Here is a 57,671-nt window from a genome sequence, read left to right as displayed (position 1 = left end):
CGAAAAGCATGCATTCTGGTTGAAATAAATTTAATTCTGTTTTTTAATTAACATGTGTTTTTAAAACTTTCAACTCGAGTCCTTTCTTTTTCCTCATCTCCTATCCCAAGCCTTTCGCGAGTTGCTTGAATTTGAGCTTTCATGTCAGCAAATTTACTGGCTAGACGTCCTGTAGTTCCATTTAATTGTTCATTTTCTTTTGAATATCTTGTTACGATTGAATCGAGGCACTCAAGCGATGCTTCAATATCTGTCATCGACGAGGAGCCATTCATTTTATCCATTGCGTATACAAGTTCATCATGGAACGCTTGAGCAATCGCAGACTTGGCTTGAGTTAAGTCATTTTTGAATACATCTCTAAACAATTTTGTTTTAGTACTATTAAGATATTCATCAAGAGAATTGATATTACTTATCATAAGTGCTTTAACTTGATGCACAATATCGAGTGCAGGAACTTCATGCCATAGATGCTTATCCCCCGCTAAATGAACTTTTTTTGATAAAAGTCCAGATGCTTTACCGGGTGCTCTTCGTAAATACACTTTGGTTTCTGAAATATCTACGCCACGATCACTTAAATATTCTAAAAAACGTGCCACAGAATACAATGAAGGCTTATAATGTCCACTATAAGTATTAATACTAATTAATTTACCATTTTTTATCTCCATCTCTCCCGCTGCTAATACAGGAGCACCTGCATTCATTGATGAATGTGCTAGTTTTCTACGTTGTTTATCCTCTTGTACACCTAAATGTTCAAATGCAGAAAGCTCACCATTCGCGTTTAAAGTAAACGCGACAAATCCTGGTTTGTTGTGGGCAATTAATTCGGAGGAATCAAAAACCCGGCCTTTTTTATGAAGTAGGCCATTATGGATTTCAATCCGATACTCTGCTCTTTGTTCTGGTGTTAAATAGGTAGTACCCCAGGATCTATCAATTTGTTTAGAGCCTTGGTTGACATCGAGTAGTTCTCCCGCATCAAAAGCTTTTTGAATATCTGCGTGTGCAGAAACTTTAGAAATAGGTGTAGCCTGTAAGACTCTATCGCTTTCAAATTGATATATTCCATTTGATAGCATGGGAATGTAGTTTGGATTGTTTTGTTTTTTACTTTCTCTTTCATCCATTAAATTTTTTAGGAGCTGGTTAAGTCCATTTTTGTTAGTGGAAAATTTCGTAATATCAAAAACATAAATCATAAAATCGAGAGCTTTAAGTCGAGCATTTTTAGATAAAAATTGATTATTATAATCAGCCCAAGCCAGATCGAGTCGTTTTGCTAGTGTTCCTCTTCTACTTGAAAAATATTTCTTAGGCATTTAGAGCCCTTAAAAATAAACTATATAATTAATTATAGTTCGAATTGCCTAGATTATTATGAGGTGGAGGACTAAGAGCCCACTACATATCAGTCGTTTTCAGGCCAATCATTAATTTTAATATCGAAATGGTTTAATAAAGCGATGACTTCCGGGAAGGAAAAGCGTGCTTGTTTGATTCTATTTTCATTAGGATTGATTGTATAGTTGATGGCATTTGTAAAATCAGCAAAATTTAAATTCGTGTGCAGAAATAGGCTGTTTAGCAGGTCGGAATCCACAAAGCTTGCATGGCTTAAATTGGCTTCCCTGAAATCAATATCATGTGCCTTACATTCTTCCACAATCCAATTGGAACGCCCCAGTCCATAATTAATTCAGTGAATGTTTGATTAATATAATTTTTTTCCGTAAATGGTGAAGTCATATATTTTCTCTATATAAGTGAGGAGTATATTCAGTTTTCTGTACCCATGTTACGAAACTTTTAGATCTCATTTATGCATCATTTGTTGTATCCGTTTCAATGAGTTCCAACTCATCTAATTCGATGTCTACTGACTCAATTTTTTGGAAGCGCGATGTAATTTTTTTAGCAGAAGTATTTACTTCACTGACATCTTGATGTGCCAAATTAATATGTTTGGAGAGCTTATCCATTCTTTTTTCAAACCGTTGGAAATCATCTGCCAAAGCCTGTAGATGTTTTTGTATAATGTGAACTTGTTTGCGAGTAGCATCATCTTTGAGTACCGCTTTAGCGGTAGTAAGTACTGCCATTAATGTACTTGGGGAAACAAGCCATACTTTTAATCTTTGAGATAGCGAAATTAAGTCTGGATAATTGGCATGGATTTCTGCAAAAATGGATTCTGCTGGAATAAACATCATGGCGCCATCAGTAGTTTCATTGGGAATGATGTATTTTTCTGCTATGTCTTTAATATGTTTTTGAATATCCTGACGAAATTGCTGTTGCAACGATTTCTTTTCGACTGAACCTGCATCTGTACTAATCAGTCGTTGGTAGGTTTCCAAAGGAAATTTAGCATCAATAACAACATTACCTGTAGGTTCAGGCAAAAATAAAATGCAATCGGCACGTTTCTGATTGCTTAATGTATACTGCATTGCAAAATGATTGGGAGGAATCATATTACTAATAAGTGTTGCCAGTTGTACTTCACCAAAAGCTCCTCGCGCTTTTTTATCGACTAATACATCTTGCAAACTAACTACATGATTCGATAATTCAGTGATTTTCTTTTGCGCTTCATCAATGATCGTTAACCGTTTCACTACATCGATAAAGGTAGAAGAAGTTTTTTCAAAGCCTTCAGTTAATTTATGATTAACTTGTTGGGTTAAACCATGGAGATGATTGCGAATTTCTTCGGTAAGCAGCTGTAAATGGGAGGTCAGGGAGCTAGCATGTTGTTTGAAACTATGACTCATTTGCTCCCGAACATCGGTCATTTGCTTTTGGACCGTATCATGGATTAGTTGTTGCGTCATTAATTGTCCTTGGGCAATTTTGTCACTTACATCCAAGTGCACTTGGTGCAGTTGCATGGTAAAGGCCTCAAGAGTCTTTTCATTTAACTGTCTACTCAGTTTTTTTTGCTGACTTTGGTTTAACAAAAGCCAAATTAAGATTAAAAATTGAAGGGCTAAAACACATGCTACGCCCTCAAGTAAGGTAATTGAAGATAAAAATTGCATTCATTAGTCCAAAAGTTGACTGAGTTTAATCGGTTGATCATATTGATACACTGGTTTTAATTGCCCATAATCAGTCAGGTGCAAATAACCAACAGAGAGCAGATCCTCTGCTAAATGTGCAGAATTGTCAAAACTAAATTTAATTATTTGCTTTCCTGGTTCGAGCCATTGGGCACTCTGGGCTGTTTCAATAGGAATATTCTCTCCCTTTGAGTTTTTCTTGTATAAAACGCTTTGTAAAGCATACCTACTTGCTGTAGCAACCTCTACCGTAGCAGCTAGAGTTAAAGGAGCGGATGAAATTTTCTTGATGCTAACTAGACTGGCAGATGGAATTGCATAGGAAAAAGCGGCGCGTCCAGTGCGATGTATGAGGCTATTGTCACTAAGTTCGCACAATACATCAACATCGATATACCAATTTACTCCAGGAGCACTCTCATCAGAGGATAAAAGGGCGCTGGCCTGGAATTGGTTGCGCTTTACTTTTTTTAATTTAAGAGGGATTGTCTGGTTATCAGGGCCTATTAAGGAAGCATTGATATCATCTGCAGGATAGGATGTTATATTATCCTTTAATGTAATGAGTGCGTTAAATTGATCTCCATATTGATATTGCAATGCAGACGGCTCGATTTGTAAATAAATCAAAGAGTATTTTTCAAAAACATAAATTAGATAATTATCTGCTTCATTTGCAGAATCTGTTGTGTTGCTTTTGATTATGAAATTACCAGCTCCTAATTCTGGTTTGATTTGCAGCATGGCCTGATGTGATCCGATTCTCAGCGATTCATCTATGGCTTCATCTTGACTATATAGAGAAGATGCCTCTTTTAAACTCATGAAATTACCAGAGGCACTTTTTAGTTCTAATTCAGGTATGGATTTATTTTTTTGCAAAGGAATAATGCGTATCACAGCTTCTGGTGCTTGAATAGGTAAGATAACACCTTTTTGTAATTGGGCAGCAGTAACGCTTTGTTCATAACTGTAACTTTTTTGAATGTTGCTTTTTCTTTTATTCAAGGAAGTTGCTGCTATGCTCCAGTGATCCTGTAGGTTGTCATGAGATAAAGTATCGCAAATTTCACAATCATAAGATTTAACTGGATTTTGCGGTAAAGTGAACGCGTTAACTTGCGCGCAACAAAATAAAGACAGAAAAGTAAGAGTGGTTCTCATAGTGCAGCTCCTTCTGAATCTAATGCAGAAATCAGTATTTTATCCAGCCCAAAGCATGAGTGACGACTTTGGTTATGACTCAGTGTTGTTTGATCATCAGTTTTTTCTTTATCGTAAAACCAAACCGATCCTGCAGCAGTTTGGGAACTGCAATTTAAAAAACCATCCGCACAAGAATCCAAATAGATTTTAGCAAGCCTTAAACTACTGTTGAGTAAATAACCGTTACAGTAACTGGCTGAAGATAAAGGTGATGAGATGACATCAGTACCTATCACTGAATTAAAAGGTATGGGTAAGGAGGGGCGATTTTTAGTGCCAAATAAGAGCTCTTCGTTGTAGATATGCATGTCACCCACACGTTGTTGCTTTACAGCATCTCCTGTATATCCTAATAACCAACTCAAGCTGGCTTCAAAAATGCCGCCGTTAAGGAGCATATCAGCGAGAGGGGTTCCTTCACTTGAAGGAGCTAATGCGACAATTTTCTTAATTTTGCTTTTTAAATGCATGTATCGTTTGTCATAGGTTGGGTTCGAGAGAATCCAGCGCATTACATTTCCGCCATTGGAATGCGTATAGAGAATCAGGGAGTCAATTTTTTTATGATTTATAAAATCTAATAACTGATTTGCAGTACAACCCGCCGCATCTTCATCCCACATATATTTGCTGTAATCACAATGGACTACATAGTAATTTTCAGGATTAGGAAGTGCTTGAGCAATATTTTGGATGAAATCAGTTTTCCAATAATCACCCTCGGCATCTTCTCGGTGATCATTTGTTCCATGAACAAAAGCAATACCTAAATTGCCATATCCATGAGACTGTGAAAGGGCATAAGTTAATGTAGCGGATGCAAGTAAAAATACTGCGACTAAGATACGTTTAAAATCCATTTTTATCACGCCTCGGTTCCAGTTGAATCGATATGTATCTATAGCATATTTTTTAATGATAAACTAATGTTTTAGGATCATTGCTAACTACCTGTAAGGTTATAAATTGATGCATAACTGAGTGAAGACACAGAATCTTGGAGACAATGACTTCTTGGTTTGAATTATGGATGGAAATGAATGAGTATTGATGAGATAAAAGGACAAATTGCTGAACTGAAGGATAAAATAAGGAAGTATGATTATCACTATTATGTCCTGGATGAGCCATTAGTTCCTGATGCCGAATACGATAGATGTTTTCGTGCATTACACGATTTAGAAGTGAAGTACCCTGAATTATTAACGGCGGATTCACCTACTCAACGAGTTGGAGGTACTCCTGTAGATGCATTTATGCCAGTAACTCATCGGCAACCCATGTTGTCTTTATCGAACGTATTTACTGAAGAAGAGCTGCAAGCATTTATTAAACGAGTTACCGAAAAGTTGGATGAACCAATCCAGCAATTGGTTTTTACTTGTGAACCTAAGTTAGATGGATTAGCCGTTAATCTCACCTACGAAAATGGAACTTTAGTTTCTGCTGCAACACGTGGGGATGGGACTACAGGTGAAAACATTACTGCCAATATTAAAACAATCGCTGCGGTTCCTTTGATTTTAAGAGTACCGAATCCACCACGCCTTATCGAAATCCGTGGCGAAGTGTATATGCCAAAAGCAGGTTTTGACGAGTACAATAAAAAAGCTAAAGAAGCGGGGGAAAAAGTTTTTGCTAATCCTCGTAATGCCGCAGCTGGGAGTTTACGGCAATTAAATCCTGCAGTGACGGCAAGTAGACCTTTGGCTATTTACTGCTATGGGATAGGGGCTTGCGAAGGGTACAGTTTACCAAACACTCATTGGGAGCAATTGCAATTACTCAAAGAATTTGGTTTCAGGGTCTCTTTAGATACCCAAAAAGAGGTTGGCATTAAAGGGTGTTTGGAATATTACCATGATATTTTAGCCAAGCGTGCTCAACTTCCCTTCGAAATTGATGGAGTTGTTTATAAGGTTGACAGTATTTCTTTGCAACAACAACTGGGTTTTATCTCAAGGGCACCTCGCTTTGCTTGTGCCCATAAATTTCCTGCTACAGAAGAAATGACTGAACTTTTAGCTGTTGATTTTCAAGTAGGAAGAACGGGCGCTTTAACTCCAGTGGCACGTTTGGCACCGGTTAATGTTGCCGGCGTTACTGTAAGTAATGCGACGTTGCATAATATGGATGAAATCATTAGAAAGGACATTCGTATCGGTGATATTGTCATTATTCGACGTGCTGGTGATGTTATTCCAGAAGTAGTTTCTGTTGTTCTCGAACGACGTCCTGCACATACCAGGGAGATTCATTTACCTAAAACATGTCCTGTTTGTGGATCTGAAGTAGTGCGTGAGGAAGGTGAAGCAGTTGCTCGTTGTGTTGGTGGTTTATTTTGCAAGGCCCAATTAAAAAGAATGATGTGGCACTTTGCTTCTCGTAAGGCCATGTATATAGAGGGATTAGGGTCTGTGCTTATTGAACAGTTGGTTGATGAGGGAATTGTCCGTCATTTGCCTGATCTGTATAGGCTTGATGTTGCTACTTTGGCAAATCTTCCGCGGATGGGAGAAAAGTCAGCAAAAAACTTATTGGACGCTTTAGAACAAAGTAAGAAAACAACGTTTAGTCGTTTTCTTTATGCGCTTGGAATTCGTGAGATTGGTGAGTCGAGTGCACGGATGTTGGCAGAGCATTATGGAGATATTGACTCGATCTCTAAAGCAACAGAAGAAGAGCTGATGGGTTTGCAAGATATGGGACCTGTAGGTGCTTTTAATGTGGTCCATTTTTTCGCCCAAGATCATAACTGCAAAGTTATTGAGGATTTATTAGCACTTGGAATTCATTGGCCAAAGGTTGAGAAAAAGAAAGTTAATAAAGAACATCTTTTATTCGGAAAAACTCTAGTGTTAACCGGGACTTTGAGTAGTATGGGGCGCGAAGAAGCCAAAACAAAATTGTTAGCTTTAGGCGCTAAAGTAAGTGGCAGCGTCTCATCGAAAACAGATTATGTGGTTGCTGGAAGTGAAGCTGGCTCCAAACTGGATAAAGCAAATGATCTGGGGATCGCTGTGTTGGATGAAGGACAATTTCTGGAACTGTTGGGTAGTTAGTAAGGGCCTGAAATTTCTCTTTTCCCATGGAGAAGGTTCCGCTATTGTCATTTTAATAAAGCATAGGCTGAAGCCTTTTTCTAATAAAGAGAAGGGATAGGGTTGAGGTTAGATTCCCGTCTGCGCGGGAATGACAAATTATTTAACTTAATGGCGGTTAAAAAGTCATTTGGTTTTGGATGAGGGCATTGATTATGACGCTCATTTCACTCTCTCATATTAAGAGAAGATTTTTTTGGTACTAATTGGTCGTTCCTTGAGGCGGCTTTAGATAAGGATATTTTTTTGAATCGTATACAGCGAATAGTTCTGATTGTTCTGCTTTTAAAAAATTTTAGCTTCGCTTATGCTTGGTCCTGGGTTTTAAATAATCCATATCCTCAAGAGCAATCGAAAGAAAATATTTATTATTCATCATTTTCTGAGCAACCTAAAACTCTGGATCCAGCGCTCTCTTATTCATCAAATGAGTCTATTTTTGTTGCTCAAATATATGAACCTTTGTTGCAGTATGATTATTTACAAAGGCCATATCAATTAATTCCATTAATAGCCACACAAATGCCCCAGTTAAGATACCTTGATGCACAAGGAAATCCATTATCTGAAAACAGTCAGCAAACACCTGCTTTTAGCGTTTATACAGTAAATATTAAAAAAGGAATTTATTACCAACCTCATCCGGCGTTTGCTAAGGACAATAAAGGTGCGTACCTTTATCATCATGTAACTCCTGAATATTTAGATGACGAAGGTATTAATCAATTATCAGATTTTAAGCATACTGGCACACGAGAATTGATTGTTGATGATTATATTTACCAAATAAAGCGCTTGGCCAATCCTCAATTAAGTTCCCCTATTTATGGTTTAATGAATGACTATATTGTAGGTTTTGCTGAATATGGACAGACATTACCTAAAGATAATAAATACATTGATCTGCGTAAATATCCTCTAAAAGGTCTTAAAAAAATAGATGATTATTCGTTTGAGATCACATTAAAGGGAGAATACACCCAATTTCTATTTTGGTTGGCTATGAGTTTTTTTTCACCAGTTCCATGGGAAGCTGATTTTTTTTATTCTCAACCGGGCATGTTGGACAATAACATTACTTTAAGTTGGTTTCCGGTAGGTACTGGTCCTTTTATGTTAATTAAAAACAATCCCAATCGAAGCATGGTATTACAAAAAAATCCAAATTTTCGCGAAGAGTATTATCCAAGTATAGGTTCTGATGAAGATAGGAAATTAGGATATTTGGATAATGCAGGCAAACGTTTACCTTTAATTGAAAAAGCAGTTTTTACTCTTGAAAAAGAATCTATTCCTCGATGGAATAAATTCTTGCAAGGTTACTATGATAATTCGGTAGTGGGTGCGGACAGTTTTGATCAGGCTATCCATACGAATCGATATGGAAATGCTGAACTATCACCCGAGATGCAAAAAAAACATATGTATCTCACGGAAGAATTACAACCTACTACATACTATATGGGCTTTAATATGCTAGACAAAGTAGTAGGTGGATCCAGTGAGCGTGCGCGCAAGTTAAGAAGAGCAATTTCAATCGCGGTAAACTATGATGAAAATATAGCAATTTTTCACAATGGCCGAGGTATTGCTGCTCAAGGACCGATTCCTCCCGGAATTTTTGGCTATAAGGACGGTAAAGATGGAATTAATCCTTATGTTTATGAATGGAAGAATGGAGAGGTAGAACGACGCCCCATAAGCGACGCCAAAAAACTTATGGTTGAAGCTGGCTATCCTGATGGAGTTGATCCGGCTACTGGAAATCATTTAATTTTACATTATGATGTGACGACATCAGGTGCCCCTCAGGACAAATCATTATTTGATTGGATGCGTAAACAATTTGCCCAGATAGGCATTGATTTGAATGTACGTGCAACCTTATATAATCGTTTTCAGGAAAAAATGCGCACTGGCGATACACAAATCTTTAGTTGGGGGTGGGTGGCAGATTATCCAGATCCTGAAAACTTTTTATTTCAATTGTATGGTGCCAATGGCAAGGTGAAGTTTAGTGGTGAAAATGCTGCAAATTATCAAAATCCTGAATTTGATCGCCTCTTTAATTTAATGAAAAATAGGAAAAATGATGAACAAAGACAGCAGATTATTGATGAGATGCTTCAGATTGTTCGAAGTGATGCACCATGGATTTGGGGGATACATCCTGAAGAGCTTGTTTTATCCCAGGACTGGGTTTCACACGTTAAACCCAATACTATGCTTTCTGCAACTTTAAAATATATTGCTGTCAATGTGCCGGAACGCAATAAATTGAGATTAATCTGGAACCAACCTGTATTTTGGCCATTGGGTATGTTGTTTGTGCTTAATCTAATCCTAGTTCTTCCTTTGGTAGTTGCATATTACAAGAAAGAGAGAAAACCAGCAGAAAGGAAGCTTATATCATGATCAAATATTTATTCCGTCGATTGGCTTATTCGATTCCTATTCTTCTTGGAATTAATCTCATTACCTTTATTTTATTTTTTATGGTGAATACACCTGATGACATTGCGCGGATGCATTTAGGGCAGAAACATGTCGAGCAGCAAGTGATCGATGATTGGAAAACAGCACATGGTTATAATTTACCCTTATTTTATAATGAACAAAAAACAGGGATCCACAAAATACAAGCGACATTGTTTTTTCAAAAATCAATGAAACTCTTTACTTTTGACTTTGGTGTCTCTGATTCTGGACGAGATATCAGTGAGGATATTACCTATAGAATGTGGCCCAGTCTTTCAATTGCATTCCCAGTTTTATTACTGGATATTGTTGCTAATATTATTGTGGCTATGGCCATGGCTTTTTTTAGAGGAACTTACCTTGATTTAACTGGCGTGGTGCTGTGTATTATTTTAATGTCGATATCCAGTTTATTTTATATTATTGGTGGCCAATATCTTTTTGGGAAATTATTGCGTCTTGTGCCCATTTCAGGGTACGACGGTGGTTTTGAAGCATTGAAGTTTGTTATTTTGCCAATTACCGTTGCAGTTCTTAGCGGTTTAGGAGCCGGTGGTCGTTGGTATCGCACGTTGTTTTTGGAGGAAATGCACAAAGACTATGTTAAAACGGCCAGAGCTAAGGGGCTATCTGAGCAAAAAGTGATGTTTAAACATGTATTGAAAAATGCAATGCTTCCAATATTAACCGGCATCGTAGTGCTCATTCCTTCATTATTTATGGGCAGTTTAATCCTGGAGTCCTTCTTTGGGGTGCCAGGCTTGGGTAGTTATACGATTGATGCGATTCAACAACAAGATTTTGCTATTGTGAGGGCTATGGTGTTCTTGGGTTCAATTCTTTACATTGTTGGCTTGGTATTAACTGATATCTCTTACATGGTGGCCGATCCCCGAGTGAGGTTATCTTAAAAAATGTCTGGGTAGGGGCGGAGTTCGGATTGAGCAATTTATTCAAATCCATAAATCCCGCATTTCACTGTGTTGCACCCAGGTTACGAAATTGATGAGATTAGTTGAGAAGAAAAAATGACTTTTGAGTTTCTATGGACTGATAAATGCTTTCTCACCTTATTGGCCTTAAGCATATTGGTTATTTTATCAAGCTTGCGTAAGCAGCATATAAGACGTTCCTTTTCCATAATTTTGCATAAACCCATAGCTGTTAGTGCAGGCATTATCTTATTATTTTTTATTATTATTGGGGTTTTGGATTCGATTCATGTTACCTCTGTACGTAATGAATCAGAACCGGCAACTACTGTGTTGGACCGGATTTTGGCTCCAATCGATCAGATTTCCGAAAAAACCTATTCGGCCCCATTAGCCTTAACGCAGTTTATCAGTGAATCCACCTTAGTGAATGGTGTTGTTAAACAAACTTATCCATCATTAATTTATCCTGCGCAATGGGTAAAAACCGAAGCAGAAAAAAATAAGGTTATAAAGAGTACAATTGGAACTGCATTGAAATGCAGTATATTAACAGCACTTTTTATTGGAATGGCGCTGATTTTTATTCGTTTTAGCAGGCGATTAAAACCTCATTTTGCTTTAAGTGCTACAAGCTTAAGTACCATAATTACTGTTGCTGTCCTTACATTTTTTGTTGTGCTTGGATATGAGCTTTCGAGAGTATTTCATGTATTGGGTACAGGACAAATTGGGCAAGATATTTTTTACTTTACAATTAAAAGTATCCGCACGGGTTTGGTCATTGGTCTTTTAACCACCTTATTTATGTTGCCTTTGGCTTTATTTTTGGGGGTTGTTGCGGGGTATTTTGGTGGTTTTGCAGATGATCTGATCCAGTATGCTTACACTACTTTAAGTTCGATACCCGGCGTTTTATTAATTACCGCCTCAGTTTTATCTTTGCAAGTGTATATCGCCAATCACCCCGAGCAGTTTACGACTTTGGCTCAGAGCGCAGATGCACGTTTGTTAGCGCTTTGTTTCATTTTAGGGGTGACGAGTTGGACTAGCTTATGTCGGCTTTTGCGTGCAGAGACTTTGAAGTTGCGTGAAGTGGATTATGTGCAAGCGGCACGTGCCTTAGGGTCTAATTGGTTTACCATTATTCGCAAACATTTATTACCAAATGTGATGCATATTGTGGTAATTACCCTGGTTTTGGATTTTAGTTTTCTAGTCATGGCTGAGGCATTACTTTCTTATGTAGGGGTAGGCGTTTCTCCCATGACCATTAGTTGGGGAAACATGATTAACAGTGCACGTTTTGAGTTAGCACGCAATCCCGTGATTTGGTGGCCTATGCTGGCGGCGTTTGTTTTTATGTTTTTGTTAGTTTTAGCAATTAACTTATTCGCAGATGCGGTCAGGGATGCTTTTGACCCACATCAATCACATATTTGATATAAAAAGTAGCCGGGTATCCAATGTTATAGGCTCTTGTTTATCGTGATGATGCAGGTATGCAAAACTCTTGATTTAGGTTAAAGTTCATCAATTAAGCTTAATGAGTTAATTTCCTTATGCAACAACGTTTTGTCCATTTACGTGTTCACACTGAATTTTCTTTGGTTGATGGTTTGGTTCGGGTTAAGCCATTAATGAAGGCTTTGCCTTCTCGAGGAATGTGTGCCGTTGCGATAACTGATCATTGCAATTTGTTTGCAGCAGTGAAGCATTATAAAAGTGCAGTTGATGCGGGAATTAAGCCTATTATTGGAAGTGATTTACCGTGTCATGACCCTGAACAGCCAGAGCGAGTTTCTTCTATAGTTCTTCTATGCCTTAATTCGGAAGGGTATAAAAATTTAACCTGTCTTGTTTCTAAAGCGTACCAGGAAGGGCAGTATCAAGGGCAACCTAGAGTACAAAATAAGTGGATTCAAGAATATTCAGCGGGGCTTATTGCTTTATCAGGTGGACGTTTTGGTGATATTGGACAGGCTTTATTAGCCAATGATGATGCTTTGGCCAAAAGCCGAGCATTATATTGGCAATCACTGTTTCCCAATCGTTTTTATTTGGAAATTCAACGTACAGGACGACCCGATGAATCCCGTTATAATGAAAAATTAATTTCATTAGCGGATGAGTTGAAATTACCGTTAGTCGCTACCAATGATGTACGTTTTCTTGATCAAGAAGATTTTGAAGCACATGAAGCTCGTGTTTGCATTCATGAAGGCTATTCATTAGCAGATCCCAGAAGAACGCAAAAGTATAGTGCACAACAGTACTTACGCTCAGCTGATGAAATGGTCGCTTTATTTTCTGATTTACCCTCTGCAATAGAAAATACTGTTGAAATCAGTAAGCGCTGCACAGTAAAACTGAACTTGGGTAATAATTATCTACCTAATTTCCCTATACCGGATGGATCTACTGTTGAGGAGTATTTATCTCATTTATCACAAGTGGGTTTGGAAGAGCGTTTACTGCAAATATTTAAAAACAAATCACCTGAAGAGCTGCAGGCATCTCGAGAAGCATATGATAAACGCTTGCAAATCGAGTTAAACGTTATTAATAACATGGGGTTTGCTGGTTACTTCCTTATCGTGGCTGATTTTATTCAATGGGCCAAAAATAATGGCGTGCCTGTTGGACCTGGACGAGGATCGGGAGCCGGATCACTGGTTGCCTATGCGCTAAAAATTACTGATTTGGATCCCTTAGAGTATGAATTACTTTTCGAACGTTTTTTGAATCCAGAACGGGTATCCATGCCTGACTTTGATATCGATTTTTGTATGGAGGGTCGCGATCGAGTCATTGATTATGTGGCGGAGAAATACGGGAGACAAAGTGTTTCACAAATTATTACCTTTGGCACCATGGCTGCAAAAGCGGTGGTACGTGATGTGGGTCGTGTCTTAGGACATCCTTATGGATTTGTAGACAAACTAGCTAAATTAATTCCTTTTGAAATTGGAATCACATTAAGCAAGGCTTTAGAACAGGAAGAAGAGCTCAAACGTCGTTATACCGAGGAAGAAGAAGTCAAAGAACTGATTGATTTAGCCTTAAAGCTCGAGGGAATTACCCGTAATGCAGGAAAACATGCTGGAGGGGTAGTGATTGCACCATCACAGCTTACAGATTTTACTGCTATTTATTGTGAAGAGGGCTCCAATCAAATTGTTAGCCAATTTGATAAAGATGACGTTGAGGCAGCAGGTTTGGTCAAATTTGACTTCTTGGGACTGCGCACCCTAACGATTATTGATTGGGCATTAGCCACAGTAAATAAGAAAATGGCTGCGGAAGGGCTACCACCAGTTGATATCAGTCAAATACCCACAGATGATGAAGCAACTTTTGATTTATTAAAAGCGTGTAAGACAACAGCGGTGTTTCAGCTGGAATCCCGCGGTATGAAGGAGTTAATTGGTCGCTTACAACCAGATTGCTTTGAAGACATTATCGCTTTGGTGGCTTTATTCAGACCAGGACCTTTACAATCTGGAATGGTGGATGATTTTATTGATCGTAAGCATGGGCGTGCTGCAGTTGACTATCCACATCCTGATTTGGAACCTATTTTAAAACCAACTTATGGCGTTATCTTGTACCAAGAGCAGGTGATGCAAATTGCTCAGGTATTGGCAAACTATACTTTAGGGGCTGCTGATTTATTACGTCGCGCCATGGGAAAGAAAAAGCCAGAAGAAATGGCAAAACAACGAGAAATTTTTACTGAGGGAGCAACTGCCCGAGGCGTTGATGAAAAAGTTGCAACTCATATTTTCGATTTAATGGAAAAATTTGCCGGCTATGGTTTTAATAAATCGCATTCGGCAGCTTATGCCTTGGTCGCTTATCAAACTGCTTGGTTAAAGGCACATTACCCGGCGGCATTTATGGCAGCAGTAATGTCATCAGATATGGATAATACAGATAAAGTAGTCACCTTTATTGATGAATGTGCGCATATGAAATTGAAGGTGCTGCCTCCTTCAATCAATCACTCCATGTATCATTTTACTACCGCCGATGATGCTACCATTATTTATGGTCTTGGTGCGATAAAAGGCGTGGGAGAATCCGCAATTGATTGCATTACCGAAGAGCGGAGTGCCAAAGGAATATATACTGACTTATTTAGTTTTTGCCAACGTCTCGATCTGCGTAAAGTCAATCGACGTGTATTGGAAGCAACCATTAAAAGTGGTGCTTTTGATGATTGGAATGTGGAACGCGCCATATTGACTGCTTCTTTGGAAAAAGCGTTAAAAGTGGCGGAAAAGGAGCATCAAAATCAATCCAGTGGCCAGTTTGATTTGTTTTCATTATTGGAAGACGAGAGCAATGATGATAAATATGTACCATGCAAACCATGGTCTGAGGCTCAACGCCTGGAAGGGGAGCGGGAAGTATTAGGTTTTTATCTAACCGGACATCCAGCAGATCAATATCGTCGTGAGTTTGGTGATTTTATCGTTTCAATCAGTCAGCTAAATCCTTCTATGCACAAAAAAGCCATAATATGTGCGCAAATAGTAGGAATTCGTAAGATTGTGACCAAGCGTGGTAAGAAGTTGGTAATTCTGGGTATGGATGATTCTACGGCGCGACTTGATGTTGTTGTATTTGGAGAGCTTTTTGAGTCTTCTGCTGCGAACTTGGCGACTGGAGATATGCTCGTGATCGAAGGCGAAGTAGCGCATGATGATTATAATGGCGGCGTGAAAATGACTGCAAACTCTCTCTACGATGTCCCTACAGCGCGCACTAAATTTGCTCGATGTCTGGAGTTGCGCTTGCATGCCGGGAGCCAAGGGATTTTAGCTTCGATTAAGTCCCTGTTAAGCGCTCATGTTGGTCATTGCTCGGTGCAGTTTTCATACAGCAATGATTATGCAAAAGCGCAGTTGAGTCTGGCACCGCAATGGCAAGTAATGCCCAGTGATGAATTACTTGAGCTTTTGAGCAATCTCTTGGGTGATGAGCAAGTGGTGATGAAGTATTAGTATTTCGCAGCAAGGAGCTTGGGGGGGTATGTGAGAGAGCAAGCCCGGGTTCCGCTTTTTTGCCGTTCCCGGGATATTCATTTTTTAGTCCGCTAACAATTTATCCATTTTTGCCGCACAAATAAAATCATTATGACTTAAGCCATTAAGTGCATGGGTCATGAAACTCACGTGACAATAATTATAACCTACCTCTAAATCAGGATGATGATTTTCAATATTTGCTATCCATGCCAGAGCATTGACAAAGGCCATTGTTTCATAAAAATTGTTAAAAGATAAACTACGCTTAATGACTCGGTTATCTGCGCTGACTTCCCAATTTTTATTTAATTGAGGCATTAAATTTTTAATTTGTTCTGCATTTAATGCAGCCCCTATGCCTTCACATGCTTCGCAATGTTTGCTGCTTAAGTCACTAGTCATTTTATTTCCTTACTCACTTACTTCATTTATGCTGCGTTTCGGTGCTCTAAAATCCCACCATTTTGGCTCAATCTAGCGAATTGTCAATAGACTCTGATAATTACTCAATGTATCTAGAAACCGGCTGTTCTGCTCCTTGGTTCCTATACTGACTCGTAGGTAATTGTTCATCTTATATGGATGCAGTGGTCTAACGATGATACCTCTATCGAGTAGATAGTTATAGAGCGACATGCCGTCTTCCTTGCAGTCAATAGTCAGAAAATTGCATGCGGAGGGTAGGTAATTGATATCCAATTGATTTAACGCTTCTTTCATTTGCAGCATTCCCTCGGCATTAGTCCGTAAACTTAATTGAATAAATTCATCATCATCCAGAGCCGCATGGGCGGTAGTGAGGGCTACTTGATTGACGGTAAATGGTAGTTGTATACGCCGCATGAGTTCAATGATTGAGGGATGAGCCATCGCATAACCTAGCCGTACGCCAGCTAATCCATATATTTTTGAAAAGGTGCGTGTGATTACTAAATTGGGATGATGGGCGAGCCATCCAATGCTTTTTTCGTTTAATTGGGACGCAGCATATTCATAATAAGCTTCATCAACTACCAATAAGGTGCTTTCTGGAATATTTTCTAACAGGCGTTTTATTTCTTTCGGGCTAATAAGTATGCCTGTAGGATTATTCGGATTCGCTAGAAAAATTATAGCTGTTTGGGGGGTACATGCTTGAATCAATTTATCTACGTTGACATGCCAATTTGAATCAACCCCAATGGTATGAACCGGGATATTTAAAGTATTTGCTTGAATCGCATAGGTGCTAAATGCATATTCGTGGGTGATGATGTGTTTGTCATTATGTAATGCGAAACAGTTTAATAGAATCGTGTATATATAATCTGAACCATTACTTACAAAAAGCTGATCCGTATCGATTTCGAGTTTATGCGCCAGTTTAGGAATTAGGGGATGATTCATGGGAGAGGGATACGTTGCCAGAGTATGAGAGGACATTTCTTTTAAAGCGGCCAAAGCTAAAGGACTACAGCCTAAAGGATTTTCGTTGCTGGCCATTTTGATAATATCGTGGTCACTAATCCTTTTTTCCCGAGCTAATTCTTCTATGGATTTGCCTGGTTTATAAGGGATTAAAGATTGTATGCCTGGATGAGGTAATTGCTGAAAGTTAACCGTCATAATTTTCCCTAACTAAAAATTTTTATCATATTATCCAAGCTTTAGCATTCTGTCACGAGCCTATTAGGTTAAAAATCATTTAATTAATCACCGGATGATGAACATCCGGTATGAGATTATTTTTTAGAAAAATTCATTTGGGATGCCAAGTCATCAAAGGCACGATTGGGGATTAAATCGGATTCTGTTAGATACTGGCGATCAATGGGACATGAATGGTTTTGGCGTACCCAAAATCGAATACCTTTGGCTCCAATTCCTTGATCATCATTAAATGTATGACCATGAGGATCAATAACTGTAGGCGTTCCATTTACTCCTAGATGTTCGAATGTGATGGGATCCAAAAGTTCATTATTTGATCCAGAATCTTTTTCTTTCTTAGCAGAAGATGCTTGTCCTTTTAATGGGCCAAAAATAAGTTGTGCCCATGAAGTGCGCTTATAATGTTCTACTTGATCAAGAAATTCATCTGAATGAACTGCTTTATCTGGTACGCAACAGTCCGACCGATGTCCAGGGGCACCGACAGGAGCTTCCCCTGATTTTGCATAAACAAGTGCAACGCCCTTAAATATCGTATTTCTGCCTAGTTCAATTAAGTCGGTACATCTATTTAGTAAATAGGCTGGCATATAGAGTAGTGCTCCAATAGCCCAGCCTGCCAGGCCACCAAGTTCAGAACCGATGTAAGCAATAGGGGCAGATAAGGGTAAAAAAGGTACGAAAAATTCAAGTGCTTTTGCAGCAATATAAGGGATGGCAGTTAATGCCATGCCTATAGTAGCTACGCCAAGATTCCATGCTTTTTGAGAATAACTGCTTGGTACTTCATAAACATTGAGGTTTTCGAAAAAAGTTGTTTTGCCAATAAATACAGCAAACTCATCAAGTGAATCATACAGCTTCGTTTTAAGAAAAAGAAATCCTCGGAATAGTAAATCAGGAAAAAATAATGCAGTACCAATAATGGCTCCGACAGGGGCACCAATTGCAATGCCAAATATATCACCTATCCAACCAAAAAAACCGCGCATCACGCCATGGAGACGTGTGCCATCCTCGTATTCTATATATGCGCTATTTGTATCCCAATAAGAGGTATAATCAGGGAGCCAGAACAAAGCAAATATAAGATCAAGAATTATCCCGGGAATACTTGTAATTTCTCTTAAAACCCGACGGGTTAATAATTGACCTACAGTTGCACCTTTAGCGAAATAAGCATACATCGTTTGTCCCCTTTGATTTCCTAATTATTTTGTTTGTATTTCTTCTAGACTTGTATCCGGCGTCATTTTAAGCACATTAAAGATTAATAACAATCTAATGGGATAGATATAGATCATTTTGGTCCGCTTAGAGACTTTTATAGTTTGTATGCAGTGATGCAGATCTTGAATTTTTATTTCCAGGGCGCTAACCTGTGCCTGCAAACCAACCACAGGATAATGGAATATGAATTGTCAAAAGGGATTTTCCCTTACTGAAGTACTGGTATCTTTAGTACTGCTAACTACTTTGACTCTAGCTTTATTACAGCAACAGTCGCAGAGCAAACAATTATTAAATCAACTGGTTTTTCGAACACAAGGCTCTCAATTTCTTGACCAAATTGAGGAAACGTTGGTAGCCAGAGTTTCAAAACTTCCTCCAATTCCCGCTTCATATCATTTGGAAATACAACAAAAACATCACCAGGTACTGATTCATCTTGCATGGTTTGAACAACTAGGAACCATAACTCGTAAACGCAATCCCATAGGTCATATTAGATGAAAAAACAGATGGGGCTCAGTTTGACCGAGGTATTAATAAGTCTTTTTTTGGCAAGCGTGATTATGACTGAATTAATCCAACTTTATTTAGAAAGTAAGCATCAATATCTTGAGACAGAAAAAATTTTAGCAATGCGTTTTGATTTGCAATGGGTGAGTGATTTGCTGAGTGATAGTATTAGACGAGCAGGTTTTACGCCATGTTTAGGGTTGGATCGCCTGCAAACTATTGATCGACGAAATCATCACAACAAGATTCGTGCATTGAATATTAGTAATTATCCGAATCAATTCATTCAAATAAATCGCATGAATGAACATTTTGCAAAAATAGTTAAAATTCAAAATTCAACAGGAATATTGGTACAGAATTCGGTGATATTTCATAAAAGGCGTCCAATACTGATTGCAGATTGTGAACATGCTGAGATACAAGAAATATTCGATATCGAACCACAAAGTGAGCATTTACTTATTACTCTCAACAAGCCTCTGTATTTTTCCTATAACACCTCACCTTATGTTGGTGAGTATCTTGAGGAGAAATGGTTCATTAAGAACAATGCAAATCATGAGGATACGTTACATTATCAGTTGGTCCATACAGAAGAAATAACTCCGTTAATTCATTTCATGCATACCCGAAATCGACGCGTAAAAGAGAAGCAGTTTCTCGAAATTAGTATGGGCTTGGATGAGAACAAAACGCATGAGCTTAGGGTTTTGGTGCGCGGATCATGAGTCGTACGATGGAAACAAATAAAGGTTTTATTTTATTAGTAACCTTGCTTATTATTGGTGTGATCAGTTTACTGGTATTGACTTCAATGCAGCATGTATTGCTCTATTATAAGGCAATTAATAAACAAGAAATGTTACATCAGAACTTTTATCAATTAGAGGATGTAACTTTGCAATTAATGCATCAACATCAAGCATTCAATCAGGATTGTTTGGTTCACTCAGATTCTGCAAATCAGGCGATACATCATTTGCTTCATCAAAAAGGGTGTTCTTTGATGAGTGGGTTAACCCAGTACACGTATTACATTGAGGATTTGGGGGAGTTTCCATGTTTGGTAGTTCGGTATAAAGGACGAAAATCTGCAACACATCATCAACGAATTACGGTAGTACCCATGGAAGATGGGGCTCCTGCCTCGCTATTGCAAGTACGCTTTATCAGTGCGGGAAGAGTGATCCCTTGTCTTGCAAAGGAGCGCACAATTTCTTTAGGAGTGAGTAGTTGGCGGTATTTACCATCTATTTATTAAAATTTTTTTATATTGAATATTTATGGAATTTTTTTGTTTGTGAGTTCCATAAATATTATTTAAAATCAATTTCTTATTAATAGAATTTTTTGCTTGCCAATAGTTTTCAATAAGAACTTAATGGTTAAATTCTGCTATACTTTGTTGCAAAATATTCCATAACGTGTAAAAATTGTCCGCTATGAAAACGAAAATTATCTCTATTACACTTTTTTTAGCCTTGATTGCCTTAAGTAGTTTGGCATGGTGGTTTTGGCCGGCAAAACAGCCCTCAAAGATGTTCAGACAGGCTGATTTTGAACGTTTGCCTGGTTGGAAATCAGCAGATTTAAACAAATCCTTACTGACTTTTCAGACATCATGCCGTGCTTTTATCAAGCAAAACCCGGAGGCAGTTGTCGGGACGGATCATATAGATTTACAAGTAAAGGATTGGCAACCGGCTTGTAAAGCTGCTTTAAAAATTTCTCCTACATCAGAACAGGAAATAAAACAATTTTTTGAAAAATGGTTTACTCCGGTAGAGTTCACTGATATTGGGGAAAAACCTGGATTATTTACCGGTTATTATGTCCCTACAATTAAAGGAAGTTATAAAAAATCCAAAGAATTTCATGTTCCTCTGTATGAAACACCAGATGATCTTGTGACTTCTGATTTGGGTCTATTTTTTAACGACCTAAAAAGTCGCCGTATTGTAGGCCGGTTAGAGGGTAAAAAGCTGGTTCCTTATTATACTCGTGAAGAAATTAATAATGGAGCACTTAAAGGTAAAGCACGTGTTTTGGTATGGATTAATAGCCCTATAGATCGTTTGTTTTTGGAAATTCAAGGCTCGGGAGTGATTGAACTTGAAGATGGCAGCAATCTTTATATAGGTTATGACTCCCAAAATGGAAAACCTTATACTGCAATTGCCGGAGTATTGATTAAAAAAGGGGTGATGACTAAAGATAATGCCTCCATGCAGGCAATAAAGCGTTATTTGGAAGCTCATCCCAAGCAGATGGATAAAATAATTAATCAAAATAAATCCTTTGTTTTTTTCCATAAGATGTCTTATGGGGTTGCTTTAGGTTCACAAGGTGTGGCATTAACTCCTGGTTATTCGCTTGCTATTGATAAACAATGGGTACCTATGGGAGCTCCTCTTTGGTTAACTACTACACGCCCTGATAGCAACAACCCAAACGAAAATAAGCCCATGCAACGCTTGATGATCGCTCAAGATACAGGTGGAGCAATACGCGGTAAAGTACGCGGGGATGTCTTTTGGGGGGGGGGCGATAAAGCAACTTTAATCGCCGGACATATGAAGAATCATGGCCATTACTGGATTCTCCTGCCCAAGCAAGCGATATCTCGTTTAGAAAAAAATAAGTTGATTTCTGGATAATTACCCTCACCCCTAGCCCTCTCCCGATAATGGGAGAGGGGAATACTTTTCTTGAGAAACTTAAGTATTTCCTTTCTCTTTGTTGGGAGAGGGGGTGGAGCGTATTTTCTTTATAACTTACGTATTTCCCTTCTCCCCTGTGGGGAGAAGGTGTCCATAAGGGCGGATGCGGGATGCGATAAGATTAACTGTTATGGTTATTTTTTATCTGCTGTAGATTGTTCCAAATTTCCTTGCAACGGTGGTATAACACTATTTAACGCTTCAGTATTGCTATTCAATGGCTGAACCGCATCGTCTCTTAAAGCATCAGCCAAGCTTATGAATTTGTATCCATTTTTTCTATATAATTCAATAATATCTTCTAAACATAAACTGTTAAGAAGGTTTGCGTGGATTAATAAGATTTGTTTTACGGGTTGGCCATCAACTTTTTTTGCTCTTCGCTCTGCGAGTAATGTTTGTTTCCAGATGTAAGCCAGGTAGCGTTTTTTAAATGCTGGAAGACTTTGAGCTCTTTTTCTATAAGGAATTTTGTAGAAACGAGCATTAAACTCATAATCTTTACTGTCGATTGTTACGGGAGCGATAGTATATTGATGGGCAGCCAGGTAGTCATACACTTTTTGTTTCTTTTGCCCAGTCCCTTCAGCGAGGTATGGGTAGCGAAAATATTTAGGTTCTGTCATTACAGGGGCTAAAACCGTATCAGCATGATCGATATCAGCAATGTATTTATCTGCGCTCATACTATTCAAGCTTTTATGAGTATAAGTATGATTTCCTAGAGCAAAACCTTGATTGCGGAATGTTTCCAGAAGATCCCATTCACTTTTCGGAATGGCACCTCCAATTGCAAATCCAGTAGCGGGGACTTGATTGTCAACAAGTGCTTTGACTATAGCCATAAATCGGGCTTGGGTTCTTTTCAAGCTTGCCGGTGTTGCAGCACCAGAGCCAACAAAGGGTAAATCATCAATTGTAATCGCAATTTCTTTTTCTTCTGCAAAACATGGAGAATTCAGTATGCAAAACAAAAGGGTTACAGCGCTCCATCGAAGTAACATGATATCCCCTAATTTATTTTTATTATTTAAAAATAACTATAGTAGACAATTATTAAAAAAGTATAATTTTTTAATAATTTCTTATTTATCAAGAGAATTGTTAGTGATAAACTGAAAAATTTTTTAATCAAAGCACCAGGGCAGAATTAAATGAAATGTTCACAGACTCTAGAATTACAACACTAAAATCCTTATCCAGTCCGAGTTGATTGTTATTCTAATTTTTGTTTTGTTTTTCGTAATCCTTCAAATATTGACTCGGAAATGTGACTCGGAAATTGGGATGGTAATTGCTTTGCAACTTCCTGAATAACAGAATCCGTTCGTTCCAACATTTCATTGAGAATGAGTTCAGCTCGTTCCGAAGAATAATTCGCATCTTTTGCAGTGTCTATAAAATGTCGACGTTGCAAAGTATGCCAATGGTAATGATTATTTTTTCCTTTTAAAGCCATGGCCATTTTTATTTTCTGGATTTGTAATTGGTTGTTCTTTATTAGTGGATAGGCGGACATGATGTCGTATAAAGGTGTGAGTCTATATTTTCCTTCTGGTTCAATAAAAAGACTGAAATTTTTAGCATGTCCATCAATTCCGGCAATAAGCCAGAAGAATACCTGGGCGCGATAAAACATATCACGATCAGCAATCGAATTCGCTGAACCGAGCAATAACTTCATAATATCTTTAATACCAGGACCTCCATCTGATTGATATTTGATATTGTAAGAAACGCCTAATGCTTGACATGTATCTTCTTGAGGTAATCGCATAAGCCAGCTTTTATCACGAGACAATCGGCGATCAAAACGTTCTACTGATAAAACTTTTATATCTTCAAATTGAAGAATTTCACAATCGGCTGTGGGCAGTCCATAGCTTTTTGCGAGTAGCGAGCACAACCATTCATTTTCACAACTATCTCGTAAATCCATTTGTTGGTGTGCAATCATGCCAATAGGTAATTTAAAAATGTGTGTGGTGGGTGTCTCTTGAAGTGGTTCACACCATTGATTCTGATGATATAGAAAAGCAGTTTTTTCTTGTGCACCAGCAATAGAAATCCGGAAATCCTCATCTTCTTGACTCATGCCTAATGGATTTATTTGATAATTTCGTAAAATAGAGGCAATTTTTTGTTCTGTTAATGGTTTAAATTTAATTGTTTTTTCAAATTCAGTTAATGGCCCCGTCATGAGTTGAATGGCTCCCACGCAATCTCTGCCAATCCCTGCAAGTAAATCAAAGGGCTGGCTCGTTGCTATTTGAAAACGGGCTTGGATTCGTGCACGAATTTGTTGGTTATCAGGGAGCAAATTATCAAAAAAATTATATACCACATCACCAGTATAGGTTTGCTCAATAAGTGGTAAAGATAATGAAATGGGGCGAGCTCCTGCTTGATTTAACCAGTCTTGATGATAAGTAAATTTCAATCCCCCCTGAGACATTTTCTCAAGCATTCCCACCAAAATGCCATTCATTAAGACATAAAGAATTTGATTTTTTTTTACCATTCATCGTTCCATTGATTGGTTGTTGTATTGGATTTACTTTTTGTTGATGTTTTTAAATCCAAATCCAGAGCGGATAATATCCTAAATAAAGTACTTAACCTCATATTTTCTGGGTTATTTTCGATTGCAGAAATAGTTTTTTGCTTTAAACCCACTAAATCGGCAACTTCAGCTTGGCTCAGGTTTAGTTTTTTTCGTTGATTTTTTATCAACAGGGCCAGCTCCAGAGGTGAGTGAATCAGCATAAACGCTCCTGATAAATTGATACCTTATTGGGGATATTTTTAATTCTATACCCTAAAATGGATAATTTCAATTTTATCCTTTTAAGGGTATAAAAATGGCTTGCGAAAACCCCAAGGTCGAGGCAAAAAATGTTTTTACTGAGGGAGTTTAGATAGACTAAATGACCGAATTAAAAACATTTTTTAACGAAGAGATTGGGGTTTTTTCGTAAGTCCTGATAAATTTGAATCGATACCTTACCGGGGATAGATTCATTGAGTAACGACGTTCTAAAACGCTCAATTGGTTTAAGTAATCTATACTAATACAATTCGCTTGACACGGAATGTTTTTGTTTTTCCTAGAGTATGTTGATATTTCATTTAATTCCGCCTACTTTCCGCTTTATGTTCTGGATCGATACAGAGACACACTAAATTTGGATTCTGCGCATAAAGCACGGAATGTAGGTGGCACATAACAAAATTTGAGGGTTAAGGACTTAAATCGAGCCTAAATTCTTCTGAATCTGAATCATCTTCTTCGTCATAACTCCAATTCTCCCAAGGATCGCCAATAGAAAATGCTACTGCTAATTTTTCATATTGTTCTCGAACTAAAGAATGTGCGTAATCAAAATATTTGCAATTTAATGTTCTATCACTATCAGATTGATCCCATTTCATTGCGAGCACATTATCATGGAATTCTTTGAGGGAGTTATGTAGATTCACTGCTAATTTATAGTCTTCAATATCAAATTTACAATCATTGAATAAAATATGTTGTAGCATAAATTTTGTTTTTAATTGCAGAATATTTACCTGTAACTGATAAATATTTTTGAGTAAACATTGACTATCTTTTATAAAAGAACCAGTAAAGTTAGAAAGAAGATTATTAATTTTATTTTGTATTTCTTCATTTTCTTTTAATAAATCAAAATTGTTTTTGTTATCGCGGAGAATTTCATTATAAGCTGATTCGATATGTAACAAATCTTTCTTAAATTCTTTACTAATCGATTTATAGATACCTATCATTTTTCCAATAGATGGGTTGATAAAAAAACGCTTTGAATAAACCATGAACACACCAAAACAACAAGATAAAAAACAGTCATATTATACAAAAATAATATTAAGTGAGTATTAAGTGATCCATGGTGGGGCTTGTAAAATGGTTCAATTATTTTCTCAAAATGTTTTATATATATGAATATGGTGTCTATTTATTTTCAAGTAATCCCTTTGTTTTTCTGGGTAGTCTTTTTTTTCTAAAATTGATTTTAAAACTCTTAATTCAGATTTAAAAACAGGAATAAATTTTTTATCTGTCATATGCATATAAATATAGCTTTTTTTTAAATTTATCTTTGTAATATAAATACAAACTTGATATTCATATGTGCTATGTACCCATTTATAGATTATGCAGGCCGTTGACTCATCGATTTTCTTGATTTTAGTATCTAAACTATAACGAGACCTTGAGCGAATTTCATAATAACCATGTTTTGTTGCAATTATAGATTGATGGCAAGTCCATAGAGGCATGTTTTTTTGTTGGGCTACAAAATTTACCAATCTAGACATTGGTTTGTGAATTTCTATACCGACTTCCATTGGCACCTCTAAATCGCCTTTTTTATACTATCTGCAAGTCTTTTCATGTTTTGTTCAGTAAAGTCCTCTTCTTCGGTTGCAGAATTCGGTGTCCTTTCTATTAATTCGATAAAATATCCAGCATAATTTTTTGTAATAAAAAATTGTTTTAAACCACTTATCGGATCAAGAATAATCTCACTGGAAGTCGTCTCTATTTTATGGTTTACACAAAAGTCCCACTCAGATTGTATATCGTTAACTTTAAATGCTATATGATGAATTCCGGGACCATATTTTTTTAAATATTTATGAAATACTGTGTCCTCATTCATCCCCTGTGTCACAACACAAAATATTTTTTTATTGTGAGGTAGCAGCAGGATACAATTAGTCATATCATAATCTGGAGCAACAACTGTGCCGGTATTAATAAGTTTTTCATATTTGTACTTAAAGCCCAAGTAATTTACATGAAAATCAGCCACTTTTTTTGCATCTTCAACTATTAAGGTGTAGTGATCCATATTTCCTAGTGTAAGACAACTTTGTTTATTTCTGCCCATACAATCTCCTCGTTTAAATCTATTAATAAATTGAAAATCCTAGAGAATAAATATTATTCGGATCAAATGTTTTTTTTAGCTTTAAGAATTCTTCCCAGCAAGAACCATAATGATTTGGCCAACTTAAGGTTTTTAAAGAATCACAAGGATAACGACATGCTCCAAGTGCAAGCGCTTTTTTATAGAAATCCATGATCAGATAAGAAAATTGCTTGCTTGCAAGTGTATTCATATTTCGAGATAAAATACCTAATAAAAAACAATAAGTTGATTGAGGCTTTATAAAAAAGGGGCTTTTTATTACCGAGCTTTTCAGAGGAATAAATAGGATAGTACCAAATCCTAATTGCTCATAGCTTAGTTGATTAAGCAAAGTATAAAACAAGTCTAGGCATTTTTGATTATAGGGAAATAGTAGAGTAGCTTCAGTATGAGTAGAATCTTGTTTTTCTAAACCAGGATCTAAAATGGGTGGAATTCTATAAAGATAATCTTTAATAGAAAAGGATTCTTTAAGGCAATCTTTAAATATAGGGGGGGATGAATTTGATGCAGAAAATTCTGTAACCTCTAAAATGGCTAGCCATTTAGAGCGAGAAAAGTCTTTGTGGTAAATTTTTTTATAATCACTCCCTAGTCGCCGTTTAATTAATTCACTCTTGTTACACTCAAAGTGCGCAATTATTGCATCAACTCTGGTTTTCTCTATAAGCTCAAAACTATCTTTAAAAAATGTGTCAAAATTGGTGTAAATTTGTTTATACACCGTACAATTTGTAGGGCTTTTTCTTAAGGTCATTTCAACGCTAGTTATAATCCCAAATTGGCCTAACCCTGCGCGTGCTGCGTTAAACAATTCAGAGTGATGGGTCTTGTCCATTCTATAATGCTGTCCAAATTTTGTAACAATAGACGCTTTAACAAGATAATCAGATTGAATTCCATAACGGAAAGAGGCACTCCCAATACCTCCCATAGATATTGTTCCGCCGAGTGATAAGTCCAACCAATCTGTAAATACATAGGGCATTAGTCCATAATTTAAACAGTAGTTAATTAATTTTCGCCAACTTACCCCAGAATCAGCATTTATGCAGTAAATGTCATTTTTAGTCTTTTTTAAACTGTGAATACGATTTAATTTTTTTATATTGATTAAAATTCCTTTATTAGTTTCATGCTGGTTACCTGTTGAATGACCAAAGCCTTTTACGGCTATAGGCATTTTATATGTGTTTGCAAGTTTTACAATTTTAAGAATATCATTCCTGCTTTCAGGTTCGACAATAAGGGTTGGAGGGTTAAAAGGGCCTCCATAATTACAGGAATACGAAATTAGTTGCCTTGGCTCAGTAATGCATTTTATTTTTTGATTCTGTAAATCCTTAAGGATGGGCAACATAACTTTCGCTCCTTTACGGTAAATTTAGTTTATATAGAGATATTCTTCAAATTTTTTTATCTCTACATGTTAAGAAGCGGCCAGTTTTCACTTCAGGTTGGCCATTCTCTTTATAAAGGCGGACCTTATCCCAATTATGCGCTCCTCTAATCAGTCAGGACTTACGAAAAACCCCAATCTCTTTGTTAAAAAATGTTTTTAATTCGGTCATTTAGTCTATCTAAACTCCCTCATTAAAAACATTTTTTGCCTCGACCTTGAGATTTTTCGTAAGTCCTGTCAGTGTTTACTCGCGAATTGAACACTCTTAGAGCATTTCCGGCATCTCTATATCCTGCATCTATTCTCCTTCCGAGAGTGTCGGAAGAAAAATCAAAGGGGGCGTTTACATTCTCGGGATCTTTGTTTTCAATATAAAGGATATTTTGAATGTATTTATAGTTTATTAGACGTTGATACCCTGGCAATTGCTTGATAGGACTATCAATGGGGACAATCTGTTCAATTTCATTGATTACTTCGATATATTCATTAATTTTTTCCGTTAATTCTTTATTAAAGCGGATCTTATTAGAAAATTGAATTTCAAAAATCCTGTCAAAAACATCAATCATATTTTTGGGTATTTGGCCTTTGCTTGGGAAAAGATTAATTACAATAATTTGCTTTTCTACGCTAGGATCAGGATTAAGGCTCTCTAAAACAGGGGAGAGCGGTGTGTTTTCAAATAAGCCGCCATCCCAATAACAGGTGTTTTTTATCGTGGTCATAGGGAAACCAGGAGGTAAACTGCCGCTTGCTAAAACATGCAGTGGAGTAATTTCTGTTCGATCATTACCTTGATTCGAAAAGGTTTTGACTTTTCCTGTTGCAATATCGGTTGCGGTAAGAATTAGACGCATAGACGAGTTATTTACTTTTTTAAAATCAATGTATTTTTCTAATAGTTGTTGCAAAGGTTTGGTGAGGTAAAAGCAAGTCCAATCGGCTAAATTCCAATAGTCAGTGCGCGGGTAGAAAAAGGACGGATTTCCGAATAAGGCTAAATAAGAAGCGAGTTTATCATTCAGAAAAGGGGAAGAAAAAAGAGCAAATTCGTTCCATATTGCTTCAAGAGTTGCAATAGGCTCATCTTTGGCTCCAACTAAGGCTATTGCATTAATAGCACCTATAGAAACCCCTGAAACAATATCTAGTGAAAATTGAGGCTCTTCATAGAGACGTTTTAAGGCGCCAAACTCATAAGCTCCTAGTGCACCGCCTCCTTGCAGCACCATCCCTGTTTGTTTCATGATATCCATTCTTAATATCGATTGAATCTAATCCTTAAGTATAGATTATTTTCATTAACTCGAAATTGCAGCAAGTTCATAGTGTAAATTATGTTTCTAATTAGAGATCCACATGGGGAATCTTTCGATTCTTCATATCACCGATCACTATAACCGCTGGTTTTGCATCAGTCTGAGTATTGGTGCCATCCATACCTAGAAAATCATCATAGGAAAAAGCGTAGGAATTTAAATAACTAGTTTGTGGATGATCTATATTTTTATCGAAACTCAACGCATGCATGGCCTCAGAATACACATTGATGCAGGGTGCATCTTTTGTAGCACCACATTGATTGATAATGTAATCCACCGAATTTTCAACATTGTTAAAGTAGTATTTGAGTAGTTGTTGCATTTGTTGTTTATTTTTGAAAACCGGGTTACCTAGTGAATCAAAGAAATCCTTACCAATGAAGGCAGATTCTTTGCGCATCAACATGCCCGAAACAATAGCAGAGGTCAGATCGCGCGCAATGGTTGAATCTACAGCGTTTCGATTATAAAAAGGTGCTTGTGCTCCCATTAATATTGAATTGCTGGCTTGTGGTGAACTTAGATTATAAGACAACGATTCAGAGCTTGAGCCCCCATCCGGTGAAAAGACTAATGTTTGAGTGTTCGGTTCAAAAGTACCTGACCAGATACCTTTATTCAATTCGCTTAAATCAATTTTAATGGAACGATTGATAGCGGAAGAATAGTATTTACTAAGCTCATTGATATAGTTTGTAAAATATCCATTAAATCGATTACCAAATCTTCCAGGAGCATCAACTCGCATTAATACATTTGCTGAATTATATACCACCAGACTGGACCATTCAGAATTGTTCCATCGTAGAGCGCATTCGGGAGAGTTTATTGTTTCACCTGCAGCACGACAAACAATGGTTTTCATATTTTTAATGACACCATCTAGGCCGCCCGCATGTCCATACTCGTGACCCGCTTGTTGAATCGTATAGGGGATAGCAATAAAATCAACTCCTGTTGGGTTAATAACCGTTTCATCACTGGTGCTGTAATTAAACTCAACCTTATCAAAAAGCGTTCCATTTGTAGTCGTTTCGGGATTATTTACATCAGGTTGTTTTGGAGTCAGGGTATTCTTTTCTGTAGGCATATCCAAGGCATTTCCAAAAGAAATATAAACTCTACCAGAAGTAAGATGTGGAATGCAGGCTTGAGCTATTCCTCCTGAACTGGGAATTAATTCTGACAATGAAATACCGTAGTCTTTCCCATTCATATTGGCATCATTAATATCAACAAGTGTGCCCACTTGATTTCCATCATTAAATTTCACGTAAGCATGTTTGTTTGTTGTAGGATCAATACCCAAAACTACGATATACGTATTCTTATTTTCAATGCTTGTATTGTTCGTTTTTGATAAGTCAAAGCGAACCGACATTCCGCCGCCCTTACATGAGTTTTGTGCGAAAGCACAGTTACTTATAGCCAATAAACCAGTCAAACCGAACATTAAAGCGTTCATTCTGTTCATTTTGGATATTTTCATTGTATACCTTATTTATTTGGAAATATTTAATGCATAATGCGCATTAATTAGTTTGAAATTTTATTTTACACGTCTTTTTGCAGTAATTGTACTCAGTAAATCAAATTAATGAGCATAAGGTATATAGCATATTATTCTTAAATACGAAAATCCCTGGAAGTAAGCAAGGTTAAATAAACTCTAAGATTACGCTGTTATTGTTTGACAGTAAGGATACTTCGTGAAAAAAATATGGAGGAGATAAGTCCAATTCTTCGGTGGTAATGCGGCTATCATATTACTCATGATTCATCTATATTTATAGATGGGAGTCGAAAATGAAATTAAGTAAAAAACTGTGTTTTATGCTGGCTTATTTGTTGGTGATATTGCCTTTTATTGGTTTTTATTTTGGTAATTTTTATACTTTCCTCCCATTTTTTATATTATTTACCATGGTTCCTTGGATGGATGTTTGGTTAGTTGATCCCAGCAATCCTGATAGCACTCAAGAACACGTATTACTAAAAGACAAATATTTCAAACTTCTTACTTGGATATATGTCCCTTTGCAATGCTGCTTTGTAATTTATGCCGCTTATTTGGTTGCACATGTTCCTTTAACAGCAATAGAGTTTATTGGGTTTAGCTTATCAATAGGGCTCTTAACCGGTGGAATTGGAATTACTCTTGCTCATGAGCTCATGCATAAAAACTCCATGATAGACCAACTCTTAAGTAAAATTTTATTAGTCACTGTATGTTATGGTCATTTTTTTATTGAACATGTCCGCGGTCATCATGTTCACGTGGCCACACCCAAAGATCCTGCGACATCTCGATTAGGAGAAAGTTTGTATCACTTTTTACCAAGAACAATTATCGGCTCGTTTCGTTCTGCTCTGAACCTAGAGCGTAAGCGTTTAAATCGTCTAGGGTATCCATGGTACCATTTAACCAATCAATTCTGGTGGATTATCAGTATGCCGATTATTCTGGCAACTGCTCTTTTTTATTTTGGCGGATGGATGGTCCTTCTTTTCTTTATTATTCAGTCTTTGACCGCCTTTATTTTGCTGGAAATCATCAACTATATCGAACATTATGGTCTGGAACGTAAAAAACTCGCCAATGGAGCCTATGAGAACGTTTCAATTCAACACTCTTGGAATGCGAGTCATTGGCTTAGCAATATGCTTCTATTTCACCTGCAAAGACATTCTGATCATCATGTTCACGGAGCACGTCCTTATCAGTTATTAAGGCATATCGAGACAAGTCCCCAACTTCCTTCAGGTTATTTAGGAATGATAATCCTAGCTCTTTTCCCTTCACTCTGGCGGAAGGTAATGGATAAGCGAGTACTCGCTCATCGCTCGAAAAATTAGTGAATTTTATCTTATGGGGTTTATCAAGAATAACGCCTGAGCCTTAGGCTCAAACTCTGGAATTTATAATAATTAATTTGAATAAACGCGAAACAAATTTTGGATCAATGGAGTATTCATTAGATAGAGATTCATAAAACTCCAAATTCTTTTTTTCTTGCTCGAGATCGATAATTTGTTTCCCTTCTTTTCTTATTAATGTGCCCATTTTTTTACATAGATCCTGACGAAGAGCGATATATCTAATAATGTCATGATCTATGTTTTGAATTTGCTCTCTTAATTGTTCGATTGTTGACATATGTCGCTCTAAGTTCCGTATCACTCAGTCCAATGACGGATTAAATAGCCATGTTCCAATTGATTGACCTCTTGTATATTAGCAGCAATTCGAACAACATGACCACTACCTGGGGCACGATTGATTGAATATCCCTCGGTGCTTTCAATGGCTTCAAGTCTAAAAATGAGATTACCATTTGGAAGCATGATTTCAAGAGTATCACCAAGAGCAAATTGATTTTTTACTAATACTTCAAGCAGTTGTTTACTGCTGTCATAATTAAGTAATTCACCTACAACCTGCTGTTTAATACCCGTTTCATTGCGATCTTTATAACTTTGATATTCTTCCGGAACATGACGACGGTAAAATCCTTCTGTGTAACCTCTGAGTGATAGTCCTTCCAATGTATCCATGAGATTCCAATCAAAGGGGTTACCAGCAACCGCATCATCGATGGCTTTTCGATACAATTGAGTCACGCGAGCCACATAAAAGTCTGATTTAGTACGACCTTCTATTTTTAAACAATCAATACCCATTTGTGCAAGTGTTTCAACATGTTGAATTGCCCGTAAATCTTTTGAGTTAAATAGATAAGTACCATGTTCGTCTTCTTCGATGAGATTCATTTCTCCTTCACGCTGAGGCGATTGTTCAAATAGAAAAGTATTGGGTTCTACATGTGTATTACCCCATTCATCTTCTGTGCCTTCTTTAATATTATATTTCCACCGACATGAATTGGTGCATGCTCCTTGATTCGGGTCGCGGTGATTAAAATAGCCGGATAAGAGACAACGTCCCGAATGGGCCATACATAACGCGCCATGCACAAATACTTCTAATTCAATATCTGGACAATTTTCTCGAATTGCCTGGATTTCTTTCAAAGACAACTCTCGAGATAAAATAATTCGCTCAAGACCAATAGATTGCCAAAATTTTACGGCGGCAGAGTTCATCACATTAGATTGTACTGACAAATGAATCGGCTGATTGGGCCATTTTTCTCTAACCATCATAATGAGGCCCGGGTCTGTCATGATTAAAGCATCTGGACCGGCTTCAATCACTGGAGCAAGATCATCAAGGTAAGTGTTTATTTTATTGTTGGGAGCAATGATATTACTTGCGACAAAAAATAGTTTGCCTTGGGCGTGAGCTTCACTAATGCCCAACACCAATTTATCATGGGAGAATTCGTTATTTCTGGCTCGTAGACTATAACGAGGTTGTCCTGCGTAGACAGCATCTGCTCCATAGGCAAACGCTCGTCGCATACGCTTTAAAGAACCTGCAGGAGATAATAATTCTGGAGATTTCATATTAACTGTTTAACCCTTATAAAAATAAATCAATGAACATTTTGTTTGGTAAGTGGCCAAGAAGCGTCTTAAGAAGATAATTCCATCTTGTTTGACTTTCTGGCCATAAAAGAACAGCAGGGATTACATTGCCATCATGTTCATGTCCATCTTTTCATATAAATTATACATTATCCACATAGTACCTATTACCAATACCAACACCACAACTAAGGTGAAGAGAAAACTTAATAAATTCCAACTTGTTTTTGAATTTGTATTTAAATGGAGAAAAAACACAAGTTGCACAAAAAGTTGTATTATAGCAAGAACCCCTACTGCTATGTATAAGATTTTTGGAGGCAGGGCAGAAGAGGCAACCAAATAAAACGAGAACAGCGTCAAAAGAAGTGAGGCAACAAAACCAATAGTATAGGATTGATATGTGCCATAGGACGCGCCTGTATCTGCATCTAAAATAAGTTCATGTTTTGACATTTTAAATTGCTCCCATCAAATAGACGACTGAAAAAACAAAAATCCAAACAATATCCAGAAAATGCCAAAACAAACCGAGACAAGTAAATTTTGTCTTGGTGATGGGGGTAATACCATGCACATTAATTTGAATTATAATGGCTAACATCCAGATAAGTCCTACGGTGACATGTAATCCATGGGTGGCAACTAAAGTAAAAAATGATGATAAAAATGCACTTTTAGTCCATGTATGGCCTTCTAAATATAAATGCCGAAACTCATAACTTTCCATTGCAATAAAACAAAGACCCAAAACAAGAGTTACCCACATCCATCGGGTCACTTTCTCTGAGGAGCTACTCTCGCGAGCGAGCATCGCAAGACCATAAGTAAAGCTGCTGGTTAATAGTAGTAACGTTTCAGTTAAGACAAAGGGCAGACTAAAAAGTTCCTTGGCATGCGGCCCACCGAAAGTATGGGTATGAAGAACGGCATATACTGCAAATAAGGAGGCAAATAATATGCAATCCGTCATAATGTATATCCAAAAGCCGAATACATTTTTAGAGCCATCAAAATGATTATCATCGATATGAGTGTCTCGTTCTGCCGCGTGACTGCGAAGCTGGGAATGTTTGTCGCTACTGGATCCTGTTAACATGTCACGAGTAGTGGTCGGAATTGCGGTCGAGGCCTGAATATCTTTTATTAGCGTATTACTCATCATTAGCTTCCTACAATAGATCGTTGATATTTAATTTCATTCGCTTCCACTTCATTTGCAGTGATATGATAATCCGTGTCGTAATTAAAAGATCTCATTATCAGAGATAGGACAATGCTGCCAAGGCCTAATAGGACGAGCCACCAAATATGCCATACCATGGCAAAACTAAAAATGAACGCAAAGATACCTATAATAAATCCCACTGACGTGTTCTTAGGCATATGGATATCCTGGTAGGTTAAAATCTCTTTATTGGTTTTATCTAATCTATTTATTTCTTTCTGTTTTTGTTCCCAAAAATTATCAATATCACTAACAACGGGGATATGTGCGAAGTTATAAGGAGCAGGGGGAGAGGCTGTATTCCATTCTAAGGTGCGACCATCCCATGGATCTCCAGAAATATCACGATACTTCTCTTTGTTTTTAATGCTCACTATGATCTGTAATACCTGAAAGATAACTCCCAATGCAATGATTCCTGCACCAATGGCCGCTACAATTAAATAAGGTTGAAAACCTGTGGAAGCATCATAATGATACAAACGACGAGTCATTCCCATCCCACCCAGGATATAGAGGGGGGTAAATGCGACAAAAAAGCCAACGAGCCAACACCAAAAAGCGCATTTACCCAGTGATTCATTTAGGGTGAAACCAAACATTTTGGGGAACCAGTACGCCAAGCCAGCAAAATAACCAAACACAACGCCACCAATGATTGTGTTATGAAAATGACCGACTAAAAAAGTACTGTTGTGAACTTGAAAATCAATGCCTGGAACAGCAAGCATGACGCCAGTCATTCCACCAATCGTAAAGGTTACAAAAAATCCCATTAGCCAGTACATTGGGGTAGTAAATCTAATCCGTCCTCGATACATTGTGAACAGCCAATTAAAGACTTTCACACCGGTAGGGACGGAGATAATCATTGTAAGGATTCCAAAAACAGCATTCACGTTTGCACCTGCACCCATCGTAAAAAAGTGATGAGCCCAAACAATGAAGGCCAAAAAAGTAATCACTGCAGTAGCCCAGACCATCGTTTTATAACCAAATAATGCTTTTCGAGAAAACGTTGCAACAATCTCTGAATAAACACCAAATGCGGGTAAAACTAATACATAGACTTCTGGATGACCCCAAATCCATACTAAATTGACATATAGCATTTGATCCCCACCAGCTCCAGTGGTAAAGAAATGCATATCAAGGTATCTGTCTAAACCAAGTAATGCCAATGCAACAGTCAGTACAGGGAAAATAAGCATGACTAGAATTGAAGAACAAAAAGCAGTCCATGTAAAAATCGGTATTTTCATTAAGGACATTCCAGGGCAACGCATTTTAAGGATTGTCACGAAAAAATTTATTCCCGACATAAGGCTACCGATGCCGGAAATTTGGATAGCCCAAATGTAATAATCCATTCCAACTGTTGGACTGTATGCAAGTTCAGAAAAGGGAGGATATGCTAGCCAACCGGCATGAGCGAAATCACCGATCAATAAGGACACATTGACTAATAGAGCACTCACTGCAAAAAGCCAAAAACTAAGTGAGTTTAAAAAAGGAAATGCAACGTCACGAGCCCCAATTTGTAGTGGTATTACGAAGTTAAATAACGAAAACATAAGTGGCATTGCCACGAAGAATATCATTATAGTCCCATGAGCAGTAAATATTTGATCAAAATGCTCGGGAATGAGATAGCCATAGGAATCACCAGAAGCCATAGCTTGCTGAGCCCTCATCATAACCGCATCGATAAATCCTCTAACAAGCATTACTAGCGCAACAAAAAGATACATTTTCCCTATGCGTTTATGATCTACTGTGATTACCCATTCATGCCAAAGATAACTCCATTTTTTGAAATAAGTGATTCCTCCTAACACGGCAACACCGACAATAATGATGAACGTCAGCATTGAAAATATAATAATTTGCTGGCTGATGGGTTCATAAAGATAAGGGAAAACCTCTTGGAGATTACTAAGTTTTCCTAATAATGTTTGTAGCATGACGATTTCCTTTTTGTATTAACTTGGGTACATAAACTTACGGAGAATTTGCTCTATGCTTTTTTATGATCTTTGTTTGGCATCATGTAATGCATAATTATGCTGTCAAATAATCCAGCATCTACACTACCGAAATACCTGGCGGGATCATTAATGGATTTTGGTACCAGCTGCTCCCAAAATACTGATGAGGTCAATTGGTCATGTGACTGTTTGATTGAATCAACCCACTTGGTAAAATCCTCTTGAGAAGTAACTTCGGTGTTAAAGTTCATTTCTGCAAAACCGATACCCGTGTAGTTTGTTGCAAGCCCTCGATAATTTCCTGGAGTATCTGCAATAAGATGCAACTGTGTAGTCATTCCTGTCATTGCATAAATTTGTCCCCCAAGCTGTGGAATGACGAAGGAATTCATAGGTGATGCAGCTGTAATTTTAAAATTGACAGGGGTATCAGTAGGAATTTTAAGATAATTAAGGGTGGCTATTTGATACTCCGGGTAAATAAACAACCACTTCCAATCAAGTGAGACAACCTCAACTAAGACTGGCTTTTTTTGTGAATCAATTGGCTTATAGGGATCTAAACTATGAGTGGTTTTCCAAGTTACTGTACCTAAGATTAAGATAATAATGCATGGAATTGTCCACCAGACTATTTCCAAAATAGTACTGTGGTTCCATTCGGGTGTATATTTCCTATTACTTCCCTCGCGATACCGCCATCCAAACCAGCATGCCATGAAAATAACCGGAATTACGACAATCAGCATGAGTTTAATTGAAAAGATCATTAGATTTAATTCAGTTGCTGCAATTTGCCCTTTAGGTGCTAATGCTCCGGAATTGCAACCGTTTAAAATAAGTAAAATCATTATAAGTAGAACAACACTTACAGGCCTCATTATCCATTTACCTGGAAATCCATACTCGGCTTTATGAATTGGTTGTATCATACTTTTAATTCTCCTATTTTTAGATTCGCAGGCGGTTTTTTTATATTTCTAGGGTTCTAATAAGATATTTACTGTATTATTTTGATGTGTGGAAAATCCTCGATTATGCGGCCTCCTTAAAGGTCATCCACAATTTGTTTTCAAAATCATATAATTTGCAGTTCTTGAAAATATCTAATACATAACGCAACTTAAAATTATATTCATGAAAGTATTCGCCATATTTAGTTTTTAGTGCCTTATGAGCTTGCGGTAAGTTATAAAAAGGAATTCTTGGATCTAAATGGTGAGGTATATGTACCATTATATTGTGTAATAATACTCTTGAGATTTTTGAGGTATGGATAACAGTACTGCAATATAAAGCACCAACAGAATGAGACCATTCAGCTTTTAGATCAAAGAAAGGGACATCGGGATGTGTATGATGCAAATATATAATAATTGAAATAAAATAATTAAAGACAATGAACGGTAAAATTACGGCTATAGCTATACCAACAATACCTCCCGCAAAAATATATGCCAAGACAGACATCATTAGCCCATAAAACAGCACTATAAGTTTACCATTCCGATAATATCGGTTTTGTTGTTTATCTTTACCAGGATTAAAACATAGCATTTGCTCCCACCAGATTCGGCGTAAATAATGGAAAGCACAAGTGAAAAAGCATCGCTCTATCCGATAAAGTACGCGTTGAAAAATGGAGAGTGATTGATATTCAGTACGAGTCAGTGGACGCCATATCCAATCAATTGGAGAAAAAGAGGCAAACCCATGGTGAACCTTATTATGGCCGTAGGACCACATTCGATACATATTTAATGAGGGTAACATCGCAATGGTTCCAAGCACTTCGGAAATTTTAGTGCCTTTGAACAATGCCCCATGTGCCGCATCATGTGCCCAAACAAATAACATTGCTGTAGCTACACCTGAAATCACACCGCCGATTAGCTGTAATTCCAGATGAGAATTAAAAAAGACCAAGGACAGTCCAAACAAAAACAGTGTCAAATCAAAAAAATACCAGAATAACGTCTTGACCTGTGATTGCTTATAACACTCAGTAGGTATGATGGATCGGGCTAATGATGATTTTATTCCCTTTACTTGTTTCCATGATTTATCTGAATGAGCGTTTTTCATAAGATACTACCTTTATAGAATTCCGACTAAAATTGACGGAATTTCCAAGTTGATAAAACCATAAATTGAACTTCTTACTTAAAGATCCAGAGAATCAGACCTTATCGTGAACAATTTTTAGTAAAATAGTTATAGATTTGCATTAAAAAAATAGTGATCAGAAAATCCGATAATTGCCGGTATAAAGCCGAATGATGCAGCCTATAATCTTTTTTTAGGTATTTTAATTAAATTTTTTTAGATGACATTGATCTACATCATGGAAAAGTAAATAACTGTTACATATTGAGTGTAAATAGTGTGATTTCAAATTGAATTGATATTATTCGTCATATTTTGAAGCGACCGTCGTTCATATCGGCAATAAGCTGTAATTGTTCCAATTGTAGAAATTGAATTTTCTTATGATCGATCGCAATAATTTTATTTTCTTTAAAGTGGGAGAGAAGGCGGCTTATGGTTTCTGCTGTGAGCCTTAAATAATTACCGATGTCTTGACGAGACATGGGCAGTAGAAAGGTTGCTTGCATTTCTGATGGGCTTAATCGGTAGGACAAATCAATAAGAAAAGCGGCAAGCCGTTGCTCTGCCGTGATTGAAAATAAATAAGATCCTACATTTAGTTGCTGACTCATTAAATACAAAATATGTTTTTGCAGAGGGGGGCTTAAATGCAGTAATTCCAGGAAATTATCATAAGGAATTTCACAAATAACACTATCAGATAATGCTACTGCTGAAAAAAGGTAATGTCGTGTGTAAATTGCTTCAAAACCAAGGACTTCACCAGAAAAATAAAATCCTCGAATTAATTCATTTCCATCCGCATCTACTTGATATGTTTTTAAATTTCCACGCTGAATCGCATATATGTTTCGAAAGGTATTTTGAGGAAGATATAAGGCTTCATTTTTTTTTAGATGGTAGTGCTGTTTTACTGCACGATTAATTTGATTCATCCATCGTGAATTTTTTTCTTCGGTGATGCAAAAAGGAGAGAAGGTGCAATGTTCACATGTTGGATGGTTATTGTCGAAGTTTATCATATCGGAACTATCATACAGACAAGCAAGGTCTAAATTCCATATTATAAATCGCAAATGCATTTTATAATACAAATTTTTTCCATGATGTAGATCAAGGCGATAAATTTCATCGGCTCATAAAATCCCAATAAAGCAATACTTAGGATAACAAGAGCTATCATGACTTTTTATCAGGACTTACGAAAAACCCCCATCTCTTCGTTAAAAATGTTTTTAATTTGGTCATTTAGTCTATCTAAACTCCCTCATTCAAAACATTATTTGCCTTGACCTTGGGGTTTTTCGTAAGTCCTGTTTATTAATAAAAATTGGCTTGATTGCAAAATATAAATAAAGAATATCGCAATATTCTGACATCAGGATGATTAAAATGTTAGTAATACCCCAATTTAGCTTCCCTGAATTAACAAAATATCAAAAGTCCAAATTCTTGCGCTATGCCCAACAGGTTCTTGAAGCGCAACAACAAATGGTTACTCCTGAAGGGCGAAATGTCATTCATTATACCTTGGATAATAATAGTCGCCATCAACATATGGAGCATTACCCAAAGGGAGATCGGATTGATTACGATACGGGTGCTCAATATTTTTATCATTGTCATCGTGAGAATTTTGAAACAGAAGAACATGGACATTTTCATTGTTTTTTGCGTTATAAATATATTTCGAAAAAAATTAGACCAACACTTTTACCTGATTGGAATAAAAACATCGACAATCCGATGACACACATTGTTGCTATTGCAATGAATCGTTATGGCGAACCCATTCGTTTATTCAGCATCAATCGATGGATATCCAATGAGGTTTGGTATGATGCGAAGCATACGTTGAGTTTTATTAAAAAATTTAAAATGAAGAAAAATGATAGTTGTTATTGGCAAGTACTGGATCGCTGGGTAGAAGGGATGCTTCATTTATTTGCCCCACAAATTCAGTGGATAAATAATGTACGGGATATGACTATCTCGCATTATAAGACAATCTATGCTGATAGTAATGTTTATGAAGATCCTCGATTGGATTTGTTATCTGAAATTCCAATTAATTTAAACAAACAAATTAGATGGGTCCTGGACCTTGATTCGACTGGAAAGCAGAACAATGTAAGAACTAGATCAACTCCAGAGGAGAAAATGATGGCATAAAAAATAGAGCGTAGCCAAGGGCGTTTTTTGAGTAAAAAATTTTAGCATATCAATGTTTTTTGCTCGCATAACGCCTCTGATGATGCTGAATTAATGTCTATTTCGGGAGCGACATGATTTCATCCTTGGGAGCGATTTCTCCGTTAGCAGAGGTAGTAACTTGAGAACCATATATCATTCTAGACATGGGATTCCAGAAGAAAGAAAACGTTCTTGAAAGAACGCTGCTTGTCTCTATATTTACTTTTTCAGATTCTTTATTTTGTTCCTTCCTGCGATCAACTATGCCAAAATGCTTAACGGCGTGTTGCTCTACCAACTTCATGAATTCTGATTCTACTATAGGGGGAAGTGACTGCGGCCTGTCTTTATAAAAACGTTCTGCAGCTGTTGCAATTAATCCATTGACTTGCTTTAGCAAGTACAGTTCGTCTAGTTCAATTTTATCGTTTGGTACCATATAACGCATAGCAGCCAAGTCATAGAGAAGAGTCTGAATTTGTTGATAAAGCTTTGCAAAATCTTCAATAGTATTAGCAAATTGCTCTTCATAGCTGTTGGTAAGTTGCTCGATATTGTATTTTTCCAGACCTTTTCCATCCAGTTTTTTATAGATATGAGTTATTTTGATTGCTGATGGATGGTTAGGTAATATTTTATATTCCTCGGAATTTATAATTTCATCCAGAATAACGGAGGGACTATTTTCATTCTGATTTACTTGCATTAATAAAGCACTAAAAAAATGTGTTAAACGAATATCTATAGACTCTTGCAAGCAATTAAAATCCTTTTCTAATCCCTGGGATTGGAGCATCAGTGTATGGTTTATGCGGGTGAAACTTAAGTTAAGAAGTTCTTCCACAAACTTTTTAATCGTGACATTTTCTGATACAGATAGTTCTTTAAATTTAGTTAAAATATCAAGAATCCCTTGATGTAGCATTTCTTTTTCTTTTTGTTTTTCAATAGAAGTCCAATCATCAGTTAAAAATTGCTGGCTAACCTGTTGAATCACTATGCCAAAGGTTTCCAACACTGTTTTGCGAGTTACCTCGGAATCCAGAATAGATGGTTCTTTATTGGCCATTTTTTTAATGTTTTCTTCCAGGACTGAGCTTGCAGTGGCAATCATATCAGCAAGATTTTTTCTTTTAGTATCTAGGCCAAAAATTTTAAAGAAATGTGCTTGCATTAATAAGGCATGCTCTTCATTAACATAGCCAGAATATGTCGAAAAGATGTCATTGAAGAATCCATAAACATGCCCTTTAAGCAATGTTCTACGTTGCTTGGTGAGTCCCATATACGAATAGTGTGTTGAGTTATATGCATCATACCCTATTTGATTTTTGGCAATCGCGGCATAAAGTTTCCTTAAAATAGCAGGAAAATCGAGTTCAGCCACATTAATTGATTTTGGTTCGTTATTGTTTGCCAAATATTTTCTGCCTAAAGCAGTATATTGATGAAAGATCTGGATGCCATCATTAAACACTACATCCTGCTTACTTAAGAAACTAATTAACTTATATATCATTAATTTTTGAACATGGGTTGTTTTATAACCATCAGGAGAAACAATTATTCCTTGCTGAGAACCATCATTTCCATTTGAGCCAGTGCCGTGATGTCCGGGCATGGAATATCGAACGAAATTTTGTTTTTCCTTGGCGACTACTTCAGGAAAAATTGGAGTAAATCCCCAGTCAGAACGTTCATTTGCATAATAAATTAATTCAATATTTTTTAGAATTTCGGGTAATGTGAAAAATCGTTCGTCATACCAGGTAATTGGAAAACAATCTCCTGGGACGGGGTCTATACCAAAAAAATTTATTGATGCATTAGGCAGATATGTTTTTAACTGATTAAACCATTGCTCTTGCTCTTCTTTAGGTATCAGATTAATTTGGGATTTTAATGGCTCAATAATATCTGGTGTATTATTTGTCGGGGTACCTTTTTGTCTTTTGACTTGCTGTTCTGATAACTGTTTTAACACTTCTTCAAAAGTGGCAGATGATGTAATAATTGTTTGTATCGCTTCTAGTTCATGGGCTATTAAAATCGACTCAACAGCGCCTCTACTATGAGCAATAATGTTGATTAGTATTTGCCCACGAGCTATTGCTTTTAGAATGGCCGCTAGACCGAAGCCAATTTTTTCTCCTACATTAGCACCGTCCGTTTTTGGGCCATTAATTACTGTCAGTTCATCAGCCTGAAAGGGATAAGGGTCTTTGCCATCTAGTTTTGACGTTTTAGCAGGTACTTTTGTTTTAATTAAAGAAGAGATTACACTTAATGTCTCTCCTTTAGGGTAATCTTTTACTTTGGCTCCCTTTGTATACGGAGTAGGTTTGGGTATTTGCTTTAATTCAGGGGTAAAATCAGTAAGTGTCCCTAACATTGTGAGTGTGAATGGTTTTTTTTCAATTTTACTGTCCATAGTATCTGCCCCATATTGTGACATAATGACTCATTATAGAGTCCGAACAATAAAAAAATAAACAAGTTACGTTCATTTTTTGCATTCGCCTGATTTAAATTTGCAAAGAATGGTTTTTGACCCCCGCCAATAAAGAATATGACATTCCAGTGGATGATTTAGATTTGTAGTCTTATATGCGCCAAAAGGGATGATTTTCCCAATTAAAAGAATGAGACGAATTCTTTACTATAATATCAAAGAGCTGTAACTTAAAACCAAACTATATCAATGAAATTTGATGCAGAAAAATTCTATCTTTCACCTATATGGAGGTAGTGATGGAACATGAAAAACAACAATTAGGTGAACAGTGCATGGCTGGTTTCGAGAATCCTCCACTCCCTAAAACACCATCCGAATTCATCACCGTACTGGCTCATTATCATCGAGCCGAGATCGCTCGAATGGCCGGATGGAGAGACCGCATTGATCGAACGACCAACTGGGCAATTACCGCTGCGGCTGCAATGCTTTCGCTGTCCTTATCGACTCCATCTGCTCATCACGGTGTGATATTGTTTGCAATGCTGCTTGTTCTGCTGCTTCTTCTCATAGAGTCGAGGCGATATCGTTTCTTTGACGTCTATAGAGCACGTGTGCGTATGATTGAACGATATTATTTTGCGCCTATGTTCATGGCAACCAAAACAATGGAAGAGCCTTGGGCTCGAGTTCTTGGACAAGACTTGCTTGAGCCACATTTTCTGATGAGCTTCGGGGCGGCAATTTCACGAAGGTTACGGAGAAATTATGTGTGGATGTTCCTCCTTTTACTGATGGCATGGATCTTGAAAATATCTTCCTCAAAGCTACAACTCGTTGGGGGGCGTCAGGAAATGACAATGTCTTTCCTGAGAGTTGTAGAAAATGCGGCATTGGGGCCAGTTCCTGGATGGGTTGTTATGTTCTGCGTTGCCCTGTTCTTTATATGGATCGCTTATGCCTGTCTGCATTCACCAGAATATACTGGCGAATTGTTATATGGTGATGTTCATGTTTGATAATAGGCATGCGTATTTAGAGCTGAAATCTAATAGATACAGCAAGGTTGGATTTAACAGCCTTAGGTATCGTCACTTTTTTGTACCTTTTTTAGGTTAATTAATAGATAAAGTGTTTATATATCGCGTCATTCCCGCGCAGGCGGGAATCTATGCATCAATTTGGTTTATTACTTTGTTTGTGAGGTGGATTCCCGCTTGCGCGGAAATGACATTAATTTAGAGCAATATGAATTATTAATATTGAGGTTAATTATTAAAAATTCTTGTGTTAAATAAAAGACGATACCTCAGGTTTAACAGCCCAACACAAGATAGAGATTAAACTAATCTCTATCTCTTTAGCTATTCTGTGATTTTTACGAATCCTTCTTGAACGAGTTCGATTAACCTTGCCATAGCGTCGGTGGTGACTTTGATTCCGGGGAGCAAATCAGTGTTTCCCCAATTATGAGCCTTAGCTGTAGCGCCACATAGTTCGACTTGCACACCATGCTTCGTTAAATCGGCAATGAGTTCTTTATAAGGATTGCCTGTAGCGATATTTCGTTCGGTGTTATACATTTCATCGTTTAGCACCACGTGCCCTGCATTCGTGTGAAAAACAACAATCACTTCAGATTTGGCACCCCAATCAGAGATGTCATTTTTTATGAGCTGAATGTGGAAAATTGATGCAGGTAAATCGCCTTCGAATACGAGGGAACCAACACTGAATACAGCTTTTAGCTCTTTGAGTTTCACCGGTACATCGATATGAAGCGGTTTCTTTGAAATAGACATTTATGATTCCTTTCAAGAGCCGACGTTTGGGGTTGTCAATAAAGTCGGCAGGTTAAAATATAACGTTTCTGTGCTTTATAACTATAAAAAGTATAGATTAAGCGTTAGCGATGTACAATATTGATTCAAGTTTATCTGTTTGAAATCAAGTGGAACTATCTTGAACTAGGAACGCCCTAAACTCAGAGATCGCATGGAAACCGAGCCAAATTGAATTTCCTCAAATTCAAAGCGTAGTAAGTCATTAGTATCAGAAGCTCCTAAAGCATACAATAAAGGGAAATAATGGTCCGGAGCAGGAACACTTAACCGACCAGCCTCTGTAAAAGGTAATTCTTCGAGCAGAGGTTTATAATCTCGTTGGATAATACATTGTTTTACTTGCTCATCAAATTCAATAGCCCATGGATAGGGTTTCGCATATTGATTATCCCAAATGATCATTTTGTCATTGTGAACAATATTTCCACTACCCACGATGAGTATTCCATGATTACGCAGTTGTTTAAGGCGACTGCCCAACTCAAAATGATATTCTGCTGGCTCTGCCATATTGATACTAAGTTGAATAATAGGTATATCGGCATCAGGATACATATGGATAAAAATACTCCAAATGCCGTGATCAAATCCCCAATGGTCATCAAGTTGAATATGTGGCGTTGGAATTGCTGCTTTGATTTTTTCTGCTAACTCTGGAGCACCTCTGGCCGGATAGTTCACTGTAAATAAATCGGAAGGCCCTTTGTGAAAATCATGTATTGTTGTAGGCGTAGGAGTGTGGCTAATCCATGTACGTGCAGTTAGCCAATGAGCAGAAATACAAAGAATTGCCTCTGGACGAGGTAATTCTTTTGCTAATTGCGTAAGTGTTTTTGTGAATGGATTGTCATCAATTGCATTGACAGGACTTCCATGCCCGATAAATAAAACGGGCATCCTATAGTTGTTCATAATCTCTCCATTTGTTGTGAATAAGCCACTATAACTATAATTTTAGAATAAAAAATAAGAGAGCATATGAGAAACGCGAACATGAAATTTTGAATTGTTCTGGACTCTAAGTCGTGGGTGATATGTATTCGTAATTGGGAACGATCCAGAATGATTTAGCTGTTAAAATCAATATCAGAGCAGCAGCAAATCATAATATTATTGTGACGAATGTTCCTGATTATAGTACCGACAGTGTTGCGCAACATGTGCTGGCTTTATTACTTACTCATACCAACCACGTTGAGGCTCATAATCAATCCATCCAAGATGGTGAATGGCAAACCCAACCTTATTTTTCGTATTGGTTAAATCCCATAACAGAATTAGCTGGAATAACTTTAGGATTAATGGGCTATGGCAGAGTGGCCCCAAAAGTTGCTCTTGCAGCTAATGCTTTAGGAATGAAAGTTATTGCCCACAAGCCGATGCCTTTTCACGATAAGTTAGCAACGCGGGTGAGTTTTGCTGATCTTTTGAAACAAAGCGATGTATTAAGTTTGCATAGTCCACTGACCGAGTCTACAAAAAATATCATCAACAGCGATACACTGAAACAAATGAAGGCGACCGCTATTCTCATTAATACTGGCCGCGGTGGTTTGATTAATGAGTCAGCTTTGGCGCCTATGCGTTAAAAACAAAACAAATTAGTGCCGCATATCTTGATGTTCTAAGTCAAGAACCTCCGGGTATTGATAATCCTTTAATTGGTTTATCCAATTGCACCATCACACCCCATATTGCTTGGGCCTCGTTTGCAGCACGAAAACGCTTGTTAAATACAGTATGTGAAAACATTGCTAATTTTCTCAATGGGCAACCCACTAATGTAATATGTACTTCATAATGAGAGGAATATGCACTATGGCCACTTTGAAAATTATTGTTCTATCATTCTATTTTTATAGTACTTAGGTTAGTAGTATCTATTAACAATCGATTGAAGTAAGCCGGCCGAGTTTTCGATTGTGTCTAGTCAATAAAAAATACCGCGGCAAGCCGCGGTATTTAGATTAACAAGCAAAATAATTTCAGCATAATCTTTGATAAGGTTACCTGTTCGACCTTCTAACAAAACAGAGGCATAAGAATGAACTTCTTTGCTGAGCCTCTCAAGAGCACAAATTAACTTCGTGAGGTCGTTCCAAATATTACCCCAAATTAGAATATTTTCAGTTTTTTGAAGCACTTTAATTCTCTAAAAGATATGATCTATTTAGTATAAAAAAAGCACAAAATCCTTATGGAATTATTAGGCATATCTAACTTGGATTACTTGAAAGTGTCTGATTTGCCCCTACATATGAAATACTCTTTTCAAATAATATAAAGTTAAAGAGTACTTTTAAAATTAGGGTGATGACTATTTGATCATAATTGCTTATCCAAAAAACTTCAATTTTTGATATCCTAAATTTATAAAGGAGATTTAGATGAAAAAGAAACTACTTCCTATTTTAATCTCTGTTACTCTTATCTCTATGATATCAGCAGGAGCTATGGCACTTGAGGCGAAACAAAATAATCAAGTGCAAAAGAGTAATCAGCAAGTAACTTTGGATCCTTTTGATAATGATCCCTTTTTTCAATCGCCTGATGATATTTTGAAGCAAATGGTTCAAATGCAACGAGCAATGGATCAATTTATGAAAAGTCAATTTTCACAAATGCAGCATAACTTGGCGAATCAATCCAATCAAATACCATTTGGTAGTACAAATAATATTGAAATTAAAGAAAGTAAAAATGAGATTATCTATAAAATAAAATTACCAAAAGGTGCTGATAGTAAAGTTGATGTCTCTGTTAAAGAGGGACAATTAATAGTTAGCTCAAATATTACGCAAAAAATTACACGTGAACTGGATAATAGTAAAAGTGTAAGCTACTCTCACAGCAACTACAGCCAAGCATTTCAAATACCCCAGGGTTATGATCCGAGCTCTATGACCACAAAAACGAAAGATTCAAATTTGATTGTTACTTTCAAAAAATTAATTCCCCCATCTTCAATACTTTAGGAAATTATGAGTTCAAGCTTTTCACAGTAACGCCAAATTTTGGCGTTACTCTATGGACATGCTGCTAATATTGGTTTAAAACTTTGACTATTTGTACGTGCTAATGATCTGATGGTTTATGGGAGCACAATGAGTTTTTTCAAATTTTTGTTCATTACAATGTTATTTTATATAATTAATTACTTGTTGAGTATTGAGGGTGAATTAAGTGCATAAACTAGTCCATGTTCTAATATCAGGTGGAGGTATATCGGGTTTAACCCTGGCTAATTTATTAGTTCGTGTGAGTAGAAATGTAAAATTTCACGTCACAATATTCGACTCTCGACCTAATTTAAGTAATAACCAAGGCAGTATCGGTGGGGGTATTGGTCTTTGGCCTCCAAGTCAGATGGTATTAAAGAATATACCAAACTATCAAAATTTTGTTCAACAATACGGTTATCCTATGCCATTTCCCAGTTACCGGGATTCGAATGGAAGGATATTGGCAAGAGCAAGTGATGATTTTGGTAACCGATTTCCTGTTCAATGTTTAAATCGAGATGATTTAATCAACCTGCTGTTAGAAGGTTTAAAAAATAGAGATGATGTTGAAATTATTACATCACAGAAAATCAATGGATATAAAAGAGACAAAGATGAAATTGTGGTTACTCTTGATGGGAATAAATCATATCGAGGAGATTTATTAATCGCTTGTGATGGAATTCATTCAAAGATCAGAAATTGTCTGATGTCTGAGTTAGGACTACCACCAGTCCATGAGACCGATCTTGGTTATACTTATTTTCGTGCAAATGTTCAGCTCCCTGAAGATACCCAACATAAATGGTGGTCATCATCATTTGAAACATGGGGCACGTACCAATCTAAAAAGTATGGCAACCATGAAGTTCGGTTTGGTTATGTTCCGTTAAAACCACCAAATGCCTTTTGGTTCATCGCTGTTAAAACACAAGAAAATCACAAATATCTATCGCCAATTAACGGAGTTCGGTTAGTTGACGAGGATACTAAAAAATTTCTGAACGATTTGGTAAGAGAATGGAAACCTATTCGGACAGACTCTGGTGATGTTGCAGTTGATTATGAAGAATTAATCAATTTGACTAATAAAATAGTCAGAACAGATATTGCTAAAATTGAAGGGGTTGAACAATTTCCATGGACATCACGCGACAATCGAGTCGTGTTGATGGGGGACTCAGCTCATGCTACAGCGCCGAATATTGCTCAGGGAGCAGGCTTGTGTATCGAAGATGCGGCGTGCTTGGCATCTAAATTGACTCGAGTTGACTTTTTAAAGGGTATATCTGAATACGAACAAGAACGAAAACCACGTGCTAAAACAGTTCAAAATGTTGCAGATTTGGTTGCCTCAGTAGGACAAGTTCAAAATCCATTACTGAGAATGTTAAGAAACGGCGCCATGCGAACTGCGACTCACTTTTTTCCATCACTTCAACGAGGTATATTTGAATATTTAGTATCGTTTAGTTTAGGTGGATCAACAAAGTCAACATACTGGCAGGCTCCTCCATTATCGATAACTGATAATCAGCCATCCTCTTTATTTGCTAGGGCTTTTCCTGATGCCCATTTACTTGATAACCAGGTAAAAGATTTTAAAACCTCAAGCATTGGAGGAAGTGGTTTAGGTGCTGTTACAGTAGAAAAGCCTTCATCTCTAGCAAAAATAATTGGATATTTTGCAGGTTTTCCCAGTGATATGAAGCAGAAGCCATTTTACGCTGAGGTAATCAATTTATCTAAAAATGTGCAACGTTGGAACAGAGTATTTGGCTATAACACGCCGCAACAGAAAACATATTCAACCACACATTCGCTGTACACCGGATTTAATCGACAAATGCATTTAAGTGAAGGCATTGGAGGGGTTCTGGACAAGGCGATTCGTTTTATTTACAGCATACAACTTCAACCAGATAGTTCGTTAAAATATGAATCCCAAGGTATAACATTTTTTGATTCATTCAAAATACCATTACCTACGTTTTTATTACCAAAATCAGAGTGGACCGAAAAACCAACAGCCCAAGGGTGGAAATTTGACGGCAAAATCTCTTTTCCTATGATTGGCACCTTATTGCATTACTATGGTCATTTTCAAGTGAATAAAACCGATGTTGTGAAGAATAAAAGAGTAATCATAGCAGGTGGTTCTGGGATGATCGGAAAAGAGGTTTGTCTGGAGTTTATCAAAAAAGGGTATGACGTATATTGCTTAAGCCGCTCTTCGGATACACAAATAAATATTGAAGGCGTCAAAGTCAGACAAATTGATGAAGATTGGTCAGAACTAATTGATAACAATACAATCATATTAAACTTGAGTGGCGAAAATCCAGGAGCTAAAAGATGGACCTCTTCAGTAAAATCGGATATAGCAGAATCACGCGTTCGTGTAATTGATACAATAATTCGCAACATTGATAAAGCTCACGAAAAACCATTAAAGTATCTGCAAGCTTCAGCTGTTGGGATTTATGGAAATGCTGGGGATACCATTTTGACTGAAGAAAGTGAATCAGTCGTGGGTAGTGATCCTGGAACAAAATTCAGAGTGGATGTCTGTAAGGATATTGAAAATAGAGCAAATAAGGCGAATTGCAACGTGGTTAATTTAAGACTGGGACATGTTCTATCGAATACTGGTGGACTTTTGCCTTATTATAGATACGCGGGATTTTTTGGTGCAGGTAAATTGGGTTCTGGTAATCAATTTGTTCCTTATGTGCATGTTAAGGATGTTGCGAAAGCCATTGAATTTATTGCTAACAACGACAATATTATTGATGGAGCAGTAAACATAACCGCTCCGCAACCATCTACTAATTCTGAAGTTTTGAAAGAGTTACGATTGGTTAAATCAGGGCCAGGAATACCGCTGCCAGACTTAGTTTTAAAATTACTAATTGGCGAATCATCTGTTATATTAACTGACTCTGAGCGCGTCACACCGAAAAGATTACTCGAGAATGGATTTGAATTTGACTACAACACCATAACTGAATCCTTACATGGATTACAATAATAAAATGGTTCTAGCCTGATTTTTATACTCAAGGCGCTATTGACAATTGCTTCATTAGCCAGTAAATGCCGCTAAAATAGGTAATTTTAATGTGTCTCTGTATAAAGCGCATAAAGCGCGAGAAATCGAAATTAAATGAAATTTTACAGACTCTAACCACTCTCAATAAAAGGAGGTTTGTTGAGATCTCATGGTACTTTTTACTATCAGGCTTATTTATGTTATGGGCATAAACGAATTGATCATAATCCACTCAGAATCAAATTGGTGATTTTTTTTGTATACTAGGTGCTATTAAAAATAAGGTGTTAAATAGTTGAAAAATAATTTGAGTCAAGACTGTTTTTTTAATTTTTAATTGTATAAGATAGCCTTCCTTTAGTTCTCTTTTGTATATCCCTGGTCTGTGGATATTTATTTCAATCAATAATTAATCAATAAACAACAAGATTAAATAAGTCCTTGCTTTATAAGCTTTATTCTAAATTTTTATACCTATTTGATGATTAAAGTTATTCACATTTTCTGTGGATAAGTCTGTTTGTATTCAGTTTAAATACTTGTGGGTATTTAAAGTTAATCGGATGATTCATCCTTTTCCAATGTGTTCTTCTAATTAGAAGGAGGGTAAAATTAAAAATTGATAATCGAGAAATTAATTTTAAAATGGCTGAATCATAGATACCTATCAATATGATACATCACAACATCTACCTATGACGAAACTTAGCTTGGACATATATGCCTGGCATAGGTGTTGCGGCAAATCAGGTAACAAGTTATTCTCAGCCTCCCCATTTCCGGAACTACTATGATGGAGTGACGTTATGGTTTTAGTTCTGCAACAGCGACACAATTTGCAGGCTCATTTGCTGCAGGACTTGATTATTGGCTAATCGACAAGAGTCAGATTAGTCATGGGGTATGAATTAGCATGTTATGGATAAGCCAGAACTGGTTATAGCGAGGTCTCTTAGATCAGAATCGTCTAGGGAATAATTATAATGCTAATGCAGTTGCTTTAACGGGCGCATTTTTCTTTAACTAGCACACAATGGCTTTTTGGAGTTGGTTAAGCTTCATTGTTGTAATTATTTTAAGGATAGGTTTGTGACATACTATATACGTTATTTTATTTTTACCATCTCAATTTTTTTATCGATAACTGGCTATGCAGTTGATCCCATTATTTGCAATAGCGCAAATAATGGGACTCCTGCTAACACTCAAGATGGCCAGACTTATTCAAATGTTTATAAGTGTTCTAATACGTACCCAGCTTCTTTTCCATCTATTCAGTCTGCCCGGATTACCTGGCCAGGATATAACAGTGCTATGGCACAAGTAGATAATACTGAAAATGGTTTTGGTAGTTTCACCGCTAATGCCACAGACAGTTCCAATCATCCTGTTACCTATGTATATGAAATAATTTCAGGACCAGGAACGGTGAATGGAACTCAAACAGGGTCATTCACTTTAACTGGGGCAAATGGTTCCACAGTAGTAAGAATAACTGCTACAGCAGATGATGCTGCTCCTGTAGTTGGAACACCAATTACTGTTCAAGTATCAAAGGTACCTATTAAAGTACTCGCTTTTTACAATAATACTTCAGAGACTATCTATCCTGTTATCGAGGCGCCAACATCTGGAGTCGTACCGCCCGTAGCGTTACCCAGAGATCCTTGGATGCAGGGACTATTTGCAGTGACCGATGTAAATACATTTAGATTTCAAGCTACAAAATTACATCGAGTCTATGTTAATGGAACCAATGGGATAGCTCCTAAGCAAACAGCATTGGTATCGGTACCATTTTACAGCCATTTGCTTCCCGAGCCATCAGGCGGAGATGTAGCTGATCAATACGTCGATTGGTGGTCTTCAATGCGTGTATATCTCTATGATGTGCAATCCAACCTAATACAAACTCAAAGCGAGCCAGGCGTGAGCCCAGTTACGTTGTACTCTCCCGGCCCGACCTGTATTAGCGGTTGTTCGCAAACAGAGGTATTCAGTGCAACAGGAATCTTGCCAACCAATGATCCACAGCAACTCACAGAATATACATTTGCTGACGTCATAACGGCTGCCTCAGCTCCTTATCCAATCAATCTTAGTATAGTGAATTATGATTATTCAGCTGTAGATCAAGTGTACTTGCCAGTGGCAATGGAGCCCTTTGGTTCAAACCTAGTTGGTTATACTGGGACTGTTCTGGATTTAACGAGCTTTAGAAATAGTTTGAGTACCTTTTTAGCTGAAACATCATGGCCTGTTTACGCAGGGCTCCCTTACCCTCGAATTCCTGGAGCCTATAATGTGGTGGTAGAAAACTCACAGCTAACTCCTACAGGTCCTCAAACTACTGCGCTTACAAATAATTGGAATGACTGTTTAGCAAATGTTTCGAATCCAAACCATGTAAATTGCCTGACAGTAAATAAGTTATTTGTGGTTAAAAACTATCAAAATGCTTGTGGTAATTTGGGTTCACCAACGACGGCACAACTTATTCAACACATTTATGGCTATGTTTCGTTCTGTGCTACTCCTTTACCAAGTAGCGGATCCGATTTTGATGCTTATACAGCCCTGCAATATAACCTTTTAGGTTATGCTCAAGATTTTAATCCCTATACTCAGCTGATACATAGAGCATTGCGGATGAATGTATATGCATATTCTATAGATGATGCAGTGGGCTTTATTAGGTCGATAGGAAATGGACTTGTAGTTACAGTCGGAGGAGATACAGGTTTAACCAATCCTCAACAATATGATAGGAAAAAAGTAATCACAGTGAGTCCTGGCACACCGCCACCTGGTCCTCTTCCTATCTTTACGCATTATGGCGTATGCTCTAAGACGGCATCATCAGGTCAACTTGGAAGGGGAGAGTCATTCTCATTCCAACTACCGAATAGTTCGTTTCCTTGTGAAATAACCTTAGAGGATTCAAATAAAATACTGTACCACTTCAGGTTGAAAGCGCCTGCGCCATTAACATCTACCGCTGCAGACATCGACTGTACTGCGGCAGATAATCCTTGGTGTAGTAGTGTTCAGGTTACTTCGGCACAAGGGATTAGTACTATAGCTCCTAATACATAGTTTGTCTGTGATCGGGGAGTCATAGGCCAATATACTCGGTGGCCAATGACTCCCGATCTTATCTACCGGCACAAAATTTAAAATATTCTTTGCATCGAATAAATTAGCTTATCTTCAATAAAGTTCTTTTGAGGCTCCCCTGCTAATCTGCTGATATGTCACGATTTGGCTTATAACCTTAAGATGGTTTTTCATTAACTCGGTTAATTTTTTTTGTGCACAATCGTTATCCTGTTGCCCGATTTGTGCCTAAAATATATAAGGCCAATATTGTAAATGAGTGTGCTTAAGTTCATCCAGTATCTGTAAATTTTTCTGCCCGTCAATTTCAAAAACAATTTGAGATGGAAAATTTTATTAAGATCATGTTAGAGAAATTTTCTTTGCAGCCTAGCTTCCTCGAAATGGAAGTAACTGAATCACAAATGATGAGTGATCCTAAACGCAGCATGGAGGTGCTGTCATCACTTCAGAAACTTGGTGTTCAAATCTCTATTGATGATTTTGGTGTTGGATATAGCTCATTTGAATATTTGAAGAAGTTCCGACCCACAGAATAAAAATAGATAAATCATTTATTGATGGGTTACCTGTCGACCATGAAAATGCGGGCATTGTGAGAGCCATTATTGCATTATGTAAAAGCTTAAATATAAGGGTAATTGCTGAAGGCGTTGAACATGCAGATCAATTACGGTTTTTAATCAATGAAAAATGCGATGAAATTCAGGGATTTTATTTTTCAAAACCATTACCTCTCTATGAGGTCAGAGATCTAATCGATAGAAAAATGAAACTGGCATTACCTAGTCGAATTGAATGAGAATAACGTTTCGGGAAAAATAGCATAGCCTTGGTCAATTTTGATTGATTAATTTTGGATGAAATTTTTACTATACAATTTTAGTATGGCTGCGAAATTAGCCTGTAACGAGATTGCAATGATTAATAAAGTCTCAGACATATAAAAAATTCTAGCAAAAAGTGCTATCTGCTCAAGTCATGATATGCATGATAATCTACTCTTGGGATTCATATCTATTTTACTTAGTAGTTCCTTGATACAAAGTATTGAGAGCAAATCACTCTATTTTATCGCTCAGATATAAAATACCTAAGATGAAAATAAAAATTACTCTATAATAAAGTTTAGGAGACAATTATACATCAAGGAAAATATTGTGCCTTGTCAAAAATGTGATTTAGCGGCCTCTTATCAATTATCAGGAACTTATCATTTGCTCATCTCAGCCCCCAGAGGCCATTCTTATTCAAAGCTATTAAATTATCTAACTCAGAATAATTATGATGTCAAAATAAAAAAAAGTGCAGTTCTCGAGTTAATCTTTTCCGCTGAGGAAGCACAGGGCATAGGCCATGTCCTCGAGCGATGTTTTTCGCAAGCGGAACTTGAGGACAGCAAAGCTGTTTTGCTGCCAATTGATATCGAGGATAGAAGCATAGAGAACGTTCTAAATTATACACATTCACTAAAGGAGATTGTAGGGTTGTGTTTATCACAATGGCTAGTTGGACTCATTGAAAATCAGGGACTGTCAACGTTTTGCCAATCGATAGTAGATAGTAATACACTTCAACCCTATGGTTTTGAGTGCCTGCTAAGAGGAACCCAGGGTAATACTATCATACCTGCATTAGATATATTGGGCGCGGCAAAATCCAGTGGCATGCTATTTTTTTTAGATAAAAAGGCGCGTATATGCCATATTGAAAATATGAATAAAATTGATATTTCTGATAAAAAAATTTTCATTAATTTTAATCCAACAGCGATTTATGATCCTCATTTTTGCTTAACGACAACAAATCAAGCCCTAAAAAAAACCTCTATCAAGCCTTCACAAATTGTATTTGAAGTCACTGAAAGTGATGAGGTTAAAGATAAAAAGCACTTGTTAAAAATAATGGATTATTACAGAGAGCAAGGATACAGTGTTGCTCTTGACGATTTGGGCTCCGGTTATAGCTCTTTGAACTTACTTACAGAGTTACAACCTGATTATGTTAAGCTTGATCAAGAATTAGTGAGTCAAATCCACTCAAATGAATTTAAGCAAATCATATTGGAGAAAATATGTGAGATGGCTACAAAGTTAAAAATAAAAATAATCTGTGAAGGGATTGAAACAAAAGAGCAACTGCAGATTATTAAAAATTATGACATTGATTTTTATCAAGGTTTTTTATTTGATAAACCTATGCCATACGAAATAATACCTGAATATATCAAATCAAAAGATAAATAACGTGGCTAAAAGAGATTATATGAATAGCAAAAATCAAATTAATTGATCAAATCAGTGATGCTCTCATTATAACCAAGGCGATCACTTGATGCACCTAATGGCACAAAAGTAGTATAGAAAATTTTATTTTTCAGTTAGTTAGTTGAAAAATAATTAGAGTCTGTTGACGCTTCATTTAGTTCCGCCTACTTCCCGCGCTTTATGCCTGAGAGATCCTCACAAAATTTAGCCATAGTGAGGACTCTCTTGTTGAGTCTGAATAGCACACTGATACAGCATGCTTAAAAGTTTCTCAAAAACTTCTTGAGAGATAGTAATTGCTTT

At 37.0% G+C, this 57,671-nt stretch carries 47 protein-coding genes and 1 pseudogene; 19 read left to right on the top strand and 29 right to left on the bottom strand.

Going from position 1 to position 57,671, the window contains the following annotated elements:
- Window positions 1-47: 47 nt before the first annotated feature.
- The 5 genes from ELY20_RS09410 to ELY20_RS09390 form a co-directional block, all read right to left on the bottom strand.
- Complete coding sequence (locus tag ELY20_RS09410) at window positions 48-1,331, bottom strand: hypothetical protein (RefSeq protein WP_110142447.1); 1,284 nt, start codon at window positions 1,329-1,331, stop codon at window positions 48-50.
- 89 nt (window positions 1,332-1,420) lie between these two features.
- A complete protein-coding gene (locus ELY20_RS09405) occupies window positions 1,421-1,675 on the bottom strand; it encodes a pentapeptide repeat-containing protein (RefSeq protein ID WP_233590548.1) in 255 nt (84 codons plus the stop codon).
- A gap of 154 nt (window positions 1,676-1,829) precedes the next feature.
- Window positions 1,830-3,053 (bottom strand): DNA recombination protein RmuC, encoded by a 1,224-nt coding sequence (locus ELY20_RS09400; RefSeq protein ID WP_110142446.1) that lies wholly within the window; start codon window positions 3,051-3,053, stop codon window positions 1,830-1,832.
- A 3-nt stretch (window positions 3,054-3,056) separates the two neighbouring features.
- Entirely contained in the window at window positions 3,057-4,238 is a 1,182-nt protein-coding gene (locus ELY20_RS09395; RefSeq protein ID WP_110142445.1) for a DUF4785 domain-containing protein, read from the bottom strand.
- Window positions 4,235-5,140: a hypothetical protein gene (locus ELY20_RS09390; RefSeq protein WP_110142444.1), complete on the bottom strand. Its 906-nt coding sequence runs from the start codon at window positions 5,138-5,140 to the stop codon at window positions 4,235-4,237. The genes ELY20_RS09395 and ELY20_RS09390 overlap by 4 nt, the downstream gene beginning before the upstream one ends.
- A 180-nt stretch (window positions 5,141-5,320) precedes the next feature.
- On the opposite strand from ELY20_RS09390, the gene ligA reads away from it, so the two are divergent.
- The 5 genes from ligA (at window position 5,321) to dnaE (ending at window position 15,800) form a co-directional block, all read left to right on the top strand.
- On the top strand, window positions 5,321-7,342 hold the full coding sequence (ligA, locus tag ELY20_RS09385) for an NAD-dependent DNA ligase LigA (protein ID WP_110142443.1): 2,022 nt from the start codon (window positions 5,321-5,323) through the stop codon (window positions 7,340-7,342).
- Between the two features lie 285 nt (window positions 7,343-7,627).
- Window positions 7,628-9,796 carry an ABC transporter substrate-binding protein gene (locus ELY20_RS09380; protein WP_110142442.1) on the top strand — a complete coding sequence of 723 codons (2,169 nt, stop codon included), beginning with the start codon at window positions 7,628-7,630 and terminating at the stop codon, window positions 9,794-9,796.
- Window positions 9,793-10,770: an ABC transporter permease gene (locus tag ELY20_RS09375; protein WP_110142441.1), complete on the top strand. Its 978-nt coding sequence runs from the start codon at window positions 9,793-9,795 to the stop codon at window positions 10,768-10,770. The genes ELY20_RS09380 and ELY20_RS09375 overlap by 4 nt, the downstream gene beginning before the upstream one ends.
- A 117-nt stretch (window positions 10,771-10,887) precedes the next feature.
- Window positions 10,888-12,234 carry an ABC transporter permease gene (locus ELY20_RS09370; RefSeq protein ID WP_110142440.1) on the top strand — a complete coding sequence of 449 codons (1,347 nt, stop codon included), beginning with the start codon at window positions 10,888-10,890 and terminating at the stop codon, window positions 12,232-12,234.
- 119 nt (window positions 12,235-12,353) lie between these two features.
- Window positions 12,354-15,800: a DNA polymerase III subunit alpha gene (gene dnaE / locus ELY20_RS09365; protein ID WP_110142439.1), complete on the top strand. Its 3,447-nt coding sequence runs from the start codon at window positions 12,354-12,356 to the stop codon at window positions 15,798-15,800.
- 84 nt (window positions 15,801-15,884) lie between these two features.
- Here dnaE and ELY20_RS09360 read toward each other — a convergent pair whose 3' ends face one another.
- The 3 genes from ELY20_RS09360 to ELY20_RS09350 all read right to left on the bottom strand — a co-directional run bounded on the left by ELY20_RS09360 (window position 15,885) and on the right by ELY20_RS09350 (window position 18,661).
- Window positions 15,885-16,226: a 4a-hydroxytetrahydrobiopterin dehydratase gene (locus ELY20_RS09360; RefSeq protein ID WP_110142438.1), complete on the bottom strand. Its 342-nt coding sequence runs from the start codon at window positions 16,224-16,226 to the stop codon at window positions 15,885-15,887.
- A 72-nt stretch (window positions 16,227-16,298) separates the two neighbouring features.
- Window positions 16,299-17,429: a histidinol-phosphate transaminase gene (gene hisC, locus ELY20_RS09355; protein ID WP_110142437.1), complete on the bottom strand. Its 1,131-nt coding sequence runs from the start codon at window positions 17,427-17,429 to the stop codon at window positions 16,299-16,301.
- A gap of 116 nt (window positions 17,430-17,545) precedes the next feature.
- A complete protein-coding gene (locus ELY20_RS09350; protein WP_110142436.1) occupies window positions 17,546-18,661 on the bottom strand; it encodes an RING finger protein in 1,116 nt (371 codons plus the stop codon).
- A gap of 226 nt (window positions 18,662-18,887) precedes the next feature.
- Here ELY20_RS09350 and ELY20_RS09345 point away from each other — a divergent pair, with 226 nt between their 5' ends.
- From ELY20_RS09345 to mltA, 4 genes are all read left to right on the top strand, one after another.
- Window positions 18,888-19,208, top strand: a complete 321-nt coding sequence (locus ELY20_RS09345; RefSeq protein WP_110142435.1) for a prepilin-type N-terminal cleavage/methylation domain-containing protein — start codon at window positions 18,888-18,890, stop codon at window positions 19,206-19,208.
- Window positions 19,205-19,948: a PilW family protein gene (locus tag ELY20_RS09340; protein ID WP_110142434.1), complete on the top strand. Its 744-nt coding sequence runs from the start codon at window positions 19,205-19,207 to the stop codon at window positions 19,946-19,948. The genes ELY20_RS09345 and ELY20_RS09340 overlap by 4 nt, the downstream gene beginning before the upstream one ends.
- Entirely contained in the window at window positions 19,945-20,481 is a 537-nt protein-coding gene (locus ELY20_RS09335) for a type II secretion system protein (RefSeq protein ID WP_233590547.1), read from the top strand. The genes ELY20_RS09340 and ELY20_RS09335 overlap by 4 nt, the downstream gene beginning before the upstream one ends.
- A 181-nt stretch (window positions 20,482-20,662) precedes the next feature.
- Window positions 20,663-21,877, top strand: coding sequence for a murein transglycosylase A (gene mltA, locus ELY20_RS09330; protein WP_126955396.1), 1,215 nt, complete (start codon window positions 20,663-20,665; stop codon window positions 21,875-21,877).
- A 197-nt stretch (window positions 21,878-22,074) separates the two neighbouring features.
- On the opposite strand, the gene ELY20_RS09325 is transcribed toward mltA, so the two are convergent.
- The 9 genes from ELY20_RS09325 to ELY20_RS09285 all read right to left on the bottom strand — a co-directional run bounded on the left by ELY20_RS09325 (window position 22,075) and on the right by ELY20_RS09285 (window position 31,090).
- On the bottom strand, window positions 22,075-22,944 hold the full coding sequence (locus ELY20_RS09325; protein WP_110142432.1) for a polysaccharide deacetylase family protein: 870 nt from the start codon (window positions 22,942-22,944) through the stop codon (window positions 22,075-22,077).
- 212 nt (window positions 22,945-23,156) lie between these two features.
- On the bottom strand, window positions 23,157-24,461 hold the full coding sequence (locus tag ELY20_RS09320; protein WP_110142431.1) for a type II toxin-antitoxin system HipA family toxin: 1,305 nt from the start codon (window positions 24,459-24,461) through the stop codon (window positions 23,157-23,159).
- Complete coding sequence (locus ELY20_RS09315) at window positions 24,455-24,706, bottom strand: helix-turn-helix domain-containing protein (protein WP_110142430.1); 252 nt, start codon at window positions 24,704-24,706, stop codon at window positions 24,455-24,457. Before ELY20_RS09315 ends, ELY20_RS09320 begins: the two co-directional genes overlap by 7 nt.
- Window positions 24,707-25,180: 474 nt before the next feature.
- A complete protein-coding gene (locus ELY20_RS09310) occupies window positions 25,181-25,774 on the bottom strand; it encodes a hypothetical protein (protein WP_110142429.1) in 594 nt (197 codons plus the stop codon).
- Window positions 25,775-25,882: 108 nt separating this feature from the next.
- A complete protein-coding gene (locus ELY20_RS09305) occupies window positions 25,883-26,311 on the bottom strand; it encodes a hypothetical protein (protein WP_126955395.1) in 429 nt (142 codons plus the stop codon).
- An 8-nt stretch (window positions 26,312-26,319) separates the two neighbouring features.
- Window positions 26,320-26,856, bottom strand: a complete 537-nt coding sequence (locus ELY20_RS09300) for a VOC family protein (RefSeq protein ID WP_110142427.1) — start codon at window positions 26,854-26,856, stop codon at window positions 26,320-26,322.
- Between the two features lie 22 nt (window positions 26,857-26,878).
- Window positions 26,879-28,258, bottom strand: coding sequence for an FAD-binding oxidoreductase (locus ELY20_RS09295; RefSeq protein WP_110142426.1), 1,380 nt, complete (start codon window positions 28,256-28,258; stop codon window positions 26,879-26,881).
- Window positions 28,259-28,491: 233 nt separating this feature from the next.
- Window positions 28,492-29,550 carry a patatin-like phospholipase family protein gene (locus tag ELY20_RS09290; protein ID WP_110142493.1) on the bottom strand — a complete coding sequence of 353 codons (1,059 nt, stop codon included), beginning with the start codon at window positions 29,548-29,550 and terminating at the stop codon, window positions 28,492-28,494.
- 100 nt (window positions 29,551-29,650) lie between these two features.
- Window positions 29,651-31,090 carry a beta-1,3-glucanase family protein gene (locus ELY20_RS09285; protein WP_233590546.1) on the bottom strand — a complete coding sequence of 480 codons (1,440 nt, stop codon included), beginning with the start codon at window positions 31,088-31,090 and terminating at the stop codon, window positions 29,651-29,653.
- 341 nt (window positions 31,091-31,431) lie between these two features.
- On the opposite strand from ELY20_RS09285, the gene ELY20_RS09280 reads away from it, so the two are divergent.
- Window positions 31,432-32,481 carry an alkane 1-monooxygenase gene (locus ELY20_RS09280; protein WP_110142424.1) on the top strand — a complete coding sequence of 350 codons (1,050 nt, stop codon included), beginning with the start codon at window positions 31,432-31,434 and terminating at the stop codon, window positions 32,479-32,481.
- A 49-nt stretch (window positions 32,482-32,530) separates the two neighbouring features.
- Here ELY20_RS09280 and ELY20_RS09275 read toward each other — a convergent pair whose 3' ends face one another.
- The 8 genes from ELY20_RS09275 to ELY20_RS09240 form a co-directional block, all read right to left on the bottom strand.
- Window positions 32,531-32,782 carry a chorismate mutase gene (locus ELY20_RS09275; protein ID WP_110142423.1) on the bottom strand — a complete coding sequence of 84 codons (252 nt, stop codon included), beginning with the start codon at window positions 32,780-32,782 and terminating at the stop codon, window positions 32,531-32,533.
- Between the two features lie 20 nt (window positions 32,783-32,802).
- Complete coding sequence (gene trhP, locus ELY20_RS09270; RefSeq protein WP_110142422.1) at window positions 32,803-34,092, bottom strand: prephenate-dependent tRNA uridine(34) hydroxylase TrhP; 1,290 nt, start codon at window positions 34,090-34,092, stop codon at window positions 32,803-32,805.
- 123 nt (window positions 34,093-34,215) lie between these two features.
- Window positions 34,216-34,569 carry a cytochrome o ubiquinol oxidase subunit IV gene (gene cyoD, locus ELY20_RS09265; RefSeq protein ID WP_110142421.1) on the bottom strand — a complete coding sequence of 118 codons (354 nt, stop codon included), beginning with the start codon at window positions 34,567-34,569 and terminating at the stop codon, window positions 34,216-34,218.
- A 1-nt stretch (window position 34,570) separates the two neighbouring features.
- The gene (gene cyoC, locus ELY20_RS09260) at window positions 34,571-35,278 is read right to left on the bottom strand and encodes a cytochrome o ubiquinol oxidase subunit III (protein ID WP_233590542.1); all 708 of its coding nucleotides are present in this window, start codon (window positions 35,276-35,278) and stop codon (window positions 34,571-34,573) included.
- Complete coding sequence (gene cyoB / locus ELY20_RS09255) at window positions 35,278-37,305, bottom strand: cytochrome o ubiquinol oxidase subunit I (RefSeq protein WP_110142420.1); 2,028 nt, start codon at window positions 37,303-37,305, stop codon at window positions 35,278-35,280. The genes cyoC and cyoB overlap by 1 nt, the downstream gene beginning before the upstream one ends.
- A 53-nt stretch (window positions 37,306-37,358) precedes the next feature.
- Window positions 37,359-38,261, bottom strand: coding sequence for a ubiquinol oxidase subunit II (gene cyoA, locus ELY20_RS09250; RefSeq protein ID WP_233590540.1), 903 nt, complete (start codon window positions 38,259-38,261; stop codon window positions 37,359-37,361).
- Between the two features lie 103 nt (window positions 38,262-38,364).
- Window positions 38,365-39,414: a fatty acid desaturase gene (locus tag ELY20_RS09245; protein WP_110142419.1), complete on the bottom strand. Its 1,050-nt coding sequence runs from the start codon at window positions 39,412-39,414 to the stop codon at window positions 38,365-38,367.
- 329 nt (window positions 39,415-39,743) lie between these two features.
- Window positions 39,744-40,460, bottom strand: a complete 717-nt coding sequence (locus ELY20_RS09240; protein WP_110142418.1) for a helix-turn-helix domain-containing protein — start codon at window positions 40,458-40,460, stop codon at window positions 39,744-39,746.
- 370 nt (window positions 40,461-40,830) lie between these two features.
- Between ELY20_RS09240 and ELY20_RS09230 the strand changes: the two genes are divergently transcribed.
- Window positions 40,831-41,610: a DUF6969 family protein gene (locus ELY20_RS09230; RefSeq protein WP_233590539.1), complete on the top strand. Its 780-nt coding sequence runs from the start codon at window positions 40,831-40,833 to the stop codon at window positions 41,608-41,610.
- A 97-nt stretch (window positions 41,611-41,707) separates the two neighbouring features.
- Here the strand turns inward: ELY20_RS09230 and ELY20_RS09225 are convergent, their stop codons facing one another.
- Complete coding sequence (locus ELY20_RS09225) at window positions 41,708-44,086, bottom strand: hypothetical protein (RefSeq protein WP_233590538.1); 2,379 nt, start codon at window positions 44,084-44,086, stop codon at window positions 41,708-41,710.
- A 332-nt stretch (window positions 44,087-44,418) separates the two neighbouring features.
- Between ELY20_RS09225 and ELY20_RS09220 the strand changes: the two genes are divergently transcribed.
- Complete coding sequence (locus ELY20_RS09220; RefSeq protein ID WP_233590537.1) at window positions 44,419-45,105, top strand: DUF2270 domain-containing protein; 687 nt, start codon at window positions 44,419-44,421, stop codon at window positions 45,103-45,105.
- Window positions 45,106-45,450: 345 nt separating this feature from the next.
- On the opposite strand, the gene ELY20_RS09215 is transcribed toward ELY20_RS09220, so the two are convergent.
- Together ELY20_RS09215 and ygiD are read right to left on the bottom strand one after the other, a co-directional pair.
- A complete protein-coding gene (locus ELY20_RS09215; protein WP_110142416.1) occupies window positions 45,451-45,888 on the bottom strand; it encodes a DsrE family protein in 438 nt (145 codons plus the stop codon).
- Between the two features lie 165 nt (window positions 45,889-46,053).
- Window positions 46,054-46,842 carry a 4,5-DOPA-extradiol-dioxygenase gene (gene ygiD, locus ELY20_RS09210; RefSeq protein ID WP_110142415.1) on the bottom strand — a complete coding sequence of 263 codons (789 nt, stop codon included), beginning with the start codon at window positions 46,840-46,842 and terminating at the stop codon, window positions 46,054-46,056.
- 134 nt (window positions 46,843-46,976) lie between these two features.
- Between ygiD and ELY20_RS09205 the strand changes: the two genes are divergently transcribed.
- Window positions 46,977-47,519: an NAD(P)-dependent oxidoreductase gene (locus ELY20_RS09205; protein ID WP_267900599.1), complete on the top strand. Its 543-nt coding sequence runs from the start codon at window positions 46,977-46,979 to the stop codon at window positions 47,517-47,519.
- 11 nt (window positions 47,520-47,530) lie between these two features.
- The gene (locus ELY20_RS17165; protein ID WP_407656324.1) at window positions 47,531-47,731 is read left to right on the top strand and encodes an NAD(P)-dependent oxidoreductase; all 201 of its coding nucleotides are present in this window, start codon (window positions 47,531-47,533) and stop codon (window positions 47,729-47,731) included.
- A gap of 129 nt (window positions 47,732-47,860) precedes the next feature.
- On the opposite strand, the gene ELY20_RS09200 is transcribed toward ELY20_RS17165, so the two are convergent.
- On the bottom strand, window positions 47,861-48,073 hold the full coding sequence (locus ELY20_RS09200; protein WP_110142414.1) for a hypothetical protein: 213 nt from the start codon (window positions 48,071-48,073) through the stop codon (window positions 47,861-47,863).
- Between the two features lie 244 nt (window positions 48,074-48,317).
- Here ELY20_RS09200 and ELY20_RS09195 point away from each other — a divergent pair, with 244 nt between their 5' ends.
- From ELY20_RS09195 to ELY20_RS09170, 5 genes and pseudogenes are all read left to right on the top strand, one after another.
- Window positions 48,318-48,905: an Hsp20/alpha crystallin family protein gene (locus ELY20_RS09195; protein ID WP_110142413.1), complete on the top strand. Its 588-nt coding sequence runs from the start codon at window positions 48,318-48,320 to the stop codon at window positions 48,903-48,905.
- Window positions 48,906-49,113: 208 nt separating this feature from the next.
- Window positions 49,114-51,963, top strand: a complete 2,850-nt coding sequence (locus ELY20_RS09190) for a TIGR01777 family oxidoreductase (protein WP_110142412.1) — start codon at window positions 49,114-49,116, stop codon at window positions 51,961-51,963.
- A 1,110-nt stretch (window positions 51,964-53,073) separates the two neighbouring features.
- Window positions 53,074-55,080, top strand: coding sequence for a hypothetical protein (locus ELY20_RS09185; protein ID WP_110142411.1), 2,007 nt, complete (start codon window positions 53,074-53,076; stop codon window positions 55,078-55,080).
- Between the two features lie 344 nt (window positions 55,081-55,424).
- Window positions 55,425-55,903, top strand: a pseudogene (locus tag ELY20_RS17160) (EAL domain-containing protein).
- 358 nt (window positions 55,904-56,261) lie between these two features.
- A complete protein-coding gene (locus ELY20_RS09170; RefSeq protein WP_110142408.1) occupies window positions 56,262-57,347 on the top strand; it encodes an EAL domain-containing protein in 1,086 nt (361 codons plus the stop codon).
- Window positions 57,348-57,671 lie beyond the last annotated feature (324 nt).

This window comes from Legionella qingyii (assembly GCF_003990155.1).
Classification (GTDB): Bacteria; Pseudomonadota; Gammaproteobacteria; order Legionellales; family Legionellaceae; genus Legionella; species Legionella qingyii.
The sequence above is the reverse complement of the archived record's forward strand: the minus strand, read 5'-3'. Positions and strand labels throughout refer to the sequence as shown.

Bases quoted from the DNA above. Each gene is read 5' to 3' on its own strand.
- ELY20_RS09280 (WP_110142424.1), top strand. From the start codon at position 31,432: ATGAAATTAAGTAAAAAACTGTGTTTTATGCTGGCTTATTTGTTGGTG.
- ELY20_RS09225 (WP_233590538.1), bottom strand. From the start codon at position 44,086: ATGTCACAATATGGGGCAGATACTATGGACAGTAAAATTGAAAAAAAA.
- ELY20_RS09375 (WP_110142441.1), top strand. From the start codon at position 9,793: ATGATCAAATATTTATTCCGTCGATTGGCTTATTCGATTCCTATTCTT.
- ELY20_RS09400 (WP_110142446.1), bottom strand. From the start codon at position 3,053: ATGCAATTTTTATCTTCAATTACCTTACTTGAGGGCGTAGCATGTGTT.
- ELY20_RS09215 (WP_110142416.1), bottom strand. From the start codon at position 45,888: ATGTCTATTTCAAAGAAACCGCTTCATATCGATGTACCGGTGAAACTC.
- ELY20_RS09245 (WP_110142419.1), bottom strand. From the start codon at position 39,414: ATGAAAAACGCTCATTCAGATAAATCATGGAAACAAGTAAAGGGAATA.
- ELY20_RS09220 (WP_233590537.1), top strand. From the start codon at position 44,419: ATGGCTGGTTTCGAGAATCCTCCACTCCCTAAAACACCATCCGAATTC.
- cyoA (WP_233590540.1), bottom strand. From the start codon at position 38,261: ATGATACAACCAATTCATAAAGCCGAGTATGGATTTCCAGGTAAATGG.
- ELY20_RS09290 (WP_110142493.1), bottom strand. From the start codon at position 29,550: ATGAAACAAACAGGGATGGTGCTGCAAGGAGGCGGTGCACTAGGAGCT.
- ELY20_RS09370 (WP_110142440.1), top strand. From the start codon at position 10,888: ATGACTTTTGAGTTTCTATGGACTGATAAATGCTTTCTCACCTTATTG.
- ELY20_RS09300 (WP_110142427.1), bottom strand. From the start codon at position 26,856: ATGGGCAGAAATAAACAAAGTTGTCTTACACTAGGAAATATGGATCAC.
- ELY20_RS09295 (WP_110142426.1), bottom strand. From the start codon at position 28,258: ATGTTGCCCATCCTTAAGGATTTACAGAATCAAAAAATAAAATGCATT.
- ELY20_RS09335 (WP_233590547.1), top strand. From the start codon at position 19,945: ATGAGTCGTACGATGGAAACAAATAAAGGTTTTATTTTATTAGTAACC.
- ELY20_RS09345 (WP_110142435.1), top strand. From the start codon at position 18,888: ATGAATTGTCAAAAGGGATTTTCCCTTACTGAAGTACTGGTATCTTTA.
- ELY20_RS09310 (WP_110142429.1), bottom strand. From the start codon at position 25,774: ATGGTTTATTCAAAGCGTTTTTTTATCAACCCATCTATTGGAAAAATG.
- hisC (WP_110142437.1), bottom strand. From the start codon at position 17,429: ATGACGGTTAACTTTCAGCAATTACCTCATCCAGGCATACAATCTTTA.
- ELY20_RS09305 (WP_126955395.1), bottom strand. From the start codon at position 26,311: ATGGAAGTCGGTATAGAAATTCACAAACCAATGTCTAGATTGGTAAAT.
- cyoC (WP_233590542.1), bottom strand. From the start codon at position 35,278: ATGATGAGTAATACGCTAATAAAAGATATTCAGGCCTCGACCGCAATT.
- ELY20_RS09390 (WP_110142444.1), bottom strand. From the start codon at position 5,140: ATGGATTTTAAACGTATCTTAGTCGCAGTATTTTTACTTGCATCCGCT.
- ELY20_RS09410 (WP_110142447.1), bottom strand. From the start codon at position 1,331: ATGCCTAAGAAATATTTTTCAAGTAGAAGAGGAACACTAGCAAAACGA.
- ygiD (WP_110142415.1), bottom strand. From the start codon at position 46,842: ATGAACAACTATAGGATGCCCGTTTTATTTATCGGGCATGGAAGTCCT.
- ELY20_RS09315 (WP_110142430.1), bottom strand. From the start codon at position 24,706: ATGCTGATTCACTCACCTCTGGAGCTGGCCCTGTTGATAAAAAATCAA.
- mltA (WP_126955396.1), top strand. From the start codon at position 20,663: ATGAAAACGAAAATTATCTCTATTACACTTTTTTTAGCCTTGATTGCC.
- cyoB (WP_110142420.1), bottom strand. From the start codon at position 37,305: ATGCTACAAACATTATTAGGAAAACTTAGTAATCTCCAAGAGGTTTTC.
- ELY20_RS09395 (WP_110142445.1), bottom strand. From the start codon at position 4,238: ATGAGAACCACTCTTACTTTTCTGTCTTTATTTTGTTGCGCGCAAGTT.
- ELY20_RS09340 (WP_110142434.1), top strand. From the start codon at position 19,205: ATGAAAAAACAGATGGGGCTCAGTTTGACCGAGGTATTAATAAGTCTT.
- ELY20_RS09325 (WP_110142432.1), bottom strand. From the start codon at position 22,944: ATGTTACTTCGATGGAGCGCTGTAACCCTTTTGTTTTGCATACTGAAT.
- ligA (WP_110142443.1), top strand. From the start codon at position 5,321: ATGAGTATTGATGAGATAAAAGGACAAATTGCTGAACTGAAGGATAAA.
- ELY20_RS09275 (WP_110142423.1), bottom strand. From the start codon at position 32,782: ATGTCAACAATCGAACAATTAAGAGAGCAAATTCAAAACATAGATCAT.
- cyoD (WP_110142421.1), bottom strand. From the start codon at position 34,569: ATGTCAAAACATGAACTTATTTTAGATGCAGATACAGGCGCGTCCTAT.
- trhP (WP_110142422.1), bottom strand. From the start codon at position 34,092: ATGAAATCTCCAGAATTATTATCTCCTGCAGGTTCTTTAAAGCGTATG.
- ELY20_RS09285 (WP_233590546.1), bottom strand. From the start codon at position 31,090: ATGAACGCTTTAATGTTCGGTTTGACTGGTTTATTGGCTATAAGTAAC.
- ELY20_RS09360 (WP_110142438.1), bottom strand. From the start codon at position 16,226: ATGACTAGTGACTTAAGCAGCAAACATTGCGAAGCATGTGAAGGCATA.
- ELY20_RS09240 (WP_110142418.1), bottom strand. From the start codon at position 40,460: ATGATAAACTTCGACAATAACCATCCAACATGTGAACATTGCACCTTC.
- ELY20_RS09320 (WP_110142431.1), bottom strand. From the start codon at position 24,461: ATGGTAAAAAAAAATCAAATTCTTTATGTCTTAATGAATGGCATTTTG.
- ELY20_RS09230 (WP_233590539.1), top strand. From the start codon at position 40,831: ATGTTAGTAATACCCCAATTTAGCTTCCCTGAATTAACAAAATATCAA.
- dnaE (WP_110142439.1), top strand. From the start codon at position 12,354: ATGCAACAACGTTTTGTCCATTTACGTGTTCACACTGAATTTTCTTTG.
- ELY20_RS09195 (WP_110142413.1), top strand. From the start codon at position 48,318: ATGAAAAAGAAACTACTTCCTATTTTAATCTCTGTTACTCTTATCTCT.
- ELY20_RS09350 (WP_110142436.1), bottom strand. From the start codon at position 18,661: ATGTATGCTTATTTCGCTAAAGGTGCAACTGTAGGTCAATTATTAACC.